General features: G+C 68.2%; 51 protein-coding genes and 1 tRNA gene (1 of these 52 only partly in view). 30 read left to right on the top strand and 22 right to left on the bottom strand.

Translation table 11 applies throughout. The features are described from left to right. Both D106_RS0111720 and D106_RS0111715 read left to right on the top strand, forming a co-directional pair. On the top strand, positions 1-1143 hold the 3' portion of the coding sequence (locus tag D106_RS0111720; RefSeq protein WP_018880142.1) for a BCCT family transporter. Its footprint begins 516 nt before the window's first position; only the last 1143 of its 1659 coding nucleotides appear in the window; the start codon falls outside the window, past its left edge; its stop codon occupies positions 1141-1143. Positions 1144-1503: 360 nt separating this feature from the next. Further along, positions 1504-1788: a hypothetical protein gene (locus tag D106_RS0111715; protein ID WP_018867151.1), complete on the top strand. Its 285-nt coding sequence runs from the start codon at positions 1504-1506 to the stop codon at positions 1786-1788. A 23-nt stretch (positions 1789-1811) separates the two neighbouring features. Here D106_RS0111715 and D106_RS0111710 read toward each other — a convergent pair whose 3' ends face one another. From D106_RS0111710 to D106_RS0111685, 6 genes are all read right to left on the bottom strand, one after another. Continuing rightward, on the bottom strand, positions 1812-2390 hold the full coding sequence (locus D106_RS0111710) for a hypothetical protein (protein WP_018867152.1): 579 nt from the start codon (positions 2388-2390) through the stop codon (positions 1812-1814). 99 nt (positions 2391-2489) lie between these two features. After that, complete coding sequence (locus D106_RS0111705) at positions 2490-3482, bottom strand: NAD(P)H-dependent glycerol-3-phosphate dehydrogenase (RefSeq protein ID WP_018880141.1); 993 nt, start codon at positions 3480-3482, stop codon at positions 2490-2492. Between the two features lie 66 nt (positions 3483-3548). Then, complete coding sequence (gene secB / locus D106_RS0111700) at positions 3549-4073, bottom strand: protein-export chaperone SecB (RefSeq protein WP_018867154.1); 525 nt, start codon at positions 4071-4073, stop codon at positions 3549-3551. 106 nt (positions 4074-4179) lie between these two features. Next, the gene (gene grxC, locus D106_RS0111695; protein ID WP_018875853.1) at positions 4180-4470 is read right to left on the bottom strand and encodes a glutaredoxin 3; all 291 of its coding nucleotides are present in this window, start codon (positions 4468-4470) and stop codon (positions 4180-4182) included. Next, positions 4470-4898: a rhodanese-like domain-containing protein gene (locus D106_RS0111690; RefSeq protein ID WP_018867156.1), complete on the bottom strand. Its 429-nt coding sequence runs from the start codon at positions 4896-4898 to the stop codon at positions 4470-4472. Before D106_RS0111690 ends, grxC begins: the two co-directional genes overlap by 1 nt. Positions 4899-4926: 28 nt before the next feature. Next, positions 4927-5262, bottom strand: a complete 336-nt coding sequence (locus D106_RS0111685) for a helix-turn-helix transcriptional regulator (protein WP_018867157.1) — start codon at positions 5260-5262, stop codon at positions 4927-4929. A gap of 73 nt (positions 5263-5335) precedes the next feature. On the opposite strand from D106_RS0111685, the gene D106_RS0111680 reads away from it, so the two are divergent. The 3 genes from D106_RS0111680 to D106_RS0111670 all read left to right on the top strand — a co-directional run bounded on the left by D106_RS0111680 (position 5336) and on the right by D106_RS0111670 (position 8489). Further along, on the top strand, positions 5336-6517 hold the full coding sequence (locus D106_RS0111680) for a murein hydrolase activator EnvC (RefSeq protein WP_018880140.1): 1182 nt from the start codon (positions 5336-5338) through the stop codon (positions 6515-6517). Positions 6518-6637: 120 nt separating this feature from the next. Beyond that, positions 6638-7915, top strand: a complete 1278-nt coding sequence (locus tag D106_RS0111675) for a S41 family peptidase (RefSeq protein ID WP_018867159.1) — start codon at positions 6638-6640, stop codon at positions 7913-7915. Between the two features lie 31 nt (positions 7916-7946). Beyond that, a complete protein-coding gene (locus D106_RS0111670; RefSeq protein ID WP_018880139.1) occupies positions 7947-8489 on the top strand; it encodes a DJ-1 family glyoxalase III in 543 nt (180 codons plus the stop codon). A 251-nt stretch (positions 8490-8740) separates the two neighbouring features. Here D106_RS0111670 and recG read toward each other — a convergent pair whose 3' ends face one another. Further along, positions 8741-10855, bottom strand: coding sequence for an ATP-dependent DNA helicase RecG (gene recG / locus D106_RS0111665; RefSeq protein ID WP_081620085.1), 2115 nt, complete (start codon positions 10853-10855; stop codon positions 8741-8743). Continuing rightward, positions 10827-11216, bottom strand: coding sequence for a RidA family protein (locus D106_RS0111660; RefSeq protein WP_018880137.1), 390 nt, complete (start codon positions 11214-11216; stop codon positions 10827-10829). The genes recG and D106_RS0111660 overlap by 29 nt, the downstream gene beginning before the upstream one ends. Before the next feature lie 150 nt (positions 11217-11366). On the opposite strand from D106_RS0111660, the gene D106_RS0111655 reads away from it, so the two are divergent. Beyond that, on the top strand, positions 11367-11834 hold the full coding sequence (locus D106_RS0111655) for a CopD family protein (protein ID WP_018875849.1): 468 nt from the start codon (positions 11367-11369) through the stop codon (positions 11832-11834). Here the strand turns inward: D106_RS0111655 and D106_RS14325 are convergent. Further along, a complete protein-coding gene (locus D106_RS14325; protein ID WP_038045923.1) occupies positions 11831-12358 on the bottom strand; it encodes a DUF3293 domain-containing protein in 528 nt (175 codons plus the stop codon). The two genes, D106_RS0111655 and D106_RS14325, sit on opposite strands and share 4 nt — an antisense overlap. A gap of 158 nt (positions 12359-12516) precedes the next feature. Between D106_RS14325 and D106_RS0111645 the strand changes: the two genes are divergently transcribed. Beyond that, a complete protein-coding gene (locus D106_RS0111645) occupies positions 12517-14247 on the top strand; it encodes a diguanylate cyclase domain-containing protein (protein WP_018880135.1) in 1731 nt (576 codons plus the stop codon). Between the two features lie 7 nt (positions 14248-14254). Here the strand turns inward: D106_RS0111645 and D106_RS0111640 are convergent, their stop codons facing one another. Further along, positions 14255-17131 carry an EAL domain-containing protein gene (locus D106_RS0111640; protein WP_018880134.1) on the bottom strand — a complete coding sequence of 959 codons (2877 nt, stop codon included), beginning with the start codon at positions 17129-17131 and terminating at the stop codon, positions 14255-14257. Between the two features lie 196 nt (positions 17132-17327). Further along, on the bottom strand, positions 17328-18749 hold the full coding sequence (cls, locus tag D106_RS0111635) for a cardiolipin synthase (RefSeq protein WP_018880133.1): 1422 nt from the start codon (positions 18747-18749) through the stop codon (positions 17328-17330). Between the two features lie 143 nt (positions 18750-18892). On the opposite strand from cls, the gene parC reads away from it, so the two are divergent. Both parC and htpX read left to right on the top strand, forming a co-directional pair. Further along, complete coding sequence (parC, locus tag D106_RS0111630; protein WP_018880132.1) at positions 18893-21154, top strand: DNA topoisomerase IV subunit A; 2262 nt, start codon at positions 18893-18895, stop codon at positions 21152-21154. Between the two features lie 110 nt (positions 21155-21264). Beyond that, the gene (htpX, locus tag D106_RS0111625; RefSeq protein WP_018867169.1) at positions 21265-22152 is read left to right on the top strand and encodes a protease HtpX; all 888 of its coding nucleotides are present in this window, start codon (positions 21265-21267) and stop codon (positions 22150-22152) included. A gap of 79 nt (positions 22153-22231) precedes the next feature. Here htpX and D106_RS0111620 read toward each other — a convergent pair whose 3' ends face one another. Beyond that, positions 22232-22912, bottom strand: a complete 681-nt coding sequence (locus D106_RS0111620; RefSeq protein ID WP_018880131.1) for an MBL fold metallo-hydrolase — start codon at positions 22910-22912, stop codon at positions 22232-22234. Positions 22913-23294: 382 nt separating this feature from the next. Between D106_RS0111620 and D106_RS0111615 the strand changes: the two genes are divergently transcribed. The 10 genes from D106_RS0111615 (at position 23295) to D106_RS0111565 (ending at position 34840) form a co-directional block, all read left to right on the top strand. Further along, positions 23295-24770: an ATP-binding protein gene (locus tag D106_RS0111615; RefSeq protein WP_018880130.1), complete on the top strand. Its 1476-nt coding sequence runs from the start codon at positions 23295-23297 to the stop codon at positions 24768-24770. Further along, positions 24767-26194, top strand: coding sequence for a sigma-54 dependent transcriptional regulator (locus D106_RS0111610; RefSeq protein WP_018880129.1), 1428 nt, complete (start codon positions 24767-24769; stop codon positions 26192-26194). Before D106_RS0111615 ends, D106_RS0111610 begins: the two co-directional genes overlap by 4 nt. 294 nt (positions 26195-26488) lie before the next feature. Beyond that, on the top strand, positions 26489-27010 hold the full coding sequence (locus D106_RS0111605; RefSeq protein WP_026280254.1) for a DUF4168 domain-containing protein: 522 nt from the start codon (positions 26489-26491) through the stop codon (positions 27008-27010). Between the two features lie 238 nt (positions 27011-27248). Beyond that, positions 27249-27677, top strand: coding sequence for a 50S ribosomal protein L13 (gene rplM, locus D106_RS0111600; RefSeq protein ID WP_017940583.1), 429 nt, complete (start codon positions 27249-27251; stop codon positions 27675-27677). Positions 27678-27708: 31 nt separating this feature from the next. Continuing rightward, positions 27709-28101: a 30S ribosomal protein S9 gene (gene rpsI, locus D106_RS0111595; protein WP_018867174.1), complete on the top strand. Its 393-nt coding sequence runs from the start codon at positions 27709-27711 to the stop codon at positions 28099-28101. A 43-nt stretch (positions 28102-28144) separates the two neighbouring features. Next, positions 28145-28218, top strand: a tRNA-Gln gene (locus D106_RS0111590). Positions 28219-28743: 525 nt separating this feature from the next. Further along, on the top strand, positions 28744-29661 hold the full coding sequence (locus D106_RS0111580) for an MBL fold metallo-hydrolase (protein WP_018875840.1): 918 nt from the start codon (positions 28744-28746) through the stop codon (positions 29659-29661). Positions 29662-29692: 31 nt separating this feature from the next. Next, entirely contained in the window at positions 29693-29842 is a 150-nt protein-coding gene (locus D106_RS14900; RefSeq protein WP_018867185.1) for a DUF3096 domain-containing protein, read from the top strand. A gap of 152 nt (positions 29843-29994) precedes the next feature. Continuing rightward, the gene (locus D106_RS0111570) at positions 29995-33837 is read left to right on the top strand and encodes a DUF3683 domain-containing protein (protein WP_018880127.1); all 3843 of its coding nucleotides are present in this window, start codon (positions 29995-29997) and stop codon (positions 33835-33837) included. Between the two features lie 169 nt (positions 33838-34006). Then, positions 34007-34840, top strand: a complete 834-nt coding sequence (locus tag D106_RS0111565; protein ID WP_026279275.1) for a rhodanese-like domain-containing protein — start codon at positions 34007-34009, stop codon at positions 34838-34840. A gap of 105 nt (positions 34841-34945) precedes the next feature. Here the strand turns inward: D106_RS0111565 and D106_RS0111560 are convergent, their stop codons facing one another. Further along, complete coding sequence (locus D106_RS0111560) at positions 34946-35155, bottom strand: DUF2905 domain-containing protein (RefSeq protein WP_018867188.1); 210 nt, start codon at positions 35153-35155, stop codon at positions 34946-34948. A gap of 18 nt (positions 35156-35173) precedes the next feature. Next, a complete protein-coding gene (gene rpiA, locus D106_RS0111555) occupies positions 35174-35836 on the bottom strand; it encodes a ribose-5-phosphate isomerase RpiA (protein ID WP_026279276.1) in 663 nt (220 codons plus the stop codon). Between the two features lie 102 nt (positions 35837-35938). On the opposite strand from rpiA, the gene ilvA reads away from it, so the two are divergent. Further along, a complete protein-coding gene (gene ilvA / locus D106_RS0111550; RefSeq protein ID WP_018875837.1) occupies positions 35939-37453 on the top strand; it encodes a threonine ammonia-lyase, biosynthetic in 1515 nt (504 codons plus the stop codon). A 452-nt stretch (positions 37454-37905) separates the two neighbouring features. Beyond that, on the top strand, positions 37906-38115 hold the full coding sequence (locus D106_RS15295) for a hypothetical protein (protein WP_018880126.1): 210 nt from the start codon (positions 37906-37908) through the stop codon (positions 38113-38115). Between the two features lie 266 nt (positions 38116-38381). On the opposite strand, the gene D106_RS0111540 is transcribed toward D106_RS15295, so the two are convergent. From D106_RS0111540 to D106_RS0111505, 8 genes are read right to left on the bottom strand one after another with little or no spacing between them, the layout of a single operon-like run. Beyond that, entirely contained in the window at positions 38382-39215 is an 834-nt protein-coding gene (locus tag D106_RS0111540) for a symmetrical bis(5'-nucleosyl)-tetraphosphatase (RefSeq protein ID WP_018877105.1), read from the bottom strand. A 13-nt stretch (positions 39216-39228) separates the two neighbouring features. Beyond that, positions 39229-39627 (bottom strand): Co2+/Mg2+ efflux protein ApaG, encoded by a 399-nt coding sequence (gene apaG, locus D106_RS0111535; RefSeq protein ID WP_018867192.1) that lies wholly within the window; start codon positions 39625-39627, stop codon positions 39229-39231. A gap of 37 nt (positions 39628-39664) precedes the next feature. After that, positions 39665-40642: an ROK family protein gene (locus tag D106_RS0111530; RefSeq protein WP_018880125.1), complete on the bottom strand. Its 978-nt coding sequence runs from the start codon at positions 40640-40642 to the stop codon at positions 39665-39667. Positions 40643-40676: 34 nt separating this feature from the next. Then, positions 40677-41480 (bottom strand): 16S rRNA (adenine(1518)-N(6)/adenine(1519)-N(6))-dimethyltransferase RsmA, encoded by an 804-nt coding sequence (gene rsmA, locus D106_RS0111525; RefSeq protein ID WP_018867194.1) that lies wholly within the window; start codon positions 41478-41480, stop codon positions 40677-40679. Beyond that, entirely contained in the window at positions 41477-42535 is a 1059-nt protein-coding gene (gene pdxA / locus D106_RS0111520) for a 4-hydroxythreonine-4-phosphate dehydrogenase PdxA (protein WP_018880124.1), read from the bottom strand. Before pdxA ends, rsmA begins: the two co-directional genes overlap by 4 nt. Next, entirely contained in the window at positions 42501-43940 is a 1440-nt protein-coding gene (locus tag D106_RS0111515; protein ID WP_018880123.1) for a peptidylprolyl isomerase, read from the bottom strand. The genes pdxA and D106_RS0111515 overlap by 35 nt, the downstream gene beginning before the upstream one ends. After that, positions 43924-46176 carry an LPS-assembly protein LptD gene (locus tag D106_RS0111510; RefSeq protein ID WP_018880122.1) on the bottom strand — a complete coding sequence of 751 codons (2253 nt, stop codon included), beginning with the start codon at positions 46174-46176 and terminating at the stop codon, positions 43924-43926. The genes D106_RS0111515 and D106_RS0111510 overlap by 17 nt, the downstream gene beginning before the upstream one ends. A 7-nt stretch (positions 46177-46183) precedes the next feature. After that, the gene (locus D106_RS0111505) at positions 46184-46825 is read right to left on the bottom strand and encodes an adenylate kinase (protein WP_018880121.1); all 642 of its coding nucleotides are present in this window, start codon (positions 46823-46825) and stop codon (positions 46184-46186) included. A 271-nt stretch (positions 46826-47096) separates the two neighbouring features. On the opposite strand from D106_RS0111505, the gene ppa reads away from it, so the two are divergent. The 9 genes from ppa to lipB all read left to right on the top strand — a co-directional run bounded on the left by ppa (position 47097) and on the right by lipB (position 55963). Beyond that, entirely contained in the window at positions 47097-47633 is a 537-nt protein-coding gene (ppa, locus tag D106_RS0111500; protein WP_018867199.1) for an inorganic diphosphatase, read from the top strand. A gap of 113 nt (positions 47634-47746) precedes the next feature. Next, the gene (mrdA, locus tag D106_RS0111495; protein WP_018880120.1) at positions 47747-49615 is read left to right on the top strand and encodes a penicillin-binding protein 2; all 1869 of its coding nucleotides are present in this window, start codon (positions 47747-47749) and stop codon (positions 49613-49615) included. A gap of 37 nt (positions 49616-49652) precedes the next feature. Continuing rightward, on the top strand, positions 49653-50771 hold the full coding sequence (rodA, locus tag D106_RS0111490) for a rod shape-determining protein RodA (RefSeq protein WP_018880119.1): 1119 nt from the start codon (positions 49653-49655) through the stop codon (positions 50769-50771). After that, the gene (gene mltB, locus D106_RS0111485) at positions 50768-51799 is read left to right on the top strand and encodes a lytic murein transglycosylase B (RefSeq protein WP_018880118.1); all 1032 of its coding nucleotides are present in this window, start codon (positions 50768-50770) and stop codon (positions 51797-51799) included. Before rodA ends, mltB begins: the two co-directional genes overlap by 4 nt. After that, complete coding sequence (locus D106_RS0111480) at positions 51756-52748, top strand: septal ring lytic transglycosylase RlpA family protein (RefSeq protein WP_018880117.1); 993 nt, start codon at positions 51756-51758, stop codon at positions 52746-52748. The genes mltB and D106_RS0111480 overlap by 44 nt, the downstream gene beginning before the upstream one ends. A gap of 83 nt (positions 52749-52831) precedes the next feature. After that, positions 52832-54091 carry a D-alanyl-D-alanine carboxypeptidase family protein gene (locus D106_RS0111475; protein ID WP_018877096.1) on the top strand — a complete coding sequence of 420 codons (1260 nt, stop codon included), beginning with the start codon at positions 52832-52834 and terminating at the stop codon, positions 54089-54091. Positions 54092-54105: 14 nt separating this feature from the next. Then, positions 54106-54993, top strand: a complete 888-nt coding sequence (locus D106_RS0111470) for a D-amino acid aminotransferase (protein ID WP_018880116.1) — start codon at positions 54106-54108, stop codon at positions 54991-54993. Further along, positions 54990-55256, top strand: a complete 267-nt coding sequence (locus D106_RS0111465; protein ID WP_018877094.1) for a YbeD family protein — start codon at positions 54990-54992, stop codon at positions 55254-55256. Before D106_RS0111470 ends, D106_RS0111465 begins: the two co-directional genes overlap by 4 nt. Continuing rightward, positions 55253-55963: a lipoyl(octanoyl) transferase LipB gene (lipB, locus tag D106_RS0111460; protein ID WP_018880115.1), complete on the top strand. Its 711-nt coding sequence runs from the start codon at positions 55253-55255 to the stop codon at positions 55961-55963. The genes D106_RS0111465 and lipB overlap by 4 nt, the downstream gene beginning before the upstream one ends. Positions 55964-56205: the final 242 nt, after the last annotated feature.

Raw genomic sequence — 56205 nt, 5'->3', positions numbered from 1 at the left:
CCGCTGGCCCTGCGCTCGGCCCTGCACCCGCTGATCGGCAAGTACAGCCACACCTGGCCGGGGGACCTGGTCGACCTGCTGGCGATCATCGCCACCGTCTTCGGGATCGCGACGACGCTGGGCCTGGGGATCCAGCAACTGGAGTCCGGACTCGCGCACACCGTTGGGATCTCCCTGGAGGGGGACCGCGGACTGCTGATGCTGACCGCGCTGCTGACCGTGATTGCGATCGTGTCCGTGGTGACCGGTATGCAGGCCGGGGTGCAGCGGGTCAGCCAGGCCAACCTCTGGCTCAGTGTCGCGTTGCTGGGACTGCTGCTGGTGGCAGGACCGACCCAGTACCTGCTGGCCCTGGTCGTGCAGTCCAGCGGCAGCTACCTGCAGAACCTGCTGGGTCTCTCGCTGTACACCCACGCCCACCATATGGACGAGTGGCATGCCGACTGGACGGTCTTCTACTGGGGCTGGTGGCTGGCCTGGGCGCCGTTCGTCGGGCTGTTCATCGCGCGCATTTCGCGCGGCCGCACGCTGCGCGAGTTCGTGATGGGCGTGCTGCTGGTGCCGACCCTGATCACCTTCTTCTGGCTCGCGCTGCTGGGCGGCACCGCTCTGCATGCCGAGGTCGAGGGCATCGCCAATATCGCCGAGCGCGTGTCCGAGGACCTGACCATGGCGACCTTCGCCACCATGGAGACCCTGGAGCCCTGGCTGATTGCGAAGACGGGGGCGATTCTGATCACGATCCTGATTGCGACCTACCTGCTGACCTCCGCGAATGCCGGGATCGTGGTCATCAATACCCTGCTGGCCCATGGATCCACCGAGCACCGGGCGATCCACCTGATCCTGTGGGGGGCGATGATCGGGCTGGTGACCGGGGTCCTGCTGCTGGCCGGCGGGCTGGAGGTCCTGCAGAACGCGGTCATCCTGGCGGCGCTGCCGTTCTCGCTGGTGATGCTGATGATGGTGGTCGGGCTGATGCGCGGTCTGGAGGACGAGCGCTACGCGCCGCGTCCGGGCGAGCACACGGTCGCGCCCAGCGAGCCGTGGACCATCCCGCCGGACCGCGTCCACGAGGACTTCGACGTAGACGACGACGCCCCCGAGGCCCGCGACGAGGACGACGTGCCCCGGCGCTCCTGACCTGCGCCCCGAGTTTTCAACACGAAGCCCACGAAGGCACGAAGAAGGGCAACTTCAAGAGCGATTTGAACCACAGAGGACACAGAGGACACGGAGAAAATCAGGGTTGGACGAAAGCGGGTGTCGATCGGCCTGCGACGATCCACGTGGTCCCTCGTCATGCGCGGCCCTTGGCTTGTTTTCTCCGTGTCATCCGTGGTGCAACGATTTTGCCCTTCTTCGTGCCTTCGTGCGCTTCGTGGTGAACATAAAAGGCGCGAGCGGAAGGGAAAGGCCCGCGCATCCTGCGCCCACTTTCGGGTGGGCGGGGCTTGCCGTAGCCTGTGCGCCCATCGTCAACCGAACCGCGAGAGAAGCCCCATGAGCGATACCCTGCAGTTGTCCGGCGAGCTGATCCAGAAGGTCCAGGAGGTGCTGACCGAGGTGGATCCGAAGGCGCAACAGCCCATCGTGGCCGTCCAGTACCTGAGCGCCATTACCGGGTTCATGGTCGCGCAGATGCCGGAGTCGGTGAACGAGCGCAAGGAATACCTGAAGCAGCTGTCGCAGTTCACCGAGTCGGTGTTCGTGGACGTGGAGAGTCGCAAGCAGGCCGCGCCGCCGCCGCAGGAAGCCAGCGGCGTGTGGCGCCCCGGCGACAACTGATCCGGGCTGGCGGCGCGCCGGCGTCAGCCGTTGTCGCCGCCTTCGCCCCGGTCCTTGCGCATCTGGCGCAGCATGGCTTCCTGCTCGTTGAAGCTGGGCATGCGCCGCTTGCCGCCCACGTCGCGGTCACGGTCGCTGGCGCCGGCCTGGCCGGACTGGCCCGGCTTTTCGGCGTCCTTGATGCGCTGATACTCCTGCAGTTCGCGGCGGGCATCCTCGTCGCTGGTGTAGCGGCCACGGTAGTCCTGCGGCGGCTTGTGTCCCTTGCGCAGGAAGACCTGCTTGCGCAGTTCCTTGTTGTAGTCGGTGACCCGGCGGTCGATCCACCACAGGTCCACCAGCGCCCACAGCACACCGGCGCCCAGGGGTAGCAGCCACCAGAGGGCGGGTACGAAAAAGGCCAGGGCCAGGGTGATCGCGGTGAGCGCCAGGAAGCCGGCGCCGCCCAGCGGTTCGCGCAGGTAGAAGCGGTGCAGGCCCAGCGGGAACAGGACCCACGCGGCGTAGGCCGCGGGCCGGGTGCGCATCTCGCTGGCGAGCTTGGCATTGATGGACTGCAGGCCGCCGCCCTCCAGGTCCAGTTCCTTCCAGGCCTTGCTCATCCCTGCCTCCGTTGCGTTCACGTGTAGCGCCACGGTAGCCGCAACCCGGGGCGCGGGGCGATTGTGCGGGTGCCGCGCGAGGGTTTTACCGGCGCTGCGTCAGCCCTCTTCGCGCGTGGGGTCGCGTTCCAGCAGGCGGCGCACGGTGTCGCGCACCGGGCGGCCCTGGTAGAGCACGGCGTGTACCTCGGCGCAGATCGGCATCTCCACCTCCAGTGCCTCGGCCCGCACCACGGCGACCCGGGCCGTCTCCACGCCCTCCACCGACTGGCCGACCCGTGCGCGGGCGGTCTCGAGGTCCACCCCCTCGCCCAGCATCCGCCCCAGGCGGCGGTTGCGCGACTGGTTGTCGGTGCAGGTGAGGATCATGTCACCCAGCCCGGAGAGGCCGGTAAGGGTGGCAGGGCGGGCGCCCACCGCGGCGCCGAAGCGCTGGATCTCGGCCAGCCCCCGGGTCATCAGGGCGGCGCGGGCATTGGCGCCGAACCCGGCGCCATCGGCGATGCCCGTGGCCACCGCCAGCACGTTCTTCAGGGCCCCGCCGAGCTCCACGCCGATGACGTCGGTGTTGCGGTACAGACGCAGGGAACGCCCGTGCAGCGCCTCCACCAGGCGATCCATATGGCCTTCGTCGGTGGAGGCCACGGACAGCGCGGTCGGTTGCTCCTGCGCGACCTCGGCGGCGAAGGAGGGGCCCGAGATCAGGGCGGGCGGGTGTTCCGGACCCAGTTCCTGCTCGGCGATCTCGTGCAGCCAGGCGCCGGTGGCGGTCTCCAGGCCCTTGGTGGCCCAGGCCACCACCTGTCCGCGCGCCAGCCGCGGGGCCAGCCAGCGCAGGGTCGCGCGAAAGGCGCCGGAGGGGACGGCGATCAGGACCAGATCGCGGCCGTCGACGATCGCGGGGTCGGCGCTGACGCGGAGGTTGTCCGGGAAGCGGTGGCCGGGGAGGTAGCGGGCATTCTCGCGCTCGGCCTGCAGGCGCGCGGCGGTGTCATCGCCGCGTGCCCACAGGGCCACGTCGGCATGCAGCCGCGCCGCATGCAGGGCCAGCGCCGTGCCCCAGCAGCCGCCGCCGAGGACCGCGATGCGCATCCTAGGAAACCCCATGCTTCATGTACGCGCTCGCGTCGGTACGCCAGGTCCTTCGGGGGCTTGGCGTCAGGCCTGCTGGCTGGGCGCGGTCTGCTCGCCGCCGGCCTGCTGCTTCTGCTCCTGGAGGTGCTGGGCGTACAGCGACTCGAAATTCACCGGCTGCAGCAGCAGCTGCGGGAAGCCGCCCTTCAGGACCAGGTCGGCGACGGTTTCGCGGGCGAACGGGAACAGCACGTTGGGGCAGTAGGCGCCCAGCAGGTGATTGCGCTGGTCCTCGGGGAAGTTGCGCACGATGAAGACGCCCGCCTGCTTGATCTCCACCAGGTAGGCGGTCTTGCCGTCGGACTCGGTGGTCACGGTCAGGCCCAGTTCCACTTCGAAGGCCCCGGCGGCCTCGTCGATCGGGCGTGCGTTGGTGTTCAGCTGGATGTTGGTCTCGCCCTTCCACTCGCGCATGAACACCTCGGGGGAGTCCGGCGCCTCGAACGAGAGGTCCTTGATGAAGACCTTCTGAATGGAGAAATCGGGACGGTCGTTCTGTTCGCCCTGGGCCGCGCCGTTGCCGCTGTTGGGGGAGTTCTCTTCAGCCATGATGTTCTATCTCGCAGTCGTCTTGAATCGGGGCATTGTAAGGGGATGCGCGCGCCTTGCGGGTGCGGTGGCCGGAAGCGCTGCCCGGTGGTGCGGGCGCTGCCGGTTATCCGGGACTGCCGGCGGCTGTCAGCTCGACCCCTGCCGCGGCGGCCAGGCGCGCCAGTTCGCCACTGCTGTCCATCGCCTGCAGTTCGTCGAAGCCGCCGATGTGGGTCTCGCCGAGGAAGATCTGCGGGACCGAGGTACGGCCGTCGGCGCGTTGCTCCATCTCGGCACGCAGGCCCGGTTCGCGGTCGACGGCGTATTCCGCGAACGGATAGCCACGCTGGTTGAGCAGGCGCCGGGCCAGCAGGCAGAACGGGCAGCGCCCGCTGGAGTAGACCTCGAACTGCATTACTTCTTCTTGATGGGCATGTTGGCCGATTGCCAGGCCTGGATGCCGCCCTGCAGGTTGACCACGTCCTCGAACCCGGCCGCTGTTAGCTGCTGCGCGGCGCTGGCGGAACGGTTGCCGCTGCGGCAGTAGACCACCACGGGCTTGTCCTTGTACTTCTCGATGTCGCCCATGCGCTTTTTCAGGCTGCCCAGCGGGATGTGCTTGGCGCCTCCGATGCGGCCGGCCGCGACCTCGCTGTCCTCGCGTACGTCCAGCACCAGGGCGTCGTCCTGGTTGATCACGCGCACCGCCTCGGCCGGCGACAGGGAGCGGTACTTGCGGTTCAGGCGTCGGAGTTCGACGAACAGGATCATCCCGATCACCGCCAGCAGGGCGCCGGTCAGGATCGGGTGATTGGCGAGAAATTCGGGCAGGCGTTCAAGCATTCGGGAGACCGGATCGGAGGGGTGATTGTCAGGAACTGCAGAAAACGTCCTGCATCATACCGATCAGGCGCAGGGTCCGGGAGTCCCCCACGCGGTAGTAGACCCGGTTGGCATCCTTGCGCGTGGCGAGGATGCCCTTGTCGCGCAGGATGCCCAGGTGCTGCGAAATGTTGCTCTGCGAGGTCCCGACCTGGTCGACGATTTCCTGTACGCTGATTTCGCGATCGCCGAGAATGCAGAGGATCTTCAGGCGCAGCGGGTGGGACATGGCCTTGAGCGAGCGCGAGGCCCGTTCGATATCCTCGTCCTGGGACATCAGGCCGTCTTCGACGGACAGATCGTCTTCAACCGTTTCGTGGCTCACGGCATACCTCTCTTGCGAGCGAGGGAAATCCTCGCAACCGGGTCAGAATATAAGAACCTAAACGTACCCCGATATGCGAATCTGCGCAATCCTGAGTCATCCATATGGCCTCCGTGCCCCGTTCTGGTGCGCGGTACTGGCCGGTCTGCTGCTGGCCCCGGGGGCCCTGGCGCTGGAACCCGAGGCCGAACTGCGCGAGACCCGCGAGGCGATCCAGGACCTGGAACGCACCCAGGAGGAGCGCTACGCGGCCTTGCAGGAACTGGAGGCCCTGCTGGCGGATGCCGCGCGCGGGACCGAGGACTCGCGCCGCGAGTTGCGCGAGCTGGCGCAGGCGCGTTCGCGCCAGGAGGCGGTCGTCGCCGACCAGGAGGCGCGGGTGGAAGAGGCCCGGGAGCACCTGGAGACGGAACGCCGCGCGGCGGCCCGGCTGGTGCGCGACCAGTGGCAGCGCGAACGCCACGTCGGGCGCCTGAACGGTCGGGGCGGGGACGATCGCCACCAGGTGGCGTTCGCCGTGCGTATCCGCGAGGCCCGGGAGCAGGCGCTGGAGTCGTTGCGCGACCGGATCGAGGGGCTGGAGGCGGAGCGCGAGGCCCTGGCGCGGGAACGTGCGGTCCTGGCGGAACAGGAGGAACAGGCGCGCGCCGCGGTCGCGGATCTGGAACGCGAGGAGGCGCGCCAGCGCCAGGCCATGGCGGAACTGGAGGCGGCCATCGAGGACGAGGCGCTGGAGCTGGAACGCCTGCAGCGCAACGCGGAGACCCTGGAGGCGGTGATCGAGGAGGTCGAGGCGCGCAGCGCGGCGCGCGCCGAGGCCCCCGGGGACTCCGCCCCCGCGCAACCCGACGTGGCCTTCGCCGAGCTGCAGGGCGAACTCCCGCGGCCGGCCGACGGCCGGGTAATCCGCAGCTTCAATGATTCCCGTGGCAGTCGCCTGCGCTCGCGCTGGCGCGGCACGGTGCTGGAGGTCGAGAACGGCGCGGCGGTGCGTGCGGTGCACTACGGGCAGGTGGTCTACGCCGACTGGATGCAGGGCTACGGGTTCCTGGTGATCGTGGATCACGGCGAGCGCTACCTGACGCTGTACTCCAATGTGGAGGAGATCCTGGTGGCAGAAGGCGCAACGGTGGGCGCCGGCGAGCAGCTGGCCGTGGCCGGCGCGGGCAGCGAGGCGATCGCGCCCGGACTCTACTTCGAGATCCGGCATAACGGCGGACCATTGAACCCCGAGGGCTGGTGGCCCTCTCAGTAGACAGAGAGAAGTGAGACCGGGGTCCGGCAAAAGGCGGATGGAGCGCCTGCATTCAGGCGCCCATCACATTGCCGGTGCTACCATCCTCACACTAATCACCTCACGTAACGAGGAAAGGTAATGAGCAAGTCTTGTCGCACCGGATACGCCCTGATCGTCGGACTGGTCGTAGGGGTCATGCTGAGTGTCTCGGTGGCCGTCTACGCCGACCGCGACAATGGCGCGCAATCCGCCCTGCCGGTGGAGGATCTGCAGCGCTTCACCGACGTGTACATGCGCATCAAGCGCAATTACGTCACCGAGGTCGACGACAAGGACCTGCTGGACAACGCGATCCAGGGGATGCTGTCCGGTCTGGACCAGCACTCGGCCTACCTGGACGAACAGGACTTCGAGGACATGCAGGTCGGCACCTCCGGCGAGTTCGGTGGCCTGGGGATCGAGGTGGGCATGGAAGACGGGTTCGTCAAGGTCATCGCGCCGATCGACGACACCCCCGCCAGCCGTGCCGGGATCGAGGCCGGTGATCTGATTATCCGCCTGGACGGCGAGTCGGTGAAGGGCATGTCGCTGTCCGACGCGGTCGCCAAGATGCGCGGCGAGAAAGGGTCGGACATCACCCTGACCGTGCTGCGCGATGGCGAGGACCGGCCGATGGAGATCACCATCACCCGGGATGTGATCCAGGTGCAGAGCGTGCGCTCCGAGATCCTGGAGGACGGATTTGGCTATGTGCGCATCAGCAACTTCCAGCAGCGCACCGCGCGCGATCTCGTGCGGGCGGTCGAGGACCTGCAGGAGCAGGGCGAGCTGAAGGGTCTGGTGCTGGACCTGCGCAACAACCCGGGCGGCATCCTGAACGGGGCCGTGGGAGTCTCGGACGCGTTCCTCGAGGACGGCCTCATCGTCTACACCGAGGGCCGTCTGGAGGACTCGCAGTTCCGTTACCAGGCCTCGCCGGGCGACGTGCTCAAGGGCGCGCCGATGGTGGTGCTGGTCAATCGCGGTTCGGCCTCGGCTTCGGAGATCGTGGCGGGCGCGCTTCAGGACCACAAGCGGGCCGTCGTCATGGGCCAGAACACCTTCGGCAAGGGCTCGGTACAGACCATCCTGCCGCTGACCCAGAACACCGGGATCAAGCTGACCACCGCGCGCTACTTCACGCCCGAGGGTCGCGCGATCAACGAGGACGGGATCGAGCCGGACATCCGCCTGCAGCAACTGGTGGTGCAGCGCAGTGACAGCGAGAACGGCGGCGCCCGCATGGGCCGGGACGGTCTGCCGGAGTCGGTGGATGCGGATGACGAGGACAATGGCGAGGCCCTGGCCGAGCGCGACTACGGCCTGAGCGAGGCGCTGAACCTGCTGAAGGGCCTGAACTTCTACAACCGCCGCTGAGCGCGGCGGGGTCGCGATCGACGGAGAACCGATGCCGAACGTACTGGTGCCCCTGGCTGCCGGGGCCGAGGAACTGGAGGCAGTCACCATCATCGACCTGCTGCGCCGCGCGCAATTCGAGGTCACCGTGGCCGGGCTGGAGTCCGGGCCGGTGACCTGCTCGCGCGGAACAGTTATCCAGCCGGATACCACCCTGGACCAGGTGCTGGATGCGGCCTTTGACCTGATCGTCCTGCCGGGTGGCCTGCCGGGGGCCAATCACCTTCGCGACGATGCCCGGGTGCAGGGACTCCTGCGGGCGCAGGCCGAGCGCGACGGCTACCTGGCGGCGGTTTGCGCCGGACCCAAGGCGCTGGCCGAGGCCGGCCTGCTGGAAGGCCGGCGCGTGACGGCGTTCACCGGCGCGCTGGACGTTGTCGGAATCCCGTCCACCGGCGCCCCGGTGGAGGTGGACGGCCGCCTGATCACGGGCCGCGGCCCGGGCGCCGCGATGGACTTCGCCCTGACCCTGATCGAGCAGCTCGCCGGCCGCGATGCCCGCGACGCCGTCGAGGGTCCGCTCCTGAGGCCCTGAGGGATGTTTCGACCACGAAGCGCACGAAGGCACGAAGAAGGTCAAGGGCATTTCACCACAGAGGGCACGGAGGACAAGGAGAAAAGAAGATCATTCAAGGGTGCCGGGATTGCCGGGATCTGCATCCCTGTCGGTGCACTGATCATTGGTGCTACTCCTCCGCAATCCTGATGTTTCTCTGTGTCCTCGGTGGTTCAAACCGCTCTTGAAGTTGACCTCCTTCGTGCCTTCGTGGGCTTCGTGGTGAATTCCTACCCCACGGTGGCGTAGCGGGTGGCGCTGCCCAGCCAGCGTTCGATCAGGGCGCCGGCGCGGGCTGGGTCGTTCTCGATTCGTGCGGCCAGTGTGGTGGCCTCGTCCAGCAGGTCCTGGTCGCGGGTCCAGTCGGCGACGCGGAAGCTGCGATCGCCGGTCTGGCGCGTGCCCAGCAGTTCTCCCGGCCCCCGCAGTTTCAGGTCCACCTCGGCGATCTCGAAGCCGTCGTCGGTGCGGCGCATCGCCTCCAGGCGCTCGCGCGCGGTCTCGCCCAGTGGCGGGCGGTAGAGCAGTACGCAGGCGGAGGCGGTATTGCCGCGCCCGACCCGGCCGCGCAACTGGTGCAGCTGCGAGAGCCCCATGCGCTCGGCGTTCTCGATAATCATCAGGCTCGCGTTGGGTACGTCCACGCCGACCTCGATGACCGTGGTGGCGACCAGCAGGTCGATTGCCCCCGCGCGAAAGCGCTCCATCACCGCGTCGCGCTCGGGGCCCTTCATGCGTCCGTGGGCCAGGCCGATGGTCAGTTCCGGCAGCGCCTCGCGCAGGCGTTCGGCGGTGGCCTCGGCGGATTCCGCCTCCAGTTGTTCCGACTCCTCCACCAGCGGGCAGACCCAGTAGGCCTGGGTGCCGGAGCCGCAGGCGGCGCGGATGCGCTCGATGACCTCGTCGCGGCGCTCGTGGCTGATCAGCGCGGTGCGTACCGGCGTGCGCCCGGGCGGGCGCTCGTCGATCACCGAACTGGCGAGTTCCGCATACAGGGCCATGGCCAGGGTGCGCGGGATGGGCGTGGCGGTCATGATCAGCTGGTGCGGCATGTACCCGTTGCCCTTGTCGCGCAGGGCCATGCGCTGGTGGACGCCGAAGCGGTGCTGCTCGTCGATGATCGCAAGCCCCAGGTGGTGAAAGCGGACCTCCTCCTGGAACAGGGCGTGGGTCCCGATGGCGACCTGCCGCTGGCCCGCGGCCAGCTCGGCGAGCAGCTGGCCGCGTTCGCTCGCGGTCTGGCGTCCGCCCAGCCAGGCGATCGCAATCCCCAGCGGTTCCAGCCACTGGGCGAGGTTGCGCCCGTGCTGGCGCGCCAGCAGCTCCGTGGGGGCCATGAAGGCGACCTGGAAGCCGGCCTCCACCGCGGCCAGTGCGGCCGCGACTGCCACCAGGGTCTTGCCCGAGCCCACATCCCCCTGCACCAGCCGGTTCATCGGTTGCGGTCGCGCCAGGTCGGCGAAGATCTCGGCGGTCACGCGTTCCTGCGCGCCGGTCGGCGCGAACGGAAGCTGTTCGCGCAGTTGCTGCCACAGCGCCCCGGGCGGCTGGATGACCGGGGCGCCGCGCGCGTCCTGTGGGGTCCGGCTTTGCTGCATGCGTGCGAGCTGGTGGGCGCACAGCTCCTCCAGCGCCAGGCGGGTGCGCGCCGGGCTGCGGTTCTCCGCGGTATCCAGTTCGCCCAGGGCATCGGCTCGCGCCGGGGGATGGTGCAGCTGTTCCAGCGCGGCGTGCAGCCCGGGCAGGCCCTGGCGGGACAGCTCCGGCAGCAGATCGGGCAGGGCCTGCATGCCCGGCAGGGCGTGCGTCACCAGCTGGCGCAGCAGCTTCTGCGAGATGCCCTCGGTGGTCGGGTAGATCGGGGTCAGGTGCGATTCCAGCGCGGGCGGGGTATCCCCCACGGTCTGGAGCTCCGGATGCACGCATTCCAGCGCCCCGGGCAGGCCGCGCGGCTCGCCGAAGGCGCGGATGCGCGTGCCGGGGGCCAGGCGCCGTTGCTGGTTGGCGCCGAAGTGGAAGAAGCGCAGCAGGATCTGCGCCTGGTCGTCGGCCAGGGTGACCACCAGCATGCGTCGGCGGCGGTGCACCACCTCGGCATGGGTGACGCGGCCCTCGAACAGCGCGGCCAGGCCCGGGCGCAGCGCGGCGATCGGGGTCAGCCGGGTGCGGTCCTCGAAGCGCAGGGGCAGGTGGAACAGCAGGTCCCCGGCCTGTACCAGGCCCAGGCGTTCCAGGCGCTCGGCCACCGCCGGGCCGACACCCTTCAGGGTGGTCAGCGGGGCCTGCAGGTCCACCGACGGGGCTCGCGTCGGCTGCTCAGCCGCGCGGGCACCAGGCGATGGCATCCATCTCCACCTGGGCGCCCTTGGGCAGGGCGGCCACGCCGATCGCGGCGCGTGCCGGGTAGGGCTCGCCGAAGACCTCGCCCATGATCTCGTTGACCAGCGGGAAGTGGGTCAGGTCGGTCAGGAAGATGTTCAGCTTGGCGATGTCCGCGGTGCTCGCGCCCGCGGCCTCCAGGACGGCCTGGAGATTGGCGAATACCTGGCGGATCTGGTCCTCGATGCCGCCGCCCACCAGTTCCATGGTGGCCGGGTCCAGCGGGATCTGGCCCGAGAGGTACAGGGTGTCGCCGGCGCGCACGGCCTGGGAATAGGGGCCGATGGCGGCCGGGGCGTTTTCGGTCTGGATGATCTCGCGGGACATGCGGGCTCCTTGTTCGGCCGGATTGATTGTCGCGGATGGCGCCATTCTACTGATCCGGACGCTCGTGTGGGGTGTCCGCGGACTCGGCAGACCGGGGCGCGGACGGATACACTGCGCGGCACACGGACAACGACACAGAGGAAGCAGGCAATGACGGGATACGCACTGGCGAACGTGCTGCATGTACTGGCGGTGGTGATCTGGGTGGGCGGCATGTTCTTCGCCTACATGTTCCTGCGCCCGGTGGCGGGGCAGCAGCTCGAGGGCATGCCCCGGCTGAAGCTCTGGGAGGGCGTGTTCGCCCGTTTCTTCCCGTGGGTCTGGGCCTCGGTGCTGGTGATCCTGGCGACCGGCTTCTACATGATCTTCGGCGTGTTCGGCGGCATGGGCGACGTCCACCCCAGCGTGCATACCATGCTGCTGCTGGGTCTGATCATGATGGCGATCTTCGCCCATGTGTTCTTCGCGCCGTTTCGCCGCATGCGCCAGGCCATTGCCGCGGATGACGCCCAGGAAGGCCTGCGCCGGCTGGGGCAGATCCGCATTCTGGTCGGGATCAATACCCTGATCGGCCTGGCGACGATCGTGGTCGCCTCGGGCGGGCGCCTGCCGCTTTAATCTGCATCCCCTGGCGGGGGCACAGGACGGCCGGTTCGTCCGGCCCTCCAGACCAGTCGTGGCGGTTCGGGCGGCTCCAGCAGCACGGCGGCGTTCTGGCCGAATGTCTCCAGCCAGCGCGCGAGCAGGTGTTCGGGCAGGTCCGCGATCGCCAGGCCCGGCTCGTCCGGCCAGTGGCCCAGGGGGTCGCGGTTGCAGGCCGGCCAGGCGCGCAGGCCCTGTTCCGTCACGGCCCGCTCCAGCCGCCGCTGGCGTCGCTGGTTCTCTTCCTCGGTGAGCGGCTGGCTGCCCGGGTTGCAGGCGGTCAGCACGACGAGGCGGTGGGTGCCATGCCCCGCCATCCAGGCCGCCACCTCATCGGCCGTCCGGTCGATGCGCAGCACCCATGAACCGTCCGCGGTCTCCACGCAGTACCGCGCCTTGCGGTAGGCCTGTTCCAGTTCAGCCCGTCGCGATCTGGTTGGGGCGCATTCCGCGCGCCCCGGGGCGGGGTCGGCAGCGTCAGCGCTTGTATTGGTGGACATCTCGCGGCACCCTCGCGGCTGGATCGTGCAGATGCGATCGATCAAACAGGGGGAACGGGATGCGCGTCAAGGATGCGACAGCGGTTTGCGGGGTTTCGCCGGCAACCGGCCTGCGTGCGTATGGGGCGTGGCCCGTATCCTTGGTGGCTTGAGCAGCCATGCCCTCGCGTCCTGTCGTCCCCGGTCTGACCAGTGCCTTTGTCGTGGTGCTGTTGCTGGTCGCGGTAGTCGCCATGGCCAGCTGGCTGCGCGTGCAGCAACTGCAGTACGACGTCCAGGCCCTGACCGAGGAATACGTGCAGAAGGTGGATCGCGTGCACCGCATGCGCAGCCTGGTACGCGAGCGCATGCTGCGCGCCTCGCTGGTCATCAGCGCCGAGGATCCGGCCCTGCAGGACCGCTACCAGCGGGAGTTTCGCGAACTGGCCGAACGTTTTCTGGAGGCCCGAGCGGGCGCCGAGCTGCTGGCCCGGACCCCGCGCGATGCCGCGTTGCTGGCGGAGCTGCGCGAGCTGACCGCGACCGGGGCTCCGATCCTGTCCGAACTCGTGGACATCGCCCTCGCGGGTGGGCGCAACGAGGCGCTGGCCCTCCTGTATGCCGAGGCGATGCCGGTGCAGGAGGAAGTCCTGGAGCAGATGGAAGCCATCCTGCAGGCCTTCGAGCATGACAACGAGGAGGCGGTGGCCGCCATGGCCCGGCGTCACGAGCAGGCGCAGCAGATCACGCTGATCGCCACCGGCATCACGGTCCTGATCATGCTGCTGATGTGGGTGCGCGTGCGCCGGCGGATCTGGCGCGATCATGCCGCGTTGCGCCAGGAGCTGGAGAGCCGCCAGCAGGTCGAGGCTCGTCTGCGCGAGACGCAGGCCGGGCTGGAGGCCGCCGTGGCCCGGCGCACCGCGGCGTTGCAGGAGACCACCGAGCGCCTGGAAGAGGCGCAGCGGATCGCCGGGGCGGGCTACTGGGACTGGGATATCCGGGGTCAGCGCATGAACTGGTCGTCGCATGTCTTCGAACTGTTCGGTCTCGATCCGCGCACCGAGAGTGCGGGTTTCGAGGCGTACATGCGCGCCATCCACCCGGATGATCGCACCCGCGTGCGGCGCGCGACCAACGAGGCCCTGGACCGCGAGAATTTCTACCGGGTGGATCACCGGGTCGTGCGCCGGGACGGCGGGGTCCGCCATGTCCGGGTGGAGGGCGAGATCGACCGTGATGCCGAGGGGCGGGCCGTGCAGGTGCTGGGCATGGTGCGCGACATCACCCGCGACAAGGCCTCGGAGGAGCGCCTGTGGCATCAGGCCCACCACGACTCCCTGACCGGCCTGCCCAACCGCAGCCTGTTGCAGGAGCATCTGCAGCAGGCCCTGCGCCGGGCCCAGCGGACGGGCACCGGGCTGGCCCTGGTGGTCTGCGATCTCGACGGCTTCAAGCCGATCAATGACCGCCTGGGGCATGATGCCGGGGACGTGATGCTGGTGACCGTGGCGCGGCGCCTGCGCGAGGGGGTGCGGGAGAGCGATGTGGTCGCCCGCGTGGGTGGCGACGAGTTCGTGCTGCTGCTGGAGAATGTCCGTGATCCCGATGCCGTCACCGGTGTCGGCCTCAAGCTGATCGAGCGCTTCGAGGAACCGGTGGAGGTGAACCGAGAAGCGGTGTACGTGGGCCTCAGCATGGGGGCGGCGCTCTATCCCGGGGACGGCGACGACGCGGAGACCCTGCTGCAGCGTGCCGACCGCGCCATGTATCTGGCCAAGGAAGAGGGTGGCAGCCGTATCGTGCTGTACCACGAGTGTCCCGAGGCGGCGGTGCGCGCAACCGATCTGGCGCTGCGCCGGCGGGGCGCCCTGGGGTGCGGGCTGGAGGACCCGTCCGCTCGCGACTGAACCGGTGCTATTGCCGCAGCCGGGCGGTGAAGGCCTCCTCGGCGAGGGGCTCGCTGAACAGGAACCCCTGAAAGCGCGTGCAGCCCAGCGCCAGTAGCTGGTCCCGCTGCTCGGCGTGTTCCACGCCCTCGGCGATCACGTCCAGCTCCATGTTGCGGGCGATGTCCACGATGTTCTCGATCAGGGTCCGGTCGCCACCGGCCAGCAGCCCCTGCACGAAGGACTTGTCGATCTTCAGTTCGTCCACCGGCAGGTCGCGCAGATAGGCCAGCGACGAGTACCCGGTGCCGAAGTCATCCAGCGCGATGCGCACGCCGAGGGTCTGCAGCGCGCCCAGCTTGGCGATCGCATCCGGCAGGTCGCGCAGCAGTCCGGATTCCGTGACCTCCAGGGTCACGGTGCGGGCGTCAACCCCGTGGTGGCGCAGGCGGGCCTGGAACTGGTCGACGAAATCGGGGCGCGAGAGTTGCCACGGTGACAGGTTCAGGGCCAGGCGCGGCGGGCGCAGCCCCGCCTGCTGCCACTGCGACAGGCGTTCCAGGGCATGGTCCAGGACCCAGTTGCCGATGCCATGGATCAGGCCGGTCTCCTCCGCGACCGGGATGAACAGGTCCGGCGCAACCGCACCCAGCTCCGGATGCCGCCAGCGCAGCAGGGCCTCGGCGCCGATCAGGCGTTCGGCGGCATCGAGCTGGGGCTGGTAGTGCAGGTCCAGCTGGCCGCGCTCCACCGCCTGGCGCAGACCGTCCTCGATCTGCAGGCGGGCATGGGCCTCGTCCTGCAGCGCATGGCGGTAGAACTGCACGCCGCCGCGCCCGGCCCGCTTGGCCTGGTACAGGGCGATATCGGCGTGGCGCAGGGCATCGGCCGAGCTCTCGCCGGCATCCGGATAGCATACGCAGCCCAGGCTGGCCCCGACCCCGAAGGTGCGCTCGCCGATCACGATGGGTCGCTGCAGGGCCTCGAGGATGCGTTCGGCGATGGCGTGCAGGTCGGACTCGAGTGCCTCGCGGGCCCCATCGCGGGGCGGCAGCACCACGGCGAACTCGTCGCCCCCCAGGCGGACGATCAGCGCGCCCTCCGGGGCATGGGCCCGCAGGCGTTCGGCGACGGCCCCCAGCACGGTGTCGCCCACCGCGTGACCGAGGGCATCGTTGATGGTCTTGAAGTGATCCAGGTCGATCAGGATCAGGCCACCGTGCAGGTCCCCCACGACGGCCTCCTCGATATGCCGGGTCAGGTCGTCGTGCAGGCGGGTACGGTTGGCCAGCCCGGTCAGGGCGTCGTGGTAGGCCAGCGCGTGGATGTGCTCCTCGGTATGCAGCCGCTCCAGTTCCGCGCCCGCGCGGTCGGCCATGATCCCGAGGATCTCCATCGCCTTGTCGACATCCTCGACCGGATGGCGGTTGACCATCGCGATATGCCCGAGCAGCGTCCCCTGGCTGTCCAGCAACGGGGCGCCGAGGTAGCTCTCGGCATCCATCTCCACCAGCATTGCATCCTCCGGGAAACGCTGCTGCACGTCGCAGGGATAGATACAGGTGCCGATCTCCAGCACGCGTTCGCAGGGTGTCTCGGCGAGGTCGTAGCGCAGGTTGTCGACGATCCGGCCTCGGGCGCACAGGGCGACGGTCTCGACGACGCCGGGGTGCTCCGGGTCTTCCATGCCGATCAGGGCATAGTCGGCATCGAACAGGTTGCTCAGCTTGAGCACCAGCTGCTGGAAGAACTCCTCGCGCGAGCGTGCCTGCAGGCCCTCGGCGATCAGGCGCAGGGCATCCTCGCTGCGGTGCGCGGCGGTCACATCCTCCTGCATCACGATGACGTCCTGCACCTCACCCTGCGTATCCTGCAACGGGTAGATACAGCCCCGTAGCCAGCGCTCCCCGGGCGGGCCGGCGGGGCCTTCCCCGGTCCCGGTGTCGGCAGGCGCCGGCGGGGTGTAGGCCAGCGGGCCGATCTCGCGGTAGTGCCCGCGCACGGCATCCGCGAGCGGTTCCAGGAGCTTCTGGTCGATCGGATCCGGGCGCTCGAGGACGTTCCCGCCCGGGCGGGAGGCGTCGCTGCCATGCATGCGTTCCCAGGCGGCATTGGTCTGGCGGATCTCGCCTTCCGGCGTGAGCACCTGGATGCCGATGGGGGACTGCTCGACCAGCGCGCGGAAGCGACTCTCGGAGTCGCGCAGGCGTTCGCCAGTCTCGCGGTTCAGCACCAGGCTCATCATCACCACCATCACCACGTAGCCGAACGGTGCGAGCTGCGGCATCTCCAGCACGCCGGCACGGGCGAGCACGCCCTGGATGGTGAACAGTACGAAGACCCCGATCCCGCCCAGCAGGAGCAGGGTGGTGGCCTGGCGGTGGCGGCGGTAATGCCAGATCAACGTGACCAGCGCGAAGCCGAACACCAGAAAGACCGCGAGGACGCCGAAGCCGAACCAGGGACTGATCGTGCCCACGGCCAGGGCCACGTTCTCGCCCCAGGGCAGCTCGAGGATGCGCAATTCTTCGATGTGGCGGTACTGCATGCTGTAGGGCTGCAGGGTGTTGACCACCCACGTGATGCCCAGCAGTACCAGCAGTCCGGTCATCAGGCCGCGTGCGGGCGTCCGCGTATGGGCCGCGACGAAGGCGGCGAACAGGACGTAGAACGGGGCCAGCAGGTAGATGTTGAGGGTAAGGGCGCGGGTGTAGGCCGCGACGCTGTCGGCCTGGTAGGTCTGGGCCGATCCGATGGCGACCACCACCATCAGGGCGCACATCGTGGCGAACAGGCGGTGCTCGGTGCGCCGCGCACTCTGGCGGCTGTGCAGCAGGTGGCTCAGACTGGCGTAGGCGGCCAGGCCGGCGGCCAGATAGAGCGACGGCACCAGGACCCCGTTCATCGATGTCCCTTTGCGGTTTCCGCGCGTCGTAACATCCCTTTACTCCCCTGCGGCGAAGCGAATCGGGCCCCGTCGGGTATTCGCGTGACATCGCCTACAGTACAAAAGACCGCAGGCCGCCGCCCCCATTCGGGGGGGCGGTGCATGGGGGCCGGCTAACGCTGTCTGCACGCCGGCCGGGGAGTGTCGCCCCGCGTTACAGGTAGGGAGTGAGGAGGCGGGCGGCTCCGTCGCGTAGCTGCGCGGGGAGCGGACGGGCGCGGACCTCGTCGAGGGTCAGGGGGTGCGACTGCGCGCGCAGGCCGTCGGCCCAGGTGGCCAGTTCGCCGCCCAGGCCGGCATCCAGGCATTCCAGATTGAACTCGAAATTCAGGCGCAGGCTGCGCGGATCCCAGTTGGCGGAGCCGACCAGGGCCCACTCGCGATCCACCAGCATCAGCTTGGCGTGATTGAAGGGCGGCGGGGTGAGCCACAGGCGGCAGCCGCGCTCCAGCAGCTCGCCCTGTTGCGGGCGGCTGGCCCATTCCACCAGCCGCAGGTTGCTCCGGGCCGGGATCAGGATGTCGACCCGCACGCCCCGCAGGGCGGCGGCCTTGAGCGCGCCGGTCAGCGCCACGTCCGGCAGGAAATACGGGGTGATGATGGTGACCTGCTCGCGGGCCTCGGCCAGGGCCGACTGCAGCGTGAAGTTCAGGACCTCGAAGTCCTCGTCCGGGCCGTCCGGCAGGCCGCGACAGGCGCGGGCCCCGGCCGGGTCAACGGTGTCCGGGAACCAGCGCGGGCCGTCCAGACGTTCCCCGGTGGCGAATTGCCAGTCCTCCGTGAACACCCGCTGCAGTTGCGTGCAGGCGGGGCCGCGCAGCTCGAAGTGGAGGTCGTGTATCGGGTGGGGGCCCGGATCGGCGTGGCTGTGGCCGCGGCGGATGTTCATGCCCCCGGTGAAGGCCTGGCGGCCGTCGATCACCAGCATCTTGCGGTGGTTGCGCAGGTTGAAGGCGGCCAGACTGCGTGGCAGGTGCACCGGCATGAAGGTGGTGGCCGGGATCCCCGCTCGGCGCAGCCGGCGCAGGGTGTTGCGGCGGCTGTAGCGGGCGCCGATGGCGTCGATCAGCACGCGCACCTGCACGCCACGGTCCTGGGCCTGCTGCAGGCGGTCCACGAAGCGTTCCCCGACCCGGTCGTAGTCGAAGATGTAGGTGGCCAGGGTGATGCTGTGACGGGCGCTGTCGATGGCGTCCAGCATGCGGGCATAGGTGCGGTCGCCGTCGAACAGCGGTTCGATCGCGTTGCCGCCGACCAGGCGGAAAGGGCTCAGTCGGTCGCCGGAGTGCAGCAGGCGTTGCCAGCGTTCCGGCGGCTCGCTCAGGGTGGCGCCCCCGGCGCTGGGGTCGGCGATCAGATAGCCCTCGCGCAGGGCGTGGGCGCGCCGGCGGATGCGGTTGACCCCGAACAGCCAGTACAGGACCGAGCCGCCCAGCGGCAGCAGCACGATCAGCCCGACCCAGGCGATGATGGTCCCGGTGTCGCGGCGCTGCAGCAGGGCGTGCACCACGCTGATCGCCGCGAGGGCAAACACGGCGATGGCAGCGATACTGGCGATCCAGCCTGTATCCAGCACGAATGGACTCCTCCGGGGCTTCTCCGCTTCCCGGTTCGGCGGTTTTCCCGTGACCCCGTGGAATGGCGGGCGCGTGCCCGCTACAGTACGCGGGCCCGGTCCGGGGTAAAAGCCCGCGCCACCCATCATTCGCGAGAGCGCCGATGAGCGATATCGAGACCCCCAGCCTGTTCGCCAACAGTGGCGAGCAGCTACCGCTGAAGGACTTCACCGAGAAGGCGTACCTGGACTACTCCATGTACGTGATCCTGGACCGTGCGCTGCCGCACATCGGCGACGGGCTCAAGCCCGTGCAGCGCCGCATCATCTATGCCATGAGCGAGCTGGGGCTCTCGGCCACCGCCAAGTACAAGAAGTCCGCGCGCACCGTCGGTGACGTGCTCGGCAAGTTCCATCCGCATGGCGACTCGGCGTGCTACGAGGCGATGGTGCTGATGGCGCAGCCCTTCTCCTACCGCTACCCGTTCGTCGACGGGCAGGGCAACTGGGGCTCGCCGGACGATCCCAAGTCCTTCGCCGCGATGCGCTATACCGAGTCGCGCCTCTCGCGCTATGCGCAGCTGCTGCTCTCGGAGCTGGGGCAGGGCACGGTGGACTGGGTGCCGAACTTCGACGGCGCGCTGGACGAGCCGAAGGTGCTGCCGGCCCGGCTTCCGAACGTGCTGCTGAACGGCGGTTCCGGGATCGCCGTGGGCATGGCCACCGATATCCCGCCGCACAACCTGCGCGAGGTGGCTGCGGCCTGCGTGCACCTGCTGGAGCACCCGAAGGCGACCGTCGCCGAGCTGTGCGAGCACCTGCCGGCGCCGGACTTTCCCACCGAGGCCGAGATCATTTCCCCGCCCGCGGAGCTGCGCAAGGTCTACGAGACCGGGCAGGGTTCGATCCGCGCGCGGGCGCGCTATGAACGCGAAGGCGACGACATCGTGGTCACCGCGCTGCCGCACCAGGTCTCCGGGGCCAAGCTGCTGGAACAGATCGCCAGCCAGATCCGCGCGAAGAAGCTGCCGATGGTCGAGGACCTGCGCGACGAGTCCGACCACGAGCACCCGACTCGCCTGGTGATTACCCCGCGCTCGAACCGCGTGGATGTCGAGGCGCTGATGGCGCACCTGTTCGCGACCACGGATCTGGAAAAGACCTACCGCGTGAACATGAACGTGATCGGCCTGGACGGCCGACCGCAGGTACGCGACCTGGCCGGGCTGCTGAGTGAATGGCTGAGCTTCCGCATCGAGACCGTGCGCCGGCGTCTGCAGTGGCGCCTGGAGAAGGTGCAGGCGCGGCTGCATGTGCTGGAAGGCCTGCTGATCGCCTATCTCAATATCGACGAGGTGATCGCGATCATCCGCGAGTACGACCAGCCCAAGCCGGAACTGATGAGCCGCTTTGGCCTGTCCGATATCCAGGCCGAGGCGATCCTGGAGCTGAAGCTGCGCCACCTGGCCAAGCTCGAGGAGATGAAAATCCGCGGTGAGCAGGACGAACTGGCCAAGGAGCGCGATCAGCTGGAGAAGACCCTGGGGTCCGAGCGCCGCCTGCGCACCCAGGTCCGCCGCGAAATCGAGAAGGACGCCGCGGACTACGGTGACGAGCGCCGCTCGCCGCTGGTCCAGCGCGCCGCCGCGCAGGCACTGGACGAATCCGCGCTGGTGCCCACCGAGCCGCTGACCATTGTGCTGTCGGAAAAGGGCTGGGCACGTGCGGCCAAGGGCCACGACGTGGATGCCCAGGGGCTCAGCTACAAGGCCGGGGATGCCTTCCAGGCCGCGGTCACCGGGCGCAGCAACCAGCCGGTCGCGTTCATCGACTCCACCGGCCGCACCTATACCATCCCCGCGCACACCCTGCCGTCCGCGCGCGGGCAGGGCGAGCCGCTGTCCGGCCGCGTGAACCCGCCGGAGGGCGCGCGCTTTGTCGGCATGGCCACTGGTGCGGAGGAAGACCGCTGGCTGCTGGGCTCGGATCACGGCTACGGCTTCGTCGCCAAACTGGGCGATTTGCTGGGCCGGCAGAAGGCGGGCAAGAATGTGCTCACCGTGCCCGCTGGGGCGGCTGTGCTGCAGCCGGCCCCGGTGCGCAACCCGCACGAGGACCACATCGCGGTCGTCACCACCCGCGGCTACCTGCTGCTGTTCCCGGCCACCGAGCTGCCGGAGCTGGCGCGTGGCAAGGGCAACAAGCTGATCGGTATCCCGTCCGCGGCCCTCAAGGACGGTTCCGAGCGGGTGCTCGACGTGGCCGTGCTGGGGCCGCAGGACATCCTGGTCGTGCACGCCGGCAAGCGCTTCAAGGCACTGGCCCCGGCCGAGTGGGCGGAGTACGTAGGCGAGCGCGCCCGGCGCGGGCGCCAGCTGCCACGCGGCTACCAGAACGCGGACCGCCTGGAAGTGCGCCCGGCCTGAACCCCGGCGCGCTCCGGTGGTCATTGATCGGGGTGCGCTTGAATTCGCGCGGCGCGCCCCGATGATTGCGACATCCCCGTAAATGGATTGATGGAGTACAGGAAAACTTCATGAAACGTGTTCTGCTGTTTCTGGCGACCAACTTCGCCATCCTGATCGTGCTCAGCATCACCCTGCGTATCCTGGGTGTGGAGAGCATCCTCGATGAACAGGGGGTCGATCTCGACCTGACCGCTTTGCTGATCTTCGCCGCCGTGTTCGGGTTCGGCGGGTCCTTCATCTCGCTGGCCATCTCCAAGTGGATGGCGAAGAAGACGATGAAGGTCCACGTGATCGACAAGCCGCGCAACGCCACCGAGCAGTGGTTGCTGGAGACGGTGCAGCGCCAGGCCAAGCAGGCCGGTATCGGCATGCCCGAGGTGGGAATCTACGATTCGCCCGACCCGAACGCCTTTGCCACCGGGATGAGCAAGAACAACGCCCTGGTGGCCGTAAGCACCGGACTGATGCAGAACATGGGGCAGGGCGAGGTCGAGGCCGTGCTGGGGCACGAGGTCGGTCACGTCGCCAACGGCGACATGGTGACGCTGGCCCTGATCCAGGGCGTGGTGAACACCTTCGTGATCTTCCTGTCGCGCGTGATCGGCCACTTCGTCGATCGGGTGATCTTCAAGAACGAGTCGGGTCACGGACCGGCCTTCTGGATTACCGCCATCGTGACCGAGATCATCCTCGCGATCCTGGCCTCCATCATCGTGTTCTGGTTCTCGCGTCAGCGCGAGTTCCGCGCCGACGAGGCGGGGGCCCGCTTTGCCGGGCGCGAGAAGATGATCGGCGCGCTGGAGTCGCTGGCCCGGGCCTCCGGGCGGCCGGTGGACATGCCGGACCAGATGGCGGCCTTCGGGATCCGTGGCGGCATGGCCCAGGGCCTGAAGAAGCTGTTCATGAGCCACCCGCCGATCGAACAGCGCATCGCCGCGCTGCGCGCCAACGGCTGAGAAGACGCCTGGCGCCGTGCGTACACGGGCCGCCCCTCGGGGCGGCCCGTTTCATTTGAGAGATGCTGCTCGGCGGGGCTCAGTAGTAGCGGCCGCGGCCGGGCTGCCCACCGGCGGCAAGGGCCGCGTCGCCGACGAAGGGGTTGCTGCGGCGTTCCTCGCCAAAGGTGGACTCGGGGCCGTGGCCGGGCACGAACCGGGTATCGTCGCCCAGCGGCCAGAGCTTGTCGGTGATCGAGGCAATCAGCTCGCGCCCGTTGCCGCGGGGGAAGTCGCTGCGGCCGATTGCCCCGTGGAACAGCACGTCGCCGACCAGGGCCAGGCCGCTCTCGGAGTCGTGGAAGACCACGTGCCCCGGGGTATGGCCGGGGCAGTGGAGCACCCGGAGTGTGGTCTGGCCCAGCGCGATGGTGTCGCCATCCTCCAGCCACTGGTCGGGCACCAGGGGCGCGGTCTCGGGGAAGCCGAAGATCTGCGCCTGCGCCGGGAGCTGGTCCAGCCAGAAGGCGTCGTCGCGATGCGGCCCGATCACCGGCACATTGGCACGGACGGCCAGTTCGGCGGTGGCCCCGACATGGTCCAGGTGGCCGTGGGTCAGGAGGATCTTCTCCAGGTGCACGCCGTGCTCGCGGGCGATCTGTTCGAGGGTCGCGGCATCCGCGCCGGGGTCGACCCAGGCCGCGGCCCCGGTGGCATCGCACCAGATCAGCGTGGCGTTCTGGGCAAGCGAGGTGACGGGGTGGCTCAGGTGACGAAGCATGATGCGGGATCCGTGAACGAAGTCGATTTTTGGTGCATCCCCGGCGGGTGGTTTTCATGCCCGGGAATAGATCGGGCGGACGTGCGTCTTACGGGGTATGCAGGTCTTCAAGGGTACGTGATATGACGAAACGGTGAAGGACGACCCCCTGCGTATTTCACCGGTTGACAAGAACATCGCCATATTAGAAGATTTGCATACGCTAATCGCTGTCCCCCCTGTCAGTGGTTAGTGGACTCCTCCATCCTCCTTTGGTGGTTTTCTTGGCGCGGGCTTCGACCCGCGCTTTTTTTTGCCTGTTATTCGCCTCCTGTTGCCGGGCGTGTCTACCATTGAGTCCGGCCCGTGCCGCGGATGGCCCGTCGATGATGACCCAACGCCCATGATCCGAAGCCTGAACAGCCTGCGCACCGCGGTGTTGTCCTTCGTGCTGCTGCCGCTGCTGCTGCTCATGGCCGCGGTGGTGGCGCTCGGCCTGCGCGAATTCCAGGTCCAGATGGAAAACCGCATGCAGGAGGATATCGAACTGGTAGCGCGTTCGATCCGGCTCCCGGTGTCGAGCGCCATGCTGCAGGACGACGTGTCCGGGGTGCAGCAGTCGCTGGATTCGCTGTTCCAGATCGAGGAGGTGTTCGGGGTCTACGTCTACGACGCGGAGGGCCGCATGGTCGCGGCCAGTGGGCCGCCCAGCCCGACCCTGCAACGCCGCGGCGAGGCCCGGGTCATCAGCGAGACCGGCAGTCTCGGGGCCTTCGGCGAGCACCAGGGGCGCGAGACCTTCTCCTTCTTCCTGCCGTTGTCCGATCCGGCCGGGCGGATCGTGGGCCTGCTGCAGGTGACCCGCGATGTGACCCCGTTCCGGGCCTTTGTCACCCAGCTGCAGTGGCAGGGCGGGTTGCTGATGCTGGCGGTCAGTGCGCTGTTCCTGCTGGTCGTACTGTTCGGCTACCACCGCGCCGTCGGCCGGCATGTGTCGCGCCTGATGGCCGCGATGCGCGCGATCGGCGATGGCCAGCGCGGCCTGCGGGCGCCGGAGGACGGGCCGGCCGAACTGCGCGGGCTGGCGGTCTCGATGAACCGCATGATGGAGCGCCGCGAGGCCTCGGAGGCGGAACTGGAGGCGCAGCGCCACGAGCAGGTGCGGCTCGAGGAAAAGCTGCGGCACTCGGAGAAGCTGGCGGCGATCGGCCAGCTCGCGGCCGGTGTGGCGCATGAGCTGGGGACACCGCTCGGGATTATCGCCGGGCGGGTGCAGCGGGCCATTCGCCGCCTGCCGGAGCCGGATCCTGCGCGCAAGGAGATGGAGGCGTTGCAGGCCGAACTCGAGCGGGTGGAGACCATCGTGCGGCAGTTGCTGGACTTTGCCCGTCGCAATCCCCTGCAGGAACGCCCCCTGGACCTCGCGCAACTGGTCGGCGACCTGGTCGAGCGGGTGCGCGCGCGGCACGCGCCCGACGCGATCCGGTTCCAGGTGGACGGGGAGGCGCTGGTCGTCGCGGCCGATCGTCTGCGCCTCGGACAGGCGCTGGAGAACCTGCTGGAGAACGCGGCCCAGGCGGCCGCCGGTGAGGTGCGGGTCCACTGGCGGGCGGAGGCCGACCGGGTAACCCTGGTGGTGGCCGATGACGGTCCGACCGCCGGGCGCGGGATCGACGACGAACAGGCGGCGCGCCTGTTCGAGCCCTTCTTCACCACCAAACCCACGGGCGAGGGAACCGGACTGGGGCTGGCTGTTGTCCAGGTGGCACTGGAAGATCATCGCGGCACGGTCGCGCTGGATCGCAGCGTGCCCGGAGAGACCCGCTTTGTCGTGCATCTGCCGCTGGCCACTGACGAACCGCAGGAGACGCGCCTATGAGCGCCGCGCCACAAACACTCGCCGCGCCCCCGGAATCGGTCCTTGTCGTCGAAGACGACCGCGGACATCGCGAATTGCTGCACGAGGAGCTGGCCGAGGCCGGCTACGCGGTCACCGCGGTAGGCAGCGCCGAGGACGCCGCGCGGGCACTGGCACAGCAGGCCTTCAGTCTGGTGGTCAGTGACCTGCGTCTGCCGGGCGCCGACGGGTTTCAGGTGCTCGAGGACGCGCGCGCCCGGGTGCCGGCGCCGGGCTTCATCATGCTGACGGGCTTCGGGACCATCGACCAGGCCGTGGCCGCACTGAAGGCGGGGGCGGACGACTTTCTGACCAAGCCGGTGGACCTCGATCATCTGCGCCTGGCTGCGGACCGGGTAACCGAGGCGCGTCGCCTGAAGGACGAGGTGCGGCGCTATCGCGAGGTGCTCGCCCGGGCCGACGGGTTTCATGGCATGCAGGGACACAGTCCGGCCATGCTGCAGATGTTCGACCTGATCCGGCGGATCGCGGCCGCCGACGGCAGCGTCCTGATTACCGGCGAGTCCGGGACCGGCAAGGAACTCGTGGCGCGGGCGCTGCACGCGGAAAGTGACCGGGCGCACGGGCCGTTCGTCGCGCTCAACTGCGCCGGCATCCCCGAGGCCCTGCTGGAGTCGGAGCTGCTGGGGCATGTAGCGGGTGCCTTCAGTGGGGCCAAGGGTGCCCGTCGAGGACTGTTCACCGAGGCACATGGGGGAACCCTGTTCCTGGACGAGATCGCCGAGATGCCGGTGGCGATGCAAAGCAAGCTGCTGCGCCTGCTGCAGGACGGACGGGTGCGCCCGGTGGGCGCCAACGAGGAGATCGAGACGGATGTGCGTATCGTCGCGGCCACCCACCAGGACCTGCAGGCGCACATGGCCGACGGCCGTTTCCGCGAGGATCTCTACTATCGCCTGGAGACCTTCCGCATCGAGATCCCGCCGCTGCGAGAACGCGGTGACGATATCGAGTACCTGGCCCTGCAGTTCCTGCGCCAGCAAGCCCTGGCCCGAGGCCTGCCCGAGCGGCGTCTCAGCCCGGAGGCCCTGCGCGCGCTGGTGCGCTACCCCTTCCCCGGGAACGTACGCGAACTGGCCAGCCTCATCGAGCGCGCCGCCACCCTGGCCACGGGCGAGGTGATCGAGACCCGGGACCTGCCGGAACGCGTGTTCGCGATCGGCGGCGAAGATGCGGGTGTGGCCGCCGGTGGTGCCGGCGCAGAGGTGTTACCCGTAGCGGGAGTCGGCGACGACACCCAATGGCCGACGCTGGAAGAGCGCGAGCGCGACTACATTCAGCGGGTCCTGGAGCACGTGGGCGGCAACAAGCAGCGGGCCGCGCGCATCCTCGGCATCGGACGCAAGACGCTCTACCGCAAGCTCGGCGAATCCGACCCGTCGTGACATCCTGACCCGGGTCGAGCTGACCCATGTGTCATTATGACCCATTCACAATCCCGCCGTCGGCGGACGCCCTGTCAGCTGATTCCGTCCTAAGCATCTGATTATTATAGAATGTCTCCCCGGTTGCCATTGTTGGCACGATGCCTGCTCCTCTTCGGGCAGCAATCGGAGAAGCGCAGCCCGCACGGGCTCATTCCTCCTCACACGGTTGCGGCGCGGCTGGACCGGGGGCGCCTCGAGCGGGTCCCGGTCGGCCGCGAGATCCGATCGAACCAAAGGAAAAGGAGCAACATGATGAATATGCGCAAGACGATCCTCGCAATGGCCCTGACCTCCCTGTTTGCCGTGGGTGGCGCGGCCTCCGCGCAGTATGGTGGTGCCGAAGGCGGCGCCGGCGGTGGCGACATGGGCGGCGCCCAGGGTGGCCAGCCCCCGGCCCAGGAAGGCGGTGCCGGCGCCGGCGGCGGTGCCCAGGGCGGCCAGCCGCCGCAGGGTGGCGCCCAGGGTGGCGCGGCCCAGGGCGGAGCCCCGATGCAGGAAGCCCCCGAGGTGGACCTGAGCGAAGAGGACATCGACACCTTCGTGACCGCCTTCGTCGCGGTGCAGGAAGTGCGCGAGGACTTCGCTGACCGCCTGCAGAACGCCGAGGACGAGACCGAGGCGCAGTCCATGCAGCAGGAAGCTCAGGACGAAATGGTCAGCGCCGTGGAAGATGCGGGCATGAGCGTCGAGGAATACAACGAAGTCGCCATGGCCCTGCAGAACGACCCCGAGCTGATGCAGGAAGTGCAGGAGCGCGCCGAAGCTCAGCTGTAAACGGGTTGTGTGCCGCCCCGGGCCTTGCGCCCGGGGCCTGCAAGGGGGGCCGCCCTTCGGGGCGGCCCCTTTATTATGTGCGGAGGGCGCTCGCGCAGGCCCCGGCCCGCCACGTCGCCTCCGGTGGACGTCGAGCGCGGCCCGTCTCGCGAATTGTCCCTTTTGCTTGAATCGGGTGAAGGGAAGCGTTATTCTTGCGCGCTTTCTGAATCGCCCCGACCTCGGAGCATCGAACATCATGAGTACCATCAGCGCCAAGCCGGCCGAAGTCGAACGCGACTGGTTTCTCGTCGACGCCGACGGCAAGACCCTCGGCCGACTCGCCACGGAGATCGCACGCCGTCTGCGCGGGAAGCACAAGCCCGTGTACACGCCGCATGTCGATACCGGCGACTACATCGTCGTGATCAACGCGGAGAAGATTCGCGTCTCCGGCAACAAGGCCATGGACAAGAAGTACTTCCACCACACCGGTTATCCGGGTGGCATCAAGGAAGCCAACTTCACCCAGATGATCGAGCGTCATCCGGAGAAGGTGCTGGAGCTTGCCGTGAAGGGCATGCTGCCGCGCAACCCGCTTGGCCGGGCCATGTTCAAGAAGCTCAAGGTCTACGCCGGCACCGAACACCGGCATACGGCCCAGCAGCCGCAGCCGCTCGAAGTCTGAGCCGCCAGAATCAGCAAGGGAATCGATCCGAATGGCTACCAATCAGTATTACGGCACCGGCCGCCGCAAGACCGCCGCTGCGCGCGTCTTCCTGCGCCCGGGTACGGGCAACATCACGGTTAACCAGAAGCCGCTGGACGAGTTCTTCGGCCGCCAGACCTCGCGCATGGTCGTGCGCCAGCCGCTGGAGGCGACCGAGTCCACCGAAAACTTCGACGTGATCGCAACCGTCGAGGGCGGTGGTGGTAACGGCCAGGCCGGTGCGATCCGCCTGGGCATTGCCCGCGCCCTGGTGCAGTACAACGAAGAGCTGCGCTCGCCGCTGCGTCGTGGTGGTCATCTGACCCGCGATGCCCGCGAGGTGGAGCGGAAGAAGATCGGCCTGCGCAAGGCCCGTCGTGCAACCCAGTACTCGAAGCGTTAAAATTCGGCTCGAGTTTCTGCGGGACGCACGCGATCCGGTTTACTGGGGGATCGTCTAGCGGTAGGACTACGGACTCTGACTCCGTCAACCCAGGTTCGAATCCTGGTCCCCCAGCCATCCATAGAAAAGGGCCCCCTCGTGGGGCCCTTTTCTATGGATATATGAGCGAGCCCAGGGTTCGAACCTGGAAGGTTCGGCGAAGCGCAGCGGAGCACTGCACGCGCGCCGCGCGTGCAGCCCCGAAGGGGTGAGGCGGCGTAGCCGCCGAATCATCCTGGTCCCCCAGCCATCCATGCGAGCGCGCCCCTCGACGGGGTGCGCTCGCATGTCGCATGAGCGGGCAGTCTTCCGGTTCATGCCAACCCGGGCCCGTCCGATTGGGCCGGTGGATGCCGATCTCCCGCCAGGTCTTGTCGATACTGCAGGGGCGGCTTGCGGTCCGCGTCCTGCCCTCGTTCGTCATCGATCCGCGGCCCCGCATCAGCCCCTTCCTCGACCGTGTCCCCGACTCCGCTACAATCCCCTGACCGGGAACGGGAAATGCAGGGAATTCTGGCGCGCTTTTCCCGTCCAATGCTGCAGAGCCCGGAGCCACCGGGCCGAATGGACCCGAATACCGAAGAGAAGAGGAGTGGAGCAAAGATGTCGGTACCCGATAACCCCTACGAGCCCGTGACCGTCGATACCACCGCCCACGAAGTGGAGGGCGCGGACACCTGGTACATGATCGGGATCTCCGGCATCCCGGACCCCGACAACCAGGGGCACACATCGAACGCCGGATTCGTTGTGACCGACGAAGGGGTGGTGGTCTACGACGCCCTGGGGACCCCGCCGCTGGGCTTCGAGATGATCCGCCGGATCCGTGAGGTGACCGACCAGCCGATCAAGTACGTGATCGCCGGGCATTACCATGCGGACCACATCTACGGCCTGCAGGCGTTCGCCGACCATACCGACGCGAAGATCATCGGTCAGGCACGGGCACGCGACTACCTCGGCGGGCCAGGCGCGGTGGCGCGACTGGAACAGCGTCGCGGGGTGCTGACGCCATGGGTGGACGAGGACACGCAGATCATCCCGCCGGACGAGTTCTTCGATGACGAGTACACCATCCGTCTTGGCGGCAAGACCTTTCGCTGCGTGCACGCCGGCCCGGCCCATTCACCCGACGACATCATCATGGTGGTGGAGGAGACGGGCGTGGTGTTTGCCGGTGACATCGTCTTTGACGGCCGTATCCCGTTTCTGGGGGACGACGCGCTGGATTCGGAGAACTGGGTCAATCGTCTGGAAGAACTGATGGAGATGGACCTGAAATTCCTGGTCCCGGGGCATGGCGAGGCCACCGATCAGGCAAGCCGAGCGGTGAAGTTTACGCGTGACTACCTGGTGAAGCTGCGCGAGCACATGGGCGCGGCCGTGGAGAACATGGAGACCTTCGACGAGGCCTACGCGGCCATGGACTGGAGCGACTACGAGGATCTCCCGGCCTTCGAGCAGACCAACCGCAGCAATGCCAACGCGGTCTATCTCGAGATGGAAGAAAAACTGTTCTGAACGCGCCGGCGTTCGGCAAGGGAGTCGCTGCATGACGCTGCATATTGACCCGAGCCTGCTGATGGCCATCCTGTCGCTGGTGGCGGGGATTCTGATCCTGATCCGTCCCCGGCTCCTCAATTACATCGTCGCGATCTACCTGATCGTGATCGGGGTGCTGGGGCTCCTGGCCCACTGGTAGGGCACACTGCGGGACCGCCTGGGCCGCGAGCCCGGGTGGTTCCCGGGGGATAGTTTGGTGCCCAAAAGCATGGACCAACAGTGCGACTTCATGCGCAGGGCGCGCGGACCCGTTACTCTTTGGCCTCACTTTGATCGGGGGGCCACGCCTCAATGACCGCCGAACGCGTTCGAGAAATACCCTATAACTACACCTCCTTCTCCGACCGCGAAATCGTCATCCGTTTCCTGGGGTCCGATACCTGGGATCTCCTCAACGAGCTGCGTGGGGAGCGTCGGACGGGCGTGTCCGCGCGCATGCTGTTCGAGGTCCTGGGGGACATGTGGGTGGTCACCCGCAACCCGTATATCCAGGACGACCTGCTGGAGGACAAGAAGCGCCGCAAGGCGCTGATCGACGCCATGCAGCATCGCCTGGACCAGATCACGGCCCGGGCCGATGGCAACGAAAAGGCATTGAAGCTGGCCCAGCGCTCCCAGGCGGCGGTATCCGCCTTTGCCAAGGAATTCACCGACACCGCGGCGCTGCGCGACCAGGTGCGCAAGCGCATGAAGGGCCTCACGCACAAGGACAATATCCAGTTCGGCGGGCTGGCGCGGGTGTCCCACGTGACCGACGCGACCGACTGGCGCGTGGAACTGCCGTTCGTGGTGCTGACCCCTGATTCAGAGGAAGAGATGGGGCCGCTGGTCGCGGCCTGCATCGAGCTGGGCCTGACGGTGATCCCGCGCGGTGGCGGCACTGGCTACACCGGCAGCGCGGTCCCGCTGTCCAAGCGTTCCGCGGTGATCAACACCGAAAAGCTGGAGGGCCTCGGCGAGGTCAAGCGGCGACCGTTGCCGGGCGTGGAGCACGACGTGCCGGTGGTGCGCGTGGAGGCCGGCGTGGTCACCAAGCGCGTCTCCGAACTGGCCGATCGCAATGGCCTGGTGTTCGCGGTCGATCCGACCTCGCAGGATGCCTCGACCATCGGCGGCAACGTGGCGATGAACGCCGGTGGCAAGAAGGCCGTGCTGTGGGGTACCGCGCTGGACAACCTGGCGGCCTGGACGATGGTCACGCCCGAGGCGGAGTGGATGTACATCGAGCGCCTCGATCACAACCTGGGCAAGATCCACGACGCCGAGACGGTGCGCTTCCGCGTGACGCGCTATCAGCCGGATGGCAAGACCCCGAAGGGCGAGCCCGAGATCCTCGAGATGCCGGGGCAGCGCTTCCGCAAGCTGGGCCTGGGCAAGGACGTGACCGACAAGGCCCTGATGGGCGTGCCGGGCATCCAGAAGGAAGGCTGTGACGGCCTGATCACCTCGGCCGAGTTCATCCTGCACCGCATGCCCGACAACATCCGCACCGTGTGTCTCGAGTTCTACGGGACCGACCTGCACCAGGCCGTCCCGGCGATTGTCGAGATCAAGGACGCGGTGGATGCCGAGGACGACGTCCTGCTGGCCGGCCTCGAGCACCTGGACGAGCGCTATGTACGCGCGGTCAAGTACACGCCGAAAGGCGCGCGCGGCGACCTGCCGAAGATGGTGCTGGTCGCCGATATCGTCTCCGACGACGAGGATGCGCTGGGTCGGCTGGCCGCCCAGATGGTGCGCGCGGCCAATGCCCGAAACGGCGAGGGCTTCATTGCGGTCAGCCCCGAGGCGCGCAAGCGCTTCTGGGCGGATCGCGCCCGCACCGCGGCGATCGCCCACCACACCAACGCCTTCAAGATCAACGAGGATGTGGTGATCCCGCTGGAGCGTCTGGCGGAGTACACCGAGGGGATCGAATCCCTGAACGTGCGCGAGTCGCTGAAGAACAAGCTGACCATGGTCGACGAGGTGCTGGAGTGCATGCGCGGCGACCATCCCGAACTGCGCGAGCTGCTGGAGGACACCGGCGGCGAGGGTCAGCAGTGGTTCGAGTCCAAGCGCGAGCGCGCCGTGGAGGTCCTGGAGGCGGTGAAGAAGCGCTGGGAGGCGATCTCGGAGAACTTCTTCACGCTCGCGTCGGAGTGCGACGAGCTGCTCGACGAGTCGGCCCGCGCTGACCGTCGCGACCACGACAAGCTGATGAACCTGCTGCTGCGGCGCAGCCTGCGGATCTCCTACCGCGCCGAGGTCGAGCGCCCGCTGTTCGAGATCTTCGGTGGCCACCAGCTGGAGCCGGTGCGCAAGCGCCTGGCGGCGATCCATGACCGCGTGCTGACCAGCCGGCTATTCATCGCCCTGCACATGCATGCGGGCGACGGCAACGTGCACACCAACATCCCGGTCAACTCCAACGACTACCAGATGATGCACCAGGCCGAGCGTCTGGTGGACGACGTGATGCGCCTGGCGCGCGAGCTGAACGGGGTGATCTCCGGCGAGCACGGCATCGGCCTGACCAAGATGCAGTACCTGGAACCCGAGCGCATCGAGTCGTTCGCGAAGTACAAGAAGCAGGTCGACCCGAACGGCGTGTTCAACGCCGGCAAGCTGCTCGAGGGCTCCGGGCTGTCCAATGCCTACACCCCTTCGCTGCGTCTGGTGAAGCAGGAGGCGCTGATCCTGGAGCAGAGCGAATTGGGCGATCTCAACGACGAGATCAAGGACTGCCTGCGCTGCGGCAAGTGCAAGCCGGAGTGCAATACGCATGTCCCGCGCGCCAATCTGCTCTACTCGCCGCGGAACAAGATCCTGGCCACCGGACTGATCGTCGAGGCCTTCCTCTACGAGGAGCAGACCCGGCGCGGGCTGTCGCTCAATCACTTCGAGGAGATGAACGACGTCGCGGATCACTGCACGATCTGCCACAAGTGCCTGAACCCGTGCCCGGTCGACATCGACTTTGGCGACGTGACCATGCACATGCGTTCGATCCTCAACAAGAAGGGCAAGCGCAAGGCGACGCCGGCCACGATGATGTCCATGGCCTTCCTCAACGCGAAGGATCCGGCCACCATCAAGGGCATCCGCAAGGGCGCGATCCAGATGGGCTATGCCGCCCAGCGTCTGGGGCACTTCGCGTTCAAGAAGCTGAACCTGACCGGCGAGGGCAAGACCCCGCGCTCGACCACCGGCAAGGCGCCGGTGCACGAGCAGGTGGTGCACTTCGTGAAGAAGCCGATGCCCGCCGGCCTGCCGAGCCAGACCACGCGGCAGATGCTGGGGCTGGAGGATTCGCGCTACGTGCCGATCCTGCGCGACCCGGTGAAGACCGATCTGGATTCGGATGCGGTGTTCTACTTCCCCGGCTGCGGCTCCGAGCGCCTGTTCAGCCAGGTGGGGCTGGCGACGCTGGCCATGCTCTACGACGTCGGTGCGCAGACCGTGCTGCCCCCGGGCTACCTGTGCTGCGGGTATCCGCAGAACGCCGGCGGCGACTTCGAGAAGGGCCAGCAGATCAGTACCGAGAATCGCGTGCTGTTCCACCGGCTGGCGACCACGCTCAACTACCTCGACATCAAGACCGTCGTGGTGTCCTGCGGGACCTGCATGGATCAGCTGCTGAAGTACGAGTTCGAGCGGATCTTCCCGGGCTGCCGCCTGCTCGACATCCACGAATACCTGATGGAGAAGGGCGTGAAGCTCGAGGGGCTCAAGGGCGTGCAGTACATGTACCACGACCCCTGCCACTCGCCGATGAAGTCGCACAAGCCGACCGACGTCGCCTCCAAACTGATGGGACAGGACGTCCTGAAGTCGGATCGTTGCTGCGGCGAGGCCGGCACGTTCGCGGTGAGTCGCCCGGATATTGCCACCCAGGTGCGCTTCCGCAAGCAGGAAGAGCTGCACAAGGGCATCAAGGAGCTGACCGGCGAGGAGAAGGCAGAGAACGGCAACGTGAAGATGCTGACCTCCTGCCCGGCCTGCCAGCAGGGGCTGTCGCGCTATCGCGAGGACACCGGGCTGGATACCGACTACATCGTGGTCGAGATGGCCAACCGCCTGATGGGCGACGGCTGGCAGAAGAACTTCATCGACCGCGCGCGAGAGGGCGGGATTGAGAAGGTGCTGCTGTAGTTTCCGTTGCACACAAAGGGTGCGGGTTGGCTACAATCGGGCGAGGCGAGCGGCCGGGCCGGGGAATAAAGCCCCGTCTCGCCGCGTCGCCCAACGGGCGTCGAATACGCCCCAACAGGGCCGCGGCAGTGCGTGCGGCATGTTCACCCGTCCATGCAAGGGAGTTCGCATGACCTTTCGCTCTTTGAGTCCCCGCCTTGCCGTCATGGCCCTCTGTGTCGGGCTGGCCGGTGCCCCTGTCGTGGCCAGTGCCCAGGCCTTTGTCGAGTTCCCCGGACGCAGCCTGTACGAGCGCTTTGGTGTGGATGCCGTGGACCTGTTCGATCTGCGCGGTCAGCTGTCGCGTTCCACGGTGATCGACGTCCGCCCGCGCCTGGAATACGACATCCTGCACATCGAGGGGGCGCATCACGTCCCGCTCGGGGCCCCGGATTTCGAGGACCAGGTCCGTGCACTGGAGGAGCAGCACGGTGGCCCGCTGGTGTTCTACTGCAACGGTCGTGAGAGCTATCTGTCGTATCGCGCCGCGGCGCGTGCCAACTCCGCGGGGCTGGGCCCGACCCAGGCGTATGATGCCGGCGTCAAGGACTGGGCGGAACGCTATCCCGGACTGGCACTCCTGCGCGGTGAGCCCATCGAGGACCCCGAGACGCAGTTGATTGCCGACGACGCCTTCGAGGCGCGTCTGCTGGAGGCCGACACCTTTGCCCGTCGCGTCCGCGAGAACGACGATGCCGTGGTGGTGGATGTGCGTGGCAACGAGGAACGCGACGAGATTTCGCTGTTCGCCGGGCGCGAGATCTCCGCGCCGCTGGAGAATATCGACACGCTCAATCGGATCGTCGACCAGGCCCGCCGGGACGGTGCCCCGCTGCTGATCTTCGACCAGAACGGGCAGCAGGTGCGCTGGCTGCAGTATCACCTGGAGGAGCGGGGGGTCGAGGACTACCGCTTCCTCGAGGGCGGCCTGCAGCGCTTCTACGACGAGGTGATGGCGCGCTAGGCGAGGCCCGGAGCGTTTCCTGCATCCGCGTTTTTCGCACTGAAAAAGGGCCGGGATCATGCGATCCCGGCCCTTTTGCTTGACAGCGCGTGCGCTGGCGGCGGGTCAGCGCCGGAAAAGCGCCAGCAGGATCGAGATCACCACGCTGACGATGATCATGGTGGTGATCGGGAAATAGAACCGGCTGTTTTCCCCCTCGATCACGATATCCCCGGGCAAGCGGCCCCAGGGGATTTTGCCCAGCCAGGGCCAGAGCAGGCCGATCACCACGATCAACCCGCCGATGACGATCAGCCACTTGCCCGTGTCGGTCATGGCGGTCGCCCCGACCGATTACTTGGCGGTCATCTCCTCGACGCCCGTGGACGAACCCACCAGCATCACGTCCGCCGGCCGCCGAGCGAACAGGCCGTTGGTCACGACACCGGCGATGTGGTCCAGCTCGGACTCCAGCTCCACCGGGTTCATGATGCGCAGGTTGTGCACGTCGAGGATCACGTTGCCGTTGTCGGTCTTGAAGCCCTCGCGCAGCTCCGGGTTGCCGCCCAGCTTCGACAGGGCGCGGGCGACATGGCTGCGGGCCATCGGGATCACCTCGACCGGCAGCGGGTAGGCGCCCAGGTAGTCCACGACCTTGGTCTCGTCGACCACGCAGACGAAGGTCTTCGATGCGGCCGCGACGATCTTCTCGCGGGTCAGGGCCCCGCCCCCGCCCTTGGTCAGGTGCAGGTGCCGGGTGGCCTCGTCGGCGCCGTCCACGTAGATCGGCAGCGGGCCGGCGGAGTTCAGGTCCAGCACCTCGATGCCATGTCCGCGCAGGCGCTCGGCGCTGGCCTCGCTGGAGGCGACGGCCCCGTCGATCTTGCCCTTGATGCCCGCCAGGGCGTCGATGAAGTAGTTCGCGGTAGACCCGGTACCCACACCCACGATCCAGCCGCTCTCGATCCGTTCCAGCGCCGCCTCGGCCACGGCCTTCTTCATTTCGTCCTGATTCATCAACATCTCTCGCATGTACGATCCATAACCCATTGAGGATACCGACTGCTCCGGCCCCGGGACAAGCGGAACCGTGAACCGCTCGCATGCTATGGTTTCGCCATGCAAATCCCCTATCTCGAGAAGATCCTGACGGCGCGCGTCTACGACGTGGCCCGAGAGACACCCCTGGACTCGATGCCGACCCTGTCGCAGCGCCTGGGCTCGACGCTCTGGCTCAAGCGCGAGGACCTGCAGCCGGTGTTCTCGTTCAAGCTGCGCGGCGCCTACAACAAGATCGCCCAGTTGACCCCGGAACAGCGCGCCAAGGGCGTGGTGGCGGCCTCCGCGGGCAATCATGCCCAGGGGGTCGCGCTGGGGGCGAACCACCTCGGCATCAAGGCCGTGATCGTGATGCCGGTGACCACGCCCTCGATCAAGATCGCCGCGGTGCGTCGTTTCGGCGGCAAGGCCGTACTCCACGGGGATTCCTTCGACGAGGCCGCCGCCCACGCCCGCGAGCTGGAAGCCAAGCACGGCTACACTTTCATCCATCCGTTCGACGACCCCGACGTGATTGCCGGGCAGGGCACGGTGGCCATGGAGCTGCTGCGTCAGCATCCGGGCGAACTCGATGCTGTGTTCGTCTGTATCGGAGGCGGGGGGCTCGCCGCTGGCATGGCGGCCTATATCAAGCGCCTGCGCCCGGAGATCAAGGTCATCGGTGTGGAGCCGGACGACGCGCCCTCGATGTACAAGGCGCTGCAGCAGAACCGCCGGGTCAACCTCAAGCAGGTCGGTATCTTTGCCGACGGCGCGGCGGTGCGCCAGGTCGGCAAGGAGACCTTCCGCCTGTGCCGCGATCTTGTCGACGAGGTCCTGCTGGTGGATACCGACTCCATCTGTGCGGCCATCAAGGATGTCTTCGACGATACCCGCGTGGTCGCCGAGCCGGCCGGTGCCCTGGCGGTGGCCGGGATGAAACAGTACCTCCAGCGCGAGGGCGTGCAGGGCGGAAACTTCGCTGCGGTCTTAAGCGGCGCCAACATCAATTTCGACCGGCTGCGCCATGTGGCCGAACGCGCCGAGATCGGCGAGCATCGCGAGGCCCTGTTCGCGGTCACCATCCCGGAGCGCCCGGGGAGTTTCCGCCAGTTTTGCCAGGCTATCGGCAAGCGCGGGATCACCGAGTTCAACTACCGCTATGCTGACGACGAGCACGCGCAGGTGTTCGCCGGGATCAAGCTGGAGGGCGGTGATCGCGAGCGCCGGGAGATCCTGGAGGCCCTGGAGGGGGCGGGGTACGAGGTGCTCGATATGACCGAGAACGAGGTCGCCAAGCTGCACCTGCGGCATATGGTCGGCGGCCACGGGGGCGAGGTCCGCAATGAGCGGATCTATCGCTTCGAGTTTCCGGAGCGACCCGGGGCGTTGCTCAATTTCCTGACGCATATGGGGCAGACCTGGAATATCAGCCTGTTCCATTACCGCAATCATGGGGCGGCCTACGGGCGTGTGCTGGTCGGTATGCAGATCCCGTCCGAGGATCGGGCCCGGTTCCGCGAGTTCCTGAAGGAGGTTGGGTATCCGTGGCACGAGGAGACCAGCAACCCGGCCTACTCCCTCTTCCTTCGCTGACTGCATCTCACCAGGCGCTTGTTCGTCAGCGCAGCCAGGTCCTTCGTCTGGCCGCCTGCCTTGCTGTGGCTGGTCCTGGTTCGTCCTCCGGTGTTTACGGTGCCTTCGGTCCGCAACCTGCCGATTTTTGGCTAGGCCTGGTTCAGCATCCGGTGTTTACGCGCCTTCGGTCCACGTACTGCCGTGCGCTGACTCGCCAGCGCGCCGCGAGGTACTTCTTTGCTCGTGCAAAGAAGTACCCAAGAAACACGCCCGACTGCCGCGACCCCGGCCCGCTGCGCGGGCCGGGGTTTCCCTCGCTCCGAGGGTTTTCGCGGGCGGCGCTGAACTCGCTGCGCCTGCGGCTCCGCTCAGACATCCAGCGCCTTGTCTCCCGCGAAAACCCTCTCCACTCGGCGCGACGACAACGGGGGGTCAAGGTCAAGACAACGGCGGTCCACAGGTTCGTGGTAATGGATCAAGGCTGGGTCTTCCGGCATCTGGGCACGCTCGGCCTTGGGCCGTTGCGTGCCGCGCCCGCGGCGCGGGCGCCGGAGGCTTTCGGATGGCAATACCTATTGTTGTGTCGTGGGGCTGGAATACCTTCTGTCTTGACCTTCCCCTCCCGTATGGAGCCCCTCGCGGAGGGCGTGATGGGCCGGGAGAAGGCGCTGGATGTCTGAGCGGAGCCGAAGGCGCAGCGAGTTCAGCGCCGCCGGCCCAGCACGCCCGGAGCGAGGTTCCCGGGCGAAATCCGGGTGCCCTTCTTTGGGTCCTTTCTTGGGCAAGCAAGAAAGGACCTCGCGGCGCGCTGGCGAGTCAGCGCCGGGCAGTATGCGGGCCAAAAGCACCGTAAACACCAGAGGACGAACCAGGACCAGCCACAACAAGGCAGGCGGCTGGATGACTGCGGCGAGTGCTGGGAATGCGGTGTGCGGTAGCGGGCGGGTCAGGCGGGGCAGGGCGTCTGCCAGGTGGTGACGCGGGCCGGGTCGCCGTCGGTGTGATCGAGGCGGGCAAGCGTCATGCAGTTGCCCCAGACGCAGCCACTGTCCAGCGCCAGCCAGTCCGCTCCCACCCGGTGGCCCAGCGCGGCCCAGTGTCCGAACACGATCGGGTGCCCGGCGGCGGCTCGTTCCGGCATCCGGAACCAGGGCCGGAGATCAGAGGGCGCTTCCTCGGGCGGGCCATTGCCGGCGAACTCCAGGTCGCCGTCCGCGGTGAGATAGCGCATGCGGGTACAGGCATTGATGGTGTAGCGCAGGCGCTCGTATCCGTCGAGATCCGGGCTCCAGTGGCTGGGTTCGTCGCCGTACATGACCTCGAACAGTGCGTGGCGTCGTGCCGGGTCGCGCAGCTCGGCCTCCACGCGCCGGGTCTCGCGCGCGGCCGTGTCCGGGTCCCAGGCGGGCGGGAGTCCGGCATGCACCAGGGTCCAGCCGCTGGCGGTGTCGCGGTGCAGCAACGGGCGCTGGGCCAGCCAGTCGAGCAGGTCCGCGGCATCCGGGGCATCCAGCACCGGGCGCAGGGTGTCCTTGCCACCGGGCGTGCGGACGCCCTGTGCGGTGGCGAGCAGGTGGAGGTCGTGGTTGCCGAGGACCGTCGTGGCAGCATCGCCCAGGTCCATGACCCGGCGCAGGCAGCCCAGCGAGTCCGGGCCGCGGTTGACCAGGTCGCCGACCAGCCACAGGTGGTCCTCCGCCGGATCGAACCGCACCTGTTCCAGGAGTCGATCCAGCGGGTCCAGACAGCCCTGGAGATCCCCAACGGCGTACAGCGCCATCGTTCCGCCCGGCCTAGTGCAGGGTGCGCGGGACGGAGAGGGTGAACGGCGGGATCGGCGCGTCGAAGGTGTTGCCGCGTTCGTCGCGCATGCCGTAGGAGCCCTCCATGGTGCCGACCGGGGTCTCGATGACCGTGCCGCTGGTGTATTCGAAGCTGTCGCCGGGCGCGATGCTCGGCTGTTCGCCGACCACCCCCTCGCCACGGACCTCCTGCGTCTGGTCGCGGCCGTCGCGGATGATCCAGTGGCGGTTGAGCAGTTGCACGGTCAGCGCGCCGGCGTTGCGAATGACCACGTGATAGGCGAACACGTAGCGGTCGTCATCCGGCTCGGACTGGTCCTCCACGTAGGCGGTGGACACCTCGATCTCGATGGTATGGGCTTCGGCGTCGTGCTCTTGGGGCGGGTTCATGCGGTTGTGGCTCCAGGTTTGAGCGGGAGACCCGGCATCAGGGGGTCGCGGACCGGCTGGCGCAGACGGCGGCGCCCAGCAGGCCCGGTTCGGGGTGCATGATAAGGGCCACGGGCAATTGCTCAAGCAAGTGGGTCATCGGTGGGCGATTCCGGAAGGCACAGCGAAAGCGCGGGCCACGGAAGGCGTCGACCCAGCGGGGCGCGATCCCGCCGGCCAGGTAAATGCCGCCGGTGGGGAGCGCGGTCAGGGCCATGTCGGCCAGCTGTCCGGCATACAGCCCGACGAAGCGGTCGATCACGTTCTCGGCGGCCGGGTGGCCCGCCCGGGCCAGTTCGCCGATAGCGGCTGCCGGGTCCCGCGCGGCAAGGGCCTCCGCCAGCTCGGGATCCGCTTGCCGGTCGAGCTCGAACTGGCCGATGCGGGCGATCCCGCGCCCGCTCAGCAGGTGTTCGCGCGTGCAGTAGCCCAGTTCGCGGGTTACGAAATCGCCCAGCGCGGCCTCTTCGGGCCCGGCGGGCGAGAAGCGCGCGTGTCCGCCCTCGCCGGGATAGATGGCGGGCCGGCCGGGCGGACCCACCAGACAGGTGCCCAGCCCGGTGCCGGCCCCCGCGACCAGGCGCAGGCCCGCCGGATCGGGTGTCGCGTGCTGGAGGGTCTCGCAGTCGCCGGGTTGCAGCGCGTCGAGGCTCGCGCCGATGGCGGCGAAGTCGTTGAGGAGCGTGACCGGCATACCCAGGCGTTCGCCGAGGCTGGCGGCCTCCAGGGCGGGCCAGTCCAGGTTGGTCACGCGTGCCCGGCCCTGATGGACCGGGCCGGCCACCGCGAGTCCGGCGGCGGCGAACGTATCCACTGTGGCGTATTCGTGGCGCCAGTGCTCAAGGATGCTGGCGAGGTCCGGATGCTCGCGGCTCGGGTAGCGTTGCGCCTCGTGCAGGGACCAGCCATCCGCCTCGCGGCGGGCGCGCGCGACACGGGTGTTGGTTCCGCCGACATCGGCAACGATCAGGTCCATGGGTTCATGGTAGCGGATCGTGGTGACCGGTGGCTCAGTGCGCGCCTGCGTGGATCTGCCGGGCCAGGGCCTCGAACCCGCTGATGTCGACGTTCTCCGGCCGTTCCCCGGGGTCCAGCCCGGCGGCCTCCAGGTCCGCGATCGTGGCCAGACCGGACAGCCCGCGGCGCAGCGTCTTGCGGCGGCTGGAAAAGGCCTGGTTCACCACCCGCGCGAAGGTCGGGTACAGCGCCGGTGCGACCCGCGGCTCGGCCAGGGGCGTGATGCGCACCACGCTGGAGTAGACCTTGGGCGGCGGGTGAAAGGCCCCGGGCGGCACCGTGAACAGGGCCGTGGCCGAGGCCCGGGCGGCCAGCATGACGGTCAGGCGGCCGTAGCGCTTGCTGCCGGGCGCGGCGGTCATGCGTTCCACCACCTCGCGCTGCAGCAGGAAGTGCATGTCGCGGATTGCGCCGACCTGTTCGAGGAGATGGAACATCAGCGGGGTGGAGATGTTGTAGGGCAGGTTGCCGACCACGCGCCAGCCGCGTTCGGGCAGGGGGCCGAGATCGGCCAGCCGCATGTCCAGGGCGTCGCCCACGTGCAGGTCCAGGCGCTCCGGAGGGAAACCGGCGCGCAGCCCGGCGGCCAGGTCGCGGTCGATCTCCACGGCGACGAGGTGGTCCAGGCGCTCCAGCAGCGCCGCGGTCAAGGCGCCGCGGCCGGGCCCGATCTCGAGTACGGCGTCTCCTGGCTGCGGGTCGATCGCCGCGACAATGCGCGCGAGGATGCCGGCATCGTGCAGGAAGTTCTGGCCGAAGCGCTTGCGGATCGGCGACGAGGTCTTGAGGCGGGTCATGTCCCCGAGATGCTCCTGCTGGCGGCGGCACGGGCCGCGAGGGTTTCCGCCAGGCGTTCGGCGGCCTGGAAGCTGCCGACCTCCGCGCGCCCGGTGCCGGCCAGGTCCAGTGCGGTGCCGTGATCCACCGAGGTGCGGATGAAGGGCAGGCCCAGGGTCACGTTGATGGCCCCGCCAAAGCCGGCGTGCTTGAGGACCGGCAGGCCCTGATCGTGATACATGGCCAGCACCGCGTCGACGCCTTCGAGCGCGCGCGGGGTGAACGCGGTGTCGGCCGGGAGTGGGCCGCGCAGATGCATGCCGGCCTCTCGCAGGCGATCCAGGGTCGGGGTGATGATCTCGATCTCCTCGCGTCCGAGGACGCCGTCCTCGCCGGCGTGCGGGTTCAGGCCGCAGACCGCGATCACGGGTTCCGCGATGCCGAAGTCGCGGCGCAGGTCGTGGTGCAGGACGCGGGTTACGGCCTCCAGGCGATCGGCGGTTATGGCATCGGGGACCGCGCGCAGGGGCAGATGGGTGGTCACCAGCGCGACCCGCAGCGCCTCGGTGGCCAGCATCATCACCGGCGTCGGAGCCCCGGCGCGTTCGGCGAGCCACTCGGTGTGCCCGCTGAAGGCGATCCCGGCGCGATTGATCACGCCCTTGTGGACCGGGCCGGTGACCATGGCTTCGAAGGTGCCGTCCAGGCAGCCGTCGGCGGCCGTGGCGAGCAGGGCCAGCACGTGTTCGGCGTTGGCGGGGTTCAGAGTGCCCGCGACCACCGGGGCCGCCACCGGAACCGGCAGGATCTCCAGGGTGTGGGCCGGGGTGGGCTCGCGCGCGCGTTGGGGGTCGAAGGGCATCAGGCGCAGGGACTCGCCCAGCTGGCGGGCGCGCGCCTCCAGCACGTCAGGATCAGCGATGGCGACGCGCTGCGCCTGGCCGCGCTGCCGCGTCATGGCGATCAGCAGATCGGGCCCGATCCCGGCGGGATCGCCGGCAGTCAGGGCCAGACGCGGGACCGGGTGGGCCCCGCGCGGATCAGGAGCCGAAGCCGTCGACCCGGTATTCGACATAGGCCTCGTCCCGCAGGCGGCGCAGCCACAGCTCGAGCTCTTCGTCGCGCTTGCGGTTCTGCAGGATCTCGCGGGCGCGGGCCCGGATCTGTTCGCGCGAGGTGTCCACCTCGCGGCGCTCCAGGACCTCGATGATGTGCCAGCCGAACTGGCTCTCCACCGGCTCGCTGACCACGCCCGGTTCCAGCGCCTGCATGGCCTCCTCGAAGGCGGGAACCAGTTCGCCCGGGCTGACCCACCCGAGGGTGCCGCCCTGGGCGGCCGAGCCGGGGTCGTCGGAGTTGGCGCGGGCGAGGTCCTCGAAGCTGGCGCCCTCGCGGATGCGGTTGTACAGGGACTGCGCCTGGCGGCGTGCGTCCTCGTCGCTGCGCACCTGGTCCGGACTGATCAGGATGTGGCGCACGCGGGTCTGCTGCACGCGGGTCTGGTCACCGCCCTCGCGGTCCAGCAGCTTCATGATGTGGAAACCGCTGGGGGAGCGCAGGACATCGCTGACCTCGCCGGTCCGCATCAGTACGGCCTCGCGGGCGAACACGGTGGGGATCTCGCCGGCGGAACGCCAGCCCAGATCGCCGCCGTCCAGGGCCTGCGGCCCTTCGGATTCGCTGATGGCGACGGTGGCGAAGTCCTCGCCCTCGCGCACGCGGTCGCGCAGCGACTCGGCCTTTTGGCGCGCCTCGGCGATCTGCCGGGCGTCGGCGCCCTGGGGCAGGGCGACCATGATCTGGGCGATGCGGTAGCGCACGCCGCGGTCAATGGCGCCACTCTCGGAGGCGATGAGGTCGGCGATCTCCTGATCGGAGACGCGGACGCGCTGGTCGACCTGGCGGCGCTGCAGCTGGTTGACGGTCAGCTCGTGGCGGATCTGCTCGCGAAAGGCGTTGAAGTCCACGCCGTCCTGCATCAGAGCCTGGCGCAGCTGCGGCAGGGTCATGCGGTTCTCGCGGGCGATGTTCTCCATCGCGCGGTTCAGGGTCATCTCGTCGATGTTGATGCCGACGCGCTCGGCCTCCTGCAGCTGCACGCGCTCGACGATCAGGCGCTCCATGACCTGACGCGCCAGGGTGTCCTGGTCGGGCGGACGGTTGCCGCGCTCGATCATCTGCTGGGCGACCAGGTTCATGCGCTCCACCAGCTCGCGCTGGGTGATCACGTCGTCGCCCACCACCGCCAGGATGCGGTCGGTGAAGCGGTCGCCCTCGGGCGTGATGGGCGCCGCCGGGGTACCGCCGTCACGGGCGGCCCCGGGCGTGACCGGTGCCTCGACCGCGCCCTGCGAGAGCCCGCCGGGTGCCGACCCGGGCGTCTGGGCCATGGCCGGCAGGCCGAGGCCGTAGACCAGGACGGCCAGCAGGGGCAGCAGGGTGCGGACCCCGCCGCGGCGTTGTTCAGGGACGTGCGTCATATCCGGCAATACCCTCGCGCAATAGCGAATCCACGCCGGAATCGAACCTTGCCAGGCCGTCCAGCGTGAGTTGGAAGTAGATCGAGTTGTCGTAGGTCTCGTCGAAGCTGTACGCGCGGCGCGCCACCACGCGGATACCATAGCAGCAACGACGATACTGAAGCCCGGCCAGAAGTTCGAGGTCGCGTTCTTCCTGCAGGCTGTAGTTCCAGCGGCCGATCGCGTCGATGCGATCGGTGACCGGCCACATCACGGAGACGTCGGTCTGGTCGATGGAGCGGGCGCCGGCCTCGCGCTGGCGGTAGCCGACGTTGATCCGCGCGCGCTCGGAGGGGTGGTAGCCGACCGAGATCGCGGCCAGGGTGGTTTCGCGCGCGTCCTCGTTGTAGAGGATGGAGCCGCGGCCGCTCCAGGCATCGCCGATGCGCACGCGACCTTCCAGGGCCAGGTCCGAACGCGAGTCCGTCAGCGGGTCCTGTCCGGTACCGCGGCGGACCTCGCGGTCCTCGAGGTAGTGGATCTGACCGGCGGACAGGCTCAGGCGCTCGCGCCCGGTCTGCTGGTCGAGGATGCGGGTGGTCAGGGCGGTGGTGACCTGATGGGTATCGCCCACGCGGTCGGCGCCGACGAAACGGTCCAGGCTGAACAGGTTGTCGAAGCTGAAGTCGGCCTCGCCGGTGTCGAAGATCGGGATGTCGTCCTGGTCGCGGTAGGGCACGTAGCCGTAGAAGATGCGCGGTTCCAGGGTCTGCAGGCGGCGGCCGTTGGCGATGGAACGTTCGAAGATCAGCCCGGTGTCGATCGAGGCGCGTGGTACCGTCCGGCTGATCGATTCCGGACCGCTGGTCTGGTCGCGGCGGTCCAGTTCGTAGCGGGTATGGCGGACACCGGTGGCGGGTTCGAAGAAGAAGCCGCCGGTGTCATGGCGCCAGCGGACCTCGGGATTCAGGTCGAGGCGGGTACCCACGGGGCGCCCGGACTGGTCCTCGCTGCGCTCGAAGCGCACCAGTTCGGTATCCAGATCCCAGGAGATGCCGTGGCCCAGGTATTCCCCGGCCTCCAGCGTGATCTGTGGCAGCCGCTGGTAGGGCTCGCCGGCGGCGCTCAGCTCGGGGTCGACGATCTGGTAGTCCTCGATGCGGGTGCGCAGGCGATAGGCCGGCTGGTTCCAGGTCAGGTCGGCGGATCGGCGCAGATAGGGCGTCGAACCCGCATAGCGGTCCGAGTTGCCGAAGTCGAAGAAGTATTCCCGGTCGGAGACATCCGCAGCGTCGACGCGCAGGTTCAGATTGGAGGTGATGCGGGTCTGGTGGCGCCACTGGGCGAAGTGGCGGTCTTCGCCGGTCTCGCGGTCGTCCGGCAGGTAGCGCACGTCGAGTACGCCATTGTGCCGGGGCTGGAGGTAGCGAAACTCGGTGCCGAGCATGATTCCGCGATCGGCCATGATGCGAGGCGTGAAGGTCGCGTCGTAGTTGGGCGCGATGTTCCAGTACCAGGGCGTCGCGAGATCGAAGCCGGTGCGGCCGCCGGTGCCCGCGCTGGGCAGTAGGAAGCCGCTCTTGCGGCGGTCGTCCAGCGGGAAGTTGATATACGGGGTGTAGGCGATGGGTACACCCTTGAAGCGGATGGTCGCATTGCGGGCCACGCCCACGCCGGTCTCGCGATCGAGCTCCAGATCCCGGGTGCGCAGCCACCAGGAATCGTTGCCGACCGGGCAGGTGGTGTATTCGGCCTCCTCGAAGTCGTGACGGTGCGGGGCGTGCTGGACGCCCAGGGCGGCACTGCCCCGGGCCGGGATGGACTGCACCAGGAAGTCGATCCTGCGGAACTCGCCGGTCTCCGCGTCCAGGCGGTATTCCCCGCCCTCGGTGTGCAGCAGCAGGTCGCCGTCGAACAGGCGGGTGTCACCTTCGGTTCGGGCGGTGCCGGTGGCGCGGTCGTATTCGAGGAATTCGGTGTCCAGGCGCTGTCCGCCTTCGAACAGCTGGACGTTGCCCGAGGCCGAGATGCGTTCGCCGTCCCGGCGCACCTGGTCGGCGTCGATCTCGGTGAGGCCGCCCTCGAGGGTGCGCAGCTCGGGCCACTCGACCCCCGGGGCGAACTCGCATCCCGGGGGGCGCTCCTCCGCGGGCAGCGCGAGCGGGAGCAGCGCCGCGGTCACCAGGCCGATCCCGCACGCGACCGGCCGCGCGATCGGGCGATGGCGCGGCGGGGGGTTGGCGGGCCGGCGGCTCATCCCGACGTCAGGACAGCAGCTGGCGGATCTCGTCGAAGATCAGCTCGATGTCGCGGGTGCCGTTGATGTGCTTGAGCAGACCGTGGCGATCGTAGTACTCGATCAGCGGCCGGGTCTGCTCCTCGTAGACCTTGAGGCGATTGACCACGGTTTCCTCGTTGTCGTCCGCGCGGTGGATCAGATCGCCGCCGCACAGGTCGCACACGCCTTCCTTCTGTGGCGGGAAGGTATGGGTGTTGAAGACCGCGCCGCAGTCCCCGCAGGACACGCGGCCGGTCAGGCGCTGCTTGAGCTCCTCGAACGGGACGTCGATCTGGATCGCGCGATCCAGCGGCGACTCGATGTCGGCCAGCATGCTGTCCAGCGCCTCGGCCTGGGCGACATTGCGCGGGAAGCCGTCGAGGATGAAGCCCTTCTGCGCATCGGGTTCCTGCAGGCGGTCGCGGATCAGGCCCAGGACCAGATCATCCGGGACCAGATTGCCGGATTCCATCGCGTTCTCGACCTGCTTGCCGAGTTCGGTCCGGGCCGCGACCGCGGCGCGCAGCAGGTCGCCGGTGGAGATCTGGGGGATGCCGAAGGTGGCGACCATCTTCTTGGCCTGGGTGCCCTTGCCGGACCCCGGTGCGCCCATCAGGACGATACGCATAGCTGACTCCTGCCGGGTGCCGTACCGGACCGCAGGACTAGCCGGGAACGGGACGGCACGGTGATTGCGGTGGTGAAACGGGCAGCCGGCCCGGGGCGAGGGCGGGCCGCAAACCGTTTCCCGAGCGCGGTCTTATACCGCCTGAGGCCGATGCGCCGCAACCGCGCGCGGCCGTTCGAGTCTCCCTGATGCGACTGTTGATGGGTGCCCTTGCGGGGTGTCTCCCCTGTATAATCCCTCGCTCTTCAAAGCAATCGGAAACTACTCAAGCATGGACCTCAACCAGATCGAAGCCGGCAAGGATCTCCCCAACGACATCAACGTGGTGATCGAGATCCCCACCCAGGGTCAGCCCGTCAAGTACGAGATGGACAAGGACAGCGGGGCTCTGGTGGTTGATCGCTTTATGGCGGTCGCGATGTTCTATCCGTGCAACTACGGATTCATCCCGAACACGGAGTCGGAAGACAACGACCCGGTGGACGTGCTGGTGATCACCCCGGTGCCGCTGCTCCCGGGCTCGGTTGTGCGCTCGCGCCCGATCGGCATGCTGAAGATGACCGACGAGGCCGGGGTAGACGCGAAGATCCTGGCGGTGCCGGTGGACAAGCTGTGCACGCAGTCCGCGCGGTTCCAGAGCCCGGACGACGTGCCGAAGGAGCTCCTGGACTCGATCAAGCACTTCTTCGAACGCTACAAGGAGCTGGAGAAGGGCAAGTGGGTCAAGGTGGAAGGCTGGGTTGGCGCCGACGAAGCCAAGGCGGAGATTGTTGCCAGCTACAAGCGTTACCAGAAGAGCAAGATCTGACGCCGCGCCCCGCTGCATGCAGCGGTCGGTCAGCGCCGCGCCGTCCCGCAGGGGCGGTGCGGCGTTTGCGTGCGCGGGCCACGGACCTGGTCGTGACGCCGTGACCCGCTGAGATGGCCGAGCGCGATGCCTACGGCGAGGAACAGCAGGACCGCGAGCGCTTTGTCGTGCGCATCCTGCTGGCACTGGTCATCCTGGCCGCCATCCTGCTGGCGCTGGGCTGGCGGCTCTCGGGGCTGCAAGTCGGCGCGCACTCGCATTTCACCACTCTCTCCGAGAACAACCGGTTACGGGTCGAGCCGATCGCTCCCACCCGGGGCGTGATTCGCGACCGCAATGGCATCCTGCTGGCGGGCAACCGCGCCTCCTACCAGCTGGAGGTTACGGTCGAGCAGGCCGGGGATCTCGACGCTCTGCTGGCGCGGCTGCGCGGCTACGTGGAGCTGAGCGAGGCCGATATCGAGCGCTTCCGCCGGGGGGTCCAGCAGCGGCGCCCGTTCCAGCCGGTGCTGTTGAAGGCCGGGCTGGATGACGAGACCGTGGCCCGTATCGCGGTCTCGCGCCACGAGTTGCCGGGGGTCGAGATCGAGGCCCGTCCGCTGCGTTTCTATCCCCTGGGTTCCAAATTCTCGCACGCGGTCGGTTATGTCGGGCGCATCAACCAGCAGGATCTGCGCCGGGTGGACGGGCGGGCCTATGCCGGGACCTCGCATATCGGCAAGAGCGGGGTCGAACGCTACTACGAGGAGTTGCTGCACGGCCGGCCAGGCTATCGCCAGGTGGAGGTGAACGCCCAGGGGCGGGTGATCCGCGAGCTGTCGGTGACCCCGCCGCAGCCGGGCACGGACCTGACCCTGACCCTGGATGTGAACCTGCAGCAGGCGGCCTACCGGGCGCTGGCGGGGCGGGATGGCGCGATCGTGGCCATCGATCCGAATAACGGCGAGGTGCTGGCGCTGGTCAGCGCCCCCGGTTTTGATCCCGAGGCCTTTGTCCACGGAATCTCCCAGGCCGATTTCGCCGCGGTGCGCGATGACAAGCGCCGGCCGCTGTTCAACCGTGCCCTGAGCGGGCAGTACCCGCCGGGCTCGACGGTCAAGCCACTGGTCGCGCTGGCAGCCCTCGACGAAGATGTTACGACCGCCGAGCGCGAGATGTTCGCACGCGGGTACTACCAGCTCCCGGGGCATGAACGGCGCTATCGAGACTGGCGCCGCGAGGGCCATGGCCGGGTGGATATGTCGCGCGCGATCGCGGTGTCCTCGGATGTCTACTTCTACGATCTGGCCCACACCATGGGCATCGATCGCATGGTGCCCATTCTTGGCGCCTTCGGGATCGGTCAGCGCACCGGGATCGATTCCACCGGCGAGCGAGCGGGGATCCTGCCCAGCCGCGACTGGAAGCGGGCCACCCACAACGAGGTATGGTTCCCGGGGGAGACCCTGATCACCGCGATCGGCCAAGGGTACATGCTGTCCACGCCCCTGCAGATGGCCGACTTTACGGCGGCGCTGGCCACGCGCGGTGTGCGCTATCAGCCGCATCTGCTGCGCGCCATGGACAACGGGACCGGGGAGCCGGAGTATCCGCTACCGGTGACGCGCGAGCCGGTGGTCGTGGACGACCAGCACTGGGATGCGATCCACGGCTCGCTGGTGGAGGCGGTGCATGCCCGCCACGGGACCGCCTGGGGCAGCGTGGGCAGCACCCGCCCGGCCTACACCATTGCCGGCAAGACTGGCACTTCGCAGGTGTTCAGCCTCGGCGAGGATGAAGAGTACGACGAAGAGGAGCTGGCCCGGCGTCTGTGGGACCACGCCCTGTTCGTGGGCTATGCCCCGGCGGAGGATCCGCAGATCGCGGTGGCGGTCCTGGTCGAGCACGGAGGGTCCGGTGGCCGGGTGGCCGCGCCCGTGGCGCGCGAGGTGTTGGACGCCTATCTGTTGGACGGGGCGGGCATGACCCTAGGGAAACACTGATGAATTTAGTCATCAGTGTTTCCCTGGAGGAGGACGAATGATCAGCGTAACCGGCCGTGAGATGTCCGTCAGCCAGTGGGTGCTGCGCAGCCTGCGCCTGGACAGTGTGCTGCTGGTCCTGCTGTCGATCCTGCTGCTGCTCGGGCTGGCCGTTCTGTTCAGCGCCTCCGGGCAGAGCGTGGTGGCCGTGGAACGGCAACTGATGCGCATCGGCCTGGGCGTGGCCGCGATGCTGCTGGTCGCACAGATATCACTGCACGGTCTGCGCGCGATCTCCCCGTGGCTGTTCGCGGCGGGCATCCTGCTGTTGTTGGCGGTGATGTGGGTCGGGGACGTCGGCAAGGGGGCCCAGCGCTGGCTGGATCTTGGTTTCATGCGTTTCCAGCCCTCGGAGATCATGAAGCTTGCCGTGCCGATGATGGTGGCCTGGTATCTCTCGCTGCGCAGTGGGCGGCCGCGTTTTCGCGATCTCCTCGTGACCGGCGTGCTGATCCTGGTGCCGGTGTATCTGATCATGCAGCAGCCGGACCTGGGGACCTCGATGCTGGTGGCGGCCGCCGGCGCACTGGTCGTCTTTCTCGCGGGGCTGGGCTGGCGCTGGTTCGTCGGCCTGGGCGTCGTGGTGGCGGCCGCCGTGCCCATCCTGTGGTCGCAGATGCTGGATTACCAGCGCCAGCGGGTACTCACGCTGTTCAACCCGGAATCCGATCCGCTGGGGGCCGGCTATCACATCATTCAGTCGAAGATCGCGATCGGGTCCGGGGGGTTGTACGGCAAGGGCTGGCTCAACGGGACCCAGTCACAGCTGGAGTTCCTTCCGGAGCGCTCCACCGACTTTATTTTTGCGGTCTACGCCGAGGAATTCGGCTTTATTGGTGTCGCGCTCTTGCTGCTGCTGTATTTTGCGATTGTCGCCCGCGGGCTGTGGATCGCCGCGCTGGCGCAGGACCGCTATGCCCGGCTGCTGGGCGGGAGTATCAGCCTGACCTTCGCGGTCTATATGGTGGTCAATATCGGCATGGTGACCGGCCTGTTGCCGGTGGTCGGTGTGCCGCTGCCCCTGGTCAGTTACGGGGGAACGTCGCTGGTGACCCTGATGGTCGCCTTCGGTATTCTCATGAGCATAGCCTCCCAGAAACGCCTGGTGAATCGATGACCCTGACCCTGCGCCCCGTGTGGGCCCGTCTTGCCCGCCCACTCCTGATGCCGGTCGGGCTGACCCTGATCCTGGCGTTTGCCTCCCTTCCGGCCACAGCGGAAAGCGAATTCCGCGCCGGTGACCCGCCGTATCTCGAGCGCGACGAGGTCCAGGCCTTCATCGACGAGCAGGTGGAGGCGGGCCGTGACCGCGAGGCCCTGGAGGCGATGTTCGCGGCGGCCGATCCGCAACAGCGCATCCTTGACCTGATCTCCAGCCCCGCCGAGGCAAGGCCGTGGAAGGATTACCGCCCGATCTTCATTACCGATGAGCGCATCGAGCGTGGGCGCGAGTTCATGCAGGAGCATGAGCGCTGGCTCCAGCGCGCCGCGGACCGCTTTGACGTCGAGCCGAAGATCATTGCCGCCATCATCGGGGTCGAGACCTACTACGGCCGCAACACCGGTGGTTTCCGCGTGTTCGATGCCCTGGTGACCCTGGGCTTCGACTATCCGCCCCGGTCCGACTTCTTCCGCCGCGAGCTGGGCGAGTTCCTGACGCTGGTGGATGAAGAGGGCCTCGACCCGCGCGAGACCCGCGGCTCCTACGCCGGGGCCATGGGGCGTGGCCAGTTCATCTCGTCCAGCTATCGCCACTACGCGGTGGATTTCGATGGCTCCGGCCAGCGTGACCTGCTGAACTCCTGGCCGGATGCGATCGGGTCGGTGGCCAACTATTTCCGCGCGCACCACTGGAACTACGGCGAGCCGGTGGTGGCCAGGGCCCGGGTCGAGGGCGATGCCCACGAGGCGCTGATCAGCCGCAACTATCAGGCGCGCTTTGACCTCGAAGAACTGGCCGCACACGGGATCTACCCCGACGAGGCCGTGGACGAGGACGGCCAGTACTCGTTCATCCGCCTCGAGGGCGAGGATGGCCACGAGTACTATCTCGGGTATCCGAACTTCTACGTGATTACCCGCTACAACCGGAGCCCGCTGTATGCGATGGCCGTCCACCAGCTGGCCGAGGCGCTGGCCGAGTAAACCGCGCCGCGCGGGCGTCGGCGGGGCCGCGCTGGCGGCCTTGCTGGCGCTGGTCCTGGCGGGCTGTTCGTCCACCCCCGACCGCAAGGCCGACCCGGACCGCCCGCTGGGCGATGCCGCGTATGACAGCTACCCCGATCCCGCGGATGTGCCGCAGGATCTGGCGCTGATCCCGGAACCGGAGCCGCGTGACGAGCCGCCCAGCCGCTATGGCAATCCGTCCGAGTACGAGGTGTTCGGTCAGCGCTATCGCACACTGCGCACGAGCGACGGCTTCGAGGAAGAGGGTTACGCGTCCTGGTATGGAACCAAGTTCCACGGACGGCGCACTTCCAGCGGCGAGCCCTACGACATGTACGCGATGACCGCGGCGCACAAGTCCCTGCCGCTGCCGAGCTTCGTCGAGGTCACCAACCTGGAAAACGGCAAACAGGTGATCGTACGGGTGAATGATCGCGGCCCGTTCGTGGACGGACGCATCATCGATCTCTCCTACGCCGCCGCCCATCGCATCAACATGACCGATGCCGGGGTCGCGCGTGTGCGCATCCGGGCGGTGGGGCCGGGCGACACGACGCCGGCCCGGGTGGCGGAGGCACCGGAGCCCGAGCCGCTCGAGGTGGCCGCCGCAGCTCAGCCGGACATCGCGCCCGAACCGCAGGAAGCGGCGCCGGCCGCGGCCAGCGCCAATGGCGAGGCCGCGGGCCCCGGGCGTTTCGTCCAGGTCGGGGCGTTCGCCGAGCGCCATTCGGCCGAGCAGGTGCGCGAGGATCTGCGCGCGCTCGGCTTGGAGCCGGTGCGGATCTCCAGCGTCGAACGTGACAACGGTGCGCAACTGCACCGCGTGCGCATCGGCCCGCTGGCCGATGGCGATGCGGTTCGCACGATTACCGATCGCCTGCAGGGCGCGGCGCACGTGGACTACCGCGTAGTGACCGACGCGCCGTAAGCCCTCGTTCCCGGTATTTCCGGCCCGTACCGGGCCCCAATTCTGCTATCGTATTTCGGTCCTTCAGGAGGCCCTTCGCAATCATGAATTCGTCCGTCCGCACCCCGTTTCTGCCGCTGTTGGCGGCCTGCCTGCCGGTCATCCTGGCGCTCCTGCTGGCGCTGGTTCCAGCGCAGGCGCAGGAGTCGGAGCTGCCCGTGGCCGGGTCGGGCGCGAACGTGCCCGGTGGCATCCCGCGGCCGCCCTCGGACGTGACGGCGGCGAGCTATGCGCTGATGGACTTCGACTCCGGCCTGATGCTCGCCAGCCGCGATCCGCTGGTGGAGCGCGAGCCGGCCAGCCTGACCAAGCTGATGACGGCCTACGTGGTGTTTGGCGAAATCACCGATGGCCGCATGGCGCTGGACGACCAGGTTACGGTCAGCGAGCGTGCCTGGCGGACCGGTATGCGCGGGGCATCGCGCATGTTCATCGAGGTCGGCGAGGAGGTTGTGGTCGAGGATCTGCTGCGCGGGATGATCATCCAGTCCGGCAACGATGCCTCCACCGCGCTGGCCGAGCATGTTGCCGGTTCGGAGGGGGCGTTTGTCGACATGATGAACGCCCAGGCGCGCGAGCTGGGGATGCGCCAGTCCTACTTCGCCAACCCGCACGGACTGCCCTCCGACGAGTCGCAGTACACCACCGCCCAGGACATGGCATTGCTCGCCCGGGCGCTGATCCGCGACTTCCCGGATCTCTACGGCTACTACAGCGAACGTTCCTTCGAGTACAACGACATCTCGCAGAGCAACCGCAATATGCTGCTGTGGCGCGATGCCGGATTCGACGGCCTGAAGACCGGCTGGACCTCGAACGCGGGCTACAACCTGGTTTCGTCCGCCAAGCGTAACGACCGCCGGTTGGTGGCCGTGGTCATGGGGATCGAGGCGTCGGATCATCAGCAGGGCGGTACTCGCCGCGCCAACGAGTCCCAGGCGCTGGTGAACTGGGGGATGCGCTTCACCGCGACCCGCAAGCTGTTCGAGGGCGGGCACGAACTGGGGACCCCGCGGGTCTATCGCGGGGCGCAGACCGAAGTGGCCGTGGGCCTGGCGGAGGACTTCTGGGTCATGGTCCCGCCGGGGCGCGAGGACGATCTGGACGCCTCGATGGAGGTCAACCAGCCGCTGGAGGCCCCGCTGGCCGCGGGCGATCCGGTGGGCGAAGTCGTGGTGCGTCTGAACGGCGAGGTCCTCCGGACCCAGCCGCTGGTTGCGTTGCAGCCGGTGGAACAGGGCGGTCTGATCCGCCGCCTGTGGGATGGTGCGGCCCTGGGCATTCAGTCGGCCTGGCCATTCTGAGCCGTGTTTCGCCCGTGAGCATTGCCTATTACAACGGGGATTACCTGCCGCTGGACCAGGTGCGGATCTCGCCGCTGGACCGGGGCTTCCTGTTCGGAGACTCGGTATACGAGGTGATCCCCAGCTACTCCGGCGAGTTCTTCCTGCTCTCCGAGCACCTGGAGCGCCTGGCGCGATCCCTGGCGGCGATCCGCATCCGCAACCCGTTTGACCGCGAGGGGTGGCGTGCGCTTCTGACGGACTTGCTGGCGCGCAATGCCGAGCCTGCGACGCCCGATCTCGGGGTCTACCTTCAGGTGACCCGTGGCGTGGCCCCGCGCGACCATGCCTTCCCGGTGGATGCGCAACCCACCGTCCTGGCGATGGTCAGCCCGATCCGGCCCCTCCCGGAGACCATCCGCGTGGACGGCGTGGCCGCCGTGACGGCCGAGGACCGCCGCTGGGGCCACTGCGATATCAAGGCCACCACCCTGCTGGCCAATGTGCTGAACCGCCAGGAGGCCACCGAGCGGGGTGCCGTCGAGGCCGTGTTGTTGCGGGACGGGCAGTTGACCGAAGGCGCGGCCAGCAATGTCATCGTGGTCCTGGACGGGCGGGTGATCACCCCGCCGCTGGATGCATCGGTACTGCCGGGGGTCACCCGCTCGCGGGTGCTCGACCTGGCGCGCGAGCTGGGCTACCCGGTGGAGGAGCGCGGGGTCAGCGCCGACGAGCTGCCCCGGGCCGGGGAGATCTGGCTCACCAGCTCGACCCGCGAGATCCTGCCGGTTACGCGGCTGGATGATCGCACCGTGGGCACGGGGCGCCCCGGACCGGTCTGGCAGGCCGTGCACGCCGCCTACCAGGCGGCCAAGCCCGGGGCGCCGGTGAGCGAACCCCTGCAGTCCGGAGGTGCCGCATGAGCGACGACCGCGAGACCCTGATCGAGTTTCCCTGCCGATTCCCGGTGAAGGTGATGGGCGACGCCCACCCGGAGCTGATGGAGGCAGTCGAGGGCTGTGTCGCCGAGCATCTGGATGCCGGGGACGCAGTGATCGAGCAGCGCGCCTCGCGCGCCGGCCGCTTCGTCGGCATCACCATCACCTTTACCGCGACCAGCCAGGAACAGCTGGACGCCTTCTACCGTTCCCTGGGTCGTTGCGACCGGGTGCGCATGATCCTGTGACCGACGTGCTCCCGCCCGGGCCGGTGGTCCGCCTGCTGGGTATGCAGCCCTACGTCCCGGTCTGGCAGGCGATGCAGCTCCAGGCGCGGGAACGCGATGCAGCCCGGCTGGATGCGTTCTGGTGCGTCGAGCATCCGCCCGTCTTTACCCAGGGCCGCAATGGCCGCCGCGAGCACCTGCTGGACCCCGGCGCGACGCCGGTGGTGGCGATCGATCGCGGGGGGCAGGTGACCTGGCACGGCCCCGGACAACTGGTCGTCTACACGCTGGTGGATCTGCCGCGACTGGGGATCGGGGTTCGGCGTCTGGTCGCCGGTCTTGAGCAGGCGGTGATCGACACGCTGGCGCAATGGGGGATCCATGCGCAGCGTCGGGAGAAGGCGCCGGGGGTGTATGTCGATGGGGCCAAGATTGCGGCGCTGGGGCTGCGGATACGGCATGGGCGCAGCATCCATGGGCTGGCCCTGAACGTCGCCCCGGATCTGGCGCCGTTCCAGCGCATGAATCCCTGTGGCTATCCGGGGCTAGCGGCGACCTCCATGCAGCAGCTGCTCGGTCCGCTGGACGGCAACCGGGTCCGGGAGCAGTTGCTTGCCCAACTCGCCGCGCAGCTGTTTCCCGCTGAGGTTGCGCGCATGCGGCATGAACCAGCGTTGCCGCCCGAGTTGGTCCGCGTGCTTGCGCTGGGACGTTGTCCCACGCCCTGAGGCTTCCCCCTGGTTCGACCTCGAGTGTTTTCGGTGGCGCTGTCCGGCCGCCTGCCAAGATGTGGTTGGGCCTGGTTCGTCCTCTGGTGTTTACGGTGCCTCCGGTCCACGTACTGCCGTGCGCTGACTCGCCAGCGCGCCGCGAGGTCCTTCTTTGCTCGTGCAAAGAAGTACCCAAGAAACACGCCCGACTGCCGCGACCCCGGCCCGCTGTGCGGGCCGGGGTTTCCCTCGCTCCGAGG

Origin of the sequence: Thioalkalivibrio sp. ALE9, assembly GCF_000377445.1 — a bacterium.
In the GTDB taxonomy this organism is placed as follows: domain Bacteria; phylum Pseudomonadota; class Gammaproteobacteria; order Ectothiorhodospirales; family Ectothiorhodospiraceae; genus Thioalkalivibrio.
Note: the sequence above shows the minus strand (reverse complement) of the source record. Positions and strands in the feature narration are given on the sequence as shown.

Excerpts from the sequence above, each read along its gene's own strand:
- D106_RS0111675 (WP_018867159.1), top strand. The coding sequence starts at position 6,638 with ATGAGCAAGTCTTGTCGCACCGGATACGCCCTGATCGTCGGACTGGTC.
- htpX (WP_018867169.1), top strand. The coding sequence starts at position 21,265 with ATGAAACGTGTTCTGCTGTTTCTGGCGACCAACTTCGCCATCCTGATC.
- D106_RS0111560 (WP_018867188.1), bottom strand. The coding sequence starts at position 35,155 with ATGACCGACACGGGCAAGTGGCTGATCGTCATCGGCGGGTTGATCGTG.
- rodA (WP_018880119.1), top strand. The coding sequence starts at position 49,653 with ATGATCAGCGTAACCGGCCGTGAGATGTCCGTCAGCCAGTGGGTGCTG.
- D106_RS0111715 (WP_018867151.1), top strand. The coding sequence starts at position 1,504 with ATGAGCGATACCCTGCAGTTGTCCGGCGAGCTGATCCAGAAGGTCCAG.
- D106_RS0111465 (WP_018877094.1), top strand. The coding sequence starts at position 54,990 with ATGAGCGACGACCGCGAGACCCTGATCGAGTTTCCCTGCCGATTCCCG.
- D106_RS0111505 (WP_018880121.1), bottom strand. The coding sequence starts at position 46,825 with ATGCGTATCGTCCTGATGGGCGCACCGGGGTCCGGCAAGGGCACCCAG.
- D106_RS0111710 (WP_018867152.1), bottom strand. The coding sequence starts at position 2,390 with ATGAGCAAGGCCTGGAAGGAACTGGACCTGGAGGGCGGCGGCCTGCAG.
- D106_RS14900 (WP_018867185.1), top strand. The coding sequence starts at position 29,693 with ATGACGCTGCATATTGACCCGAGCCTGCTGATGGCCATCCTGTCGCTG.
- ppa (WP_018867199.1), top strand. The coding sequence starts at position 47,097 with ATGGACCTCAACCAGATCGAAGCCGGCAAGGATCTCCCCAACGACATC.
- rpsI (WP_018867174.1), top strand. The coding sequence starts at position 27,709 with ATGGCTACCAATCAGTATTACGGCACCGGCCGCCGCAAGACCGCCGCT.
- D106_RS0111645 (WP_018880135.1), top strand. The coding sequence starts at position 12,517 with ATGCCCTCGCGTCCTGTCGTCCCCGGTCTGACCAGTGCCTTTGTCGTG.
- D106_RS0111705 (WP_018880141.1), bottom strand. The coding sequence starts at position 3,482 with ATGCGCATCGCGGTCCTCGGCGGCGGCTGCTGGGGCACGGCGCTGGCC.
- D106_RS0111640 (WP_018880134.1), bottom strand. The coding sequence starts at position 17,131 with ATGAACGGGGTCCTGGTGCCGTCGCTCTATCTGGCCGCCGGCCTGGCC.
- D106_RS0111655 (WP_018875849.1), top strand. The coding sequence starts at position 11,367 with ATGACGGGATACGCACTGGCGAACGTGCTGCATGTACTGGCGGTGGTG.
- D106_RS0111565 (WP_026279275.1), top strand. The coding sequence starts at position 34,007 with ATGACCTTTCGCTCTTTGAGTCCCCGCCTTGCCGTCATGGCCCTCTGT.
- D106_RS0111615 (WP_018880130.1), top strand. The coding sequence starts at position 23,295 with ATGATCCGAAGCCTGAACAGCCTGCGCACCGCGGTGTTGTCCTTCGTG.
- mrdA (WP_018880120.1), top strand. The coding sequence starts at position 47,747 with ATGGCCGAGCGCGATGCCTACGGCGAGGAACAGCAGGACCGCGAGCGC.
- rsmA (WP_018867194.1), bottom strand. The coding sequence starts at position 41,480 with ATGACCCGCCTCAAGACCTCGTCGCCGATCCGCAAGCGCTTCGGCCAG.
- D106_RS0111580 (WP_018875840.1), top strand. The coding sequence starts at position 28,744 with ATGTCGGTACCCGATAACCCCTACGAGCCCGTGACCGTCGATACCACC.
- D106_RS0111480 (WP_018880117.1), top strand. The coding sequence starts at position 51,756 with ATGCGATGGCCGTCCACCAGCTGGCCGAGGCGCTGGCCGAGTAAACCG.
- D106_RS15295 (WP_018880126.1), top strand. The coding sequence starts at position 37,906 with ATGGATCAAGGCTGGGTCTTCCGGCATCTGGGCACGCTCGGCCTTGGG.
- D106_RS0111475 (WP_018877096.1), top strand. The coding sequence starts at position 52,832 with ATGAATTCGTCCGTCCGCACCCCGTTTCTGCCGCTGTTGGCGGCCTGC.
- D106_RS0111680 (WP_018880140.1), top strand. The coding sequence starts at position 5,336 with ATGCGAATCTGCGCAATCCTGAGTCATCCATATGGCCTCCGTGCCCCG.
- D106_RS0111670 (WP_018880139.1), top strand. The coding sequence starts at position 7,947 with ATGCCGAACGTACTGGTGCCCCTGGCTGCCGGGGCCGAGGAACTGGAG.
- recG (WP_081620085.1), bottom strand. The coding sequence starts at position 10,855 with ATGCCATCGCCTGGTGCCCGCGCGGCTGAGCAGCCGACGCGAGCCCCG.
- apaG (WP_018867192.1), bottom strand. The coding sequence starts at position 39,627 with ATGAACCCGCCCCAAGAGCACGACGCCGAAGCCCATACCATCGAGATC.
- D106_RS0111510 (WP_018880122.1), bottom strand. The coding sequence starts at position 46,176 with ATGAGCCGCCGGCCCGCCAACCCCCCGCCGCGCCATCGCCCGATCGCG.
- ilvA (WP_018875837.1), top strand. The coding sequence starts at position 35,939 with ATGCAAATCCCCTATCTCGAGAAGATCCTGACGGCGCGCGTCTACGAC.
- D106_RS0111620 (WP_018880131.1), bottom strand. The coding sequence starts at position 22,912 with ATGCTTCGTCACCTGAGCCACCCCGTCACCTCGCTTGCCCAGAACGCC.
- mltB (WP_018880118.1), top strand. The coding sequence starts at position 50,768 with ATGACCCTGACCCTGCGCCCCGTGTGGGCCCGTCTTGCCCGCCCACTC.
- rpiA (WP_026279276.1), bottom strand. The coding sequence starts at position 35,836 with ATGAATCAGGACGAAATGAAGAAGGCCGTGGCCGAGGCGGCGCTGGAA.
- secB (WP_018867154.1), bottom strand. The coding sequence starts at position 4,073 with ATGGCTGAAGAGAACTCCCCCAACAGCGGCAACGGCGCGGCCCAGGGC.
- D106_RS0111690 (WP_018867156.1), bottom strand. The coding sequence starts at position 4,898 with ATGCTTGAACGCCTGCCCGAATTTCTCGCCAATCACCCGATCCTGACC.
- D106_RS0111570 (WP_018880127.1), top strand. The coding sequence starts at position 29,995 with ATGACCGCCGAACGCGTTCGAGAAATACCCTATAACTACACCTCCTTC.
- D106_RS0111540 (WP_018877105.1), bottom strand. The coding sequence starts at position 39,215 with ATGGCGCTGTACGCCGTTGGGGATCTCCAGGGCTGTCTGGACCCGCTG.
- rplM (WP_017940583.1), top strand. The coding sequence starts at position 27,249 with ATGAGTACCATCAGCGCCAAGCCGGCCGAAGTCGAACGCGACTGGTTT.
- D106_RS0111605 (WP_026280254.1), top strand. The coding sequence starts at position 26,489 with ATGAATATGCGCAAGACGATCCTCGCAATGGCCCTGACCTCCCTGTTT.
- D106_RS0111660 (WP_018880137.1), bottom strand. The coding sequence starts at position 11,216 with ATGTCCCGCGAGATCATCCAGACCGAAAACGCCCCGGCCGCCATCGGC.
- D106_RS0111530 (WP_018880125.1), bottom strand. The coding sequence starts at position 40,642 with ATGGACCTGATCGTTGCCGATGTCGGCGGAACCAACACCCGTGTCGCG.
- pdxA (WP_018880124.1), bottom strand. The coding sequence starts at position 42,535 with ATGTCGAATACCGGGTCGACGGCTTCGGCTCCTGATCCGCGCGGGGCC.
- D106_RS0111610 (WP_018880129.1), top strand. The coding sequence starts at position 24,767 with ATGAGCGCCGCGCCACAAACACTCGCCGCGCCCCCGGAATCGGTCCTT.
- D106_RS14325 (WP_038045923.1), bottom strand. The coding sequence starts at position 12,358 with ATGTCCACCAATACAAGCGCTGACGCTGCCGACCCCGCCCCGGGGCGC.
- D106_RS0111515 (WP_018880123.1), bottom strand. The coding sequence starts at position 43,940 with ATGACGCACGTCCCTGAACAACGCCGCGGCGGGGTCCGCACCCTGCTG.
- grxC (WP_018875853.1), bottom strand. The coding sequence starts at position 4,470 with ATGCAGTTCGAGGTCTACTCCAGCGGGCGCTGCCCGTTCTGCCTGCTG.
- parC (WP_018880132.1), top strand. The coding sequence starts at position 18,893 with ATGAGCGATATCGAGACCCCCAGCCTGTTCGCCAACAGTGGCGAGCAG.